The sequence below is a fragment of the Streptomyces sp. NPDC091292 genome (assembly GCF_044757265.1).
In the GTDB taxonomy this organism is placed as follows: domain Bacteria; phylum Actinomycetota; class Actinomycetes; order Streptomycetales; family Streptomycetaceae; genus Streptomyces.
Window position 1 is genome coordinate 168,541 of sequence record NZ_JBIVUQ010000006.1, and the last position, 57,033, is coordinate 225,573.

The following is a 57,033-nucleotide window of genomic DNA, read 5'->3' on the forward strand; positions in this document are numbered from 1 at the left end:
TGCTCATGATCGAGTACCGCGCCATGCGGTGGATCCGGTTGATCCGCTCGTTGGACGTGTGGAAGCTGCCTGCCACGGGGGTGTCCGCGTGGAGTTGCAGGCCCGTGACCGTGGCGGCGGTGGGCCGGTAGCCCGGCGGCAGACCCGTCACCTGGACCCATTGCATGCCGAAGTAGTGGAACCTGGGGTGCCAGGTCTCGCCCTTCCGGTCGCCGTACGTGGTGTACGCGGCGAACACATCGGTTCCGCGGCTGCCGCCACCGCCCATGACGGACGCCTGGTCGACGGTGCCGTCCGCGGCCAGTGACTCGGCGGGCAGGAGCTTGATCGTCGTGCCCGGCGGTACGGTGCCGTCGACCGAGAGTTCCGGCCAGCCGGCGAAGTTCTGGCCGAAGTCGAAGACCCAGACGCCCGGCTTGGGCTGGGTGATGGCGACGGGGCGGATCCGGTCCATGACCTTCACCGGTTCTCCCGCCCGCCAGACGAGTTCCGTCGTCAGGTTGGGCGGCGGGGCGATTCCCGCACCGACCCATCCGACGGGCGAACCGTCACGGCGCCTGGCCGACCGCCCGAGGTCGGCCCCCGGCGAGGTCCATCCGTCCTGTTCGCGGCGTGCGTCGTAGTCGGATCCCGAGAACCAGTTGGTGGTGGTCGTCGGGCCGAGCGCCGTCGACCACGCACGGTCGCTGACGACGGAGTGGACCGTACCGTCGGCGTCGGTGATCTCCAGGCGGGCGATCATGCGCGGTGCCACGGCGGCCCCGGCACTGGGATCGGTACTGGCGAGCGGGTTCCCCGAGCCGGTGACCGTGGCGCCGCTCGCGTGGGCCTTCTTCAGGGCCCCCGCGAAGGCGATGCCCGTCCCCTCCGCCCCGGCGGTGCCTATCGCCGTGATCTCGCGCGTCTCCAGCCGCCCGCCGCCGTCGCCCGTGTCGATGTTGATCGTGCCGCCCACGTGATACCCGGCCACACCGCTCACCTTGACGGCCGTGTCCCCGGCCGCGGCGGGCGCGGCGAGTGCCGTCAGCCCGGCGCGGGCGAGGACCACATCGAAGGCGTCGGCTCCGGTCGGGGGCGCCTGATTCCCGGCTTGGAAGCGTTCGACCCGGAGTGCTCCCGAGGGCCACGAACGGGTCGCGTTCTCGACGGCGGTGAGCAGCGGCTCGGGGCCGCAGGCGTAGATCAGGGTGTCGGCGTCCGGCTCGCCGAGGTGGCCGTCGAGGTCGAGCAGCCCGTGCCGGTCCTGCGGGCGGACGGCCACCTGATCTCCGTAGGCGGCGAGTTCGTCCAGGAAGGCCATCGAGGAGCGGGTCCGGCCGCCGTACAGCAGGCTCCACTCCGCCGCCGCTGCCTGCGCGGCGGCGACCATGGGCAGCAGGGGGGTGATGCCGATGCCGCCCGCCACGAACAGGTAGCGCCCGGCCGGCCGGAGCAGGAAGGTGTTGCGCGGCCCGCGCACTCGCACCCGTGTTCCGGTGCGAAGTTCGGTGTGCACATGGGCCGAGCCACCACGGCTGTCCGGGACACGCAGGACGCCGATGCGCCACGCCGACCTGTCCTGAAGGTCGCCGCACAGCGAGTAGTGGCGGACCGTTCCACCGTCGAGCAGCAGGTCGATGTGGGCACCCGGCCGCCACGGCGGGAGAGGCGTGGCATCCGGGTGACGGAGCGTCAAAGTGACTACGGCATCGGCGACTTGACGCCGTTCCGCGACGACGAGTGAAGTCTCGCGAGGGAGGGTGGGGGGATGGTTCACGTTCGGCTTCCCGCTTTCACAGGACACAGGGCGACGCCCATGTCACCGAAAAGGAGGTCGGCGCACGGACTGACGCCCAAGGGCAGGTCAGGTCGTGGATCGCGCGACGGAAGGCATGGCGACGGACGGCGTTTCCTGAGAAGGACCTTAGCCCGACATACGACTGTGCGTTACCGAACCGTTATCCCGCACGGTCGGTCGGGCACCACATTCCGGCCACGGTTCCACACCCCCGGGAGCCCCGGGATGCCACCGAACGGCCGGATCTCCTTCGGCGGGGCGCCGTAACCGGAACAGCAAGCCCAGTGTCTCCGCGCGCGGCCGGTGCCGAACACGGCGAGGGCCGCGGATGTCTCAGAAGCACCCCCCGACCAGGGGGAGTTCGTTGGCCGAAGTGCGCGGCACGGCCATCCCTCGCCCCCCACTAGCATCGCGGATTGAGCATGATCACGACATGGGGGGATGGGTATGCGCAGCATGAAGAACGTCTCGGCGCGCGCCAAGGTGCGTGCCGCCGTCACCGCTCTCGGCGTCAGCATCGGGCTGATAGCCACCGCCACACCGGCCCACGCGGTCACCTACACGACCACGGACAACTGCAATGTTCCGTGGATCAACTGCTCGTACGGTGATCTGTGGCTGCTGTACAACTCCAAGGCGCTCGCGGTCAAGGACGGCAAGTACCTCACGAGTTGGTCCTCGTTCTACGGGAACGTCAACGACTACTGGGGAACCAGCCAGTACCAGGGCTCCACCCTGACGACATACCGCTATGTGTTCAACGGCAACGGCAACGGTTCCTGGCAGTACATGAAGAACAACGCGGCCTCGGTGCGCAACTGCTCCGACGTGGACAACTACCGCGTGTACTACAACTCCGGATACCTGGGCCACTCCCAGTACTTCGGGCACACCACCGCGTGGGCCTCCTGCACCTTCGTCGACCTCGACTCGACGCTCAAGAACAACAACGCCTCCCAGCACTTCGCCTGATCAGGGTCAAGGAGCCACCCATGAACTGGACCAAGCGTTCCACCGCCGCCCTTGTCCTGATCGCGACGGCCGGTCTGATCACCGCGTGCGGAGCGGGGACCACCGGCGGTGACACCTCGGCGGCCGGAGCACCCGTGGCCGGCGACCAGCCGATCGTCAACAAGGCCAATTGGCCCGAGGCGACACCGACGAGCGGTCTCGCCAAGGGTCTGTCCCTCCCTCTGGAGGACTACATGCAGACCTACGAGGAGACCGTCACCCTGGATCAGGCGAGCCGCACACTCCAGGAAGAGTGCATGGCCGGGTACGGCTTCAGCATTCAGCTTCCGCTCGCCGGAGCCACACCGCCGCCGAACGACAACGATGCCAACATCGAGCGCCGCTACGGCATCACGGACCGGGCCGCAGCCGCCCAGTACGGCTACGGGCTGCCCGACGAGCTGAACAACCAGACCCGGCAGAAGATGCCCGACCTGACCGACGACCAGATCGAGGTGCTCACCGGCCACACCAAGCCCACCACGACCGGTCCCGACACCGTGCCCACGTCCGAACCGGCCCCCGACACCTACCAGGGCAAGAAGATCCACCCGGGCGGCTGCGTGGGCTGGAGCGACAGCCAGATCGGACAGTCGCAGATCGACCTCTCCCTCGTATCGGAGCTGGACGGCCAGAGCCTCACCGCGTCGCAGCGAACCCCAGCCGTACAGGGGGCCGTCTCGGCCTGGTCCCAGTGCATGAAGACCAAGGGCTATGACGCCGCCACCCCTTACGAGGCCGCCGAGATCGTCGGACACATCGACGGCGCCCCGTCCGATGAGGAGACCGCCGTTGCGGTCGCCGACGTCGACTGCAAGGAGTCCACGGACCTCGTCGCGATCTGGTTCAAGGAGGACACCGCGATCCAGAAGAAGCAGATCGCCGAGCATCTGACCGGTCTTACCGGCGCGCGCAACCAGAACACGAAGGCGCTCGCCGCCGCCGACAAGGCGGTCACCGGCTGACCCTGACGATCACGGCGCCGGGAAGAGTTCCGGGAAGAGTTCTGGAAGGAGCCGGTGGGCGTCGGCGCGCGCCGGGGCCAGTGCCTCGGCGGGCGCCGACGACGCCGGCCAGCGCAGCGTCACACCGATGTCGGCCCAACCGCCGACGGTGGCAAGGAACTTGTCCAGCGCCGGGTTGGACAGCCCGAGGGACTGGAGCGGCGCGATGTGCCGGGCGAAGAATTCACCGATGCGCCGCTCCACGTCTCGGGCGGCGGCCGGATCGGTCGTCATCAGCCGGTACCAGGCCGCCGCGCCGCGAGGCGACAGGGCCGCGATGTTGGAATAACTGCCGTGCGCGCCGCGCGCCAGCCCGGACGCGAGCAGATGGCCGGGCACGAAGACCGACAGGTGGGGTACGGCGTCCGCCATGGCCGCGTACCAGGCGTCGTCGCCGCCGGCCATCTTGACGCCGACGAGCTGCGGGACCTCGGCGGCCACCCGCGCGAGGAGGGTCGGCGGCACCTGCGTCTTGGCGTGCGGCGGGTTGTAGAGCACCAACGACACGCCGCCGGCGGTCTCGGACGCACCGGCCAGGAAGCGCACCACCTCGTCGCCGTTCAAAGGCACCCAGTCCGGCAGAATCACCTGAAGGGCACCCGGCCGCAGCGCTGCCGCGCGCCGGACGCGGTCGAGCATCACGGGCGCCGCCGGATACGAGGCACCGATCTGGTACGGCAGCCCTGCCGCCTCGCACCGCCCGGCCAGCATCGCGTTCACCCGGTCGAACTCGGCTTCGTCGAGGGTGTGGAACTCGCCCGCGGTGCCGTGGGCGTAGATGCCGTCGACGCCGCTGACCAGCAGTACGTCGAGCTGGTCCGCCAGCCGGTCCCAACTGATGTCGCCCCGGCCTTCGACGGGGAGCAGGAGCGTTCCCCACACTCCGGTGATCTCGTCCGCGGCCAATGGCTTCATGGATTGCCCCCTCCGGACGGGGACCGCACGCACGATCGCCCGTATCGCATGCCTCCCTCCCTACCCACCGTGGAGGGTTTACGCCTCCTCTTACGGTTGCGCCTACTCGTGCGGTTACGCCTCCTCGTCCGCGCCCCCGGCCGCGGGCAGCCGTTCGCGGATCTCGTCCATGACCGAGGAGTCGGTGAGCGTGGTCACGTCGCCGAGCGCGCGGTGTTCGGCGATGTCCCGCAGCAGGCGCCGCATGATCTTCCCGGAGCGGGTCTTGGGCAGTTCGGCGACGACGAGGATCTGCCGGGGCCGGGCGATCGGCCCGATCTCCGTGGCGACATGCCCGCGCAACTCACCGGCAAGCTCTCCCGGTCCGCCGGACCGCGTCCCCTCGGCGTCGTCGCCGCGCAGGATGACGAAGGCCACGATGCCCTGCCCGGTCGTCGGGTCGGCGGCGCCGACCACGGCGGCCTCCGCGACCAGCGGGTGGGAGACGAGAGCGGACTCGACCTCGGTGGTGGAGATGCGGTGACCGGACACGTTCATGACGTCGTCGACCCGGCCGAGGAGCCAGATGTCACCGTCCTCGTCCTTCTTCGCGCCGTCCCCGGCGAAGTACATCCCGGGGAACCGGGACCAGTACGTGTCGACATAGCGCTGGTCGTCGCCCCAGATGCTGCGCAGCATCGCCGGCCAGGGATCGGTGAGCACCAGATAGCCACCGGAGCCGTCGGGCACCGGCTTGCCCGCGTCGTCCACGACGTCGGCCCGGACACCGGGCAGCGGACCCAGCGCCGATCCGGGCTTGCAGACGCTCACACCCGGCAAGGGGCTGATCAGTTGGGCGCCGGTCTCCGTCTGCCACCAGGTGTCCACCACGGGGCAGCGGTCGCCTCCGATGTGGTGCCGGTACCAGATCCACGCCTCGGGGTTGATGGGCTCGCCGACCGAGCCGAGGAGCCGCAGCGAGGTGAGATCGAACGCCTCGGGGACGGCTCCGCCCCACTTCATGAACGTGCGGATGGCGGTCGGCGCGCAGTAGAGGATCGTCACGCCGTACTTCTCGACGATCTCCCACCAGCGGCCCCGGTGCGGGGTATCCGGCGTCCCCTCGTAGAGGACCGAGGTGACGCCGTTGGCCAGTGGCCCGTAGACGATGTACGAGTGGCCGGTCACCCAGCCGATGTCGGCCGCCGTCCAGAACACGTCGCGCTCCGGCTTGACGTCGAACACCGCCCACTGTGTCCACGCCACCTGGGTCAGATAGCCACCCGTGGTGTGCAGGATGCCTTTCGGGCGGGCCGTGGTGCCGGAGGTGTACATGATGTACAGCGGGTGTTCGCTGTCGAACGCCTGGGCCTCGTGCTCCGGCGGCTCCCCGGCCACCAGATCGTGCCACCAGACGTCGCGGCCCTCCGTCCAGCCGACCTCCCCTCCCGTCCGCCGGACCACCAGCACGCTGCGTACGTCGGGGCATGCGCGCAGCGCCTCGTCCACGGCGGGCTTCAGCGGGGCGGCGGCGCCTTTGCGGTAGCCGCCGTCCGCGGTGATCACCACGCGGGCGTCGCAGTCGAGGATCCGGCCGCGCAGCGCCTCTGCCGAGAAGCCGCCGAAGACCACGGTGTGCGGGGCGCCGATGCGGGCGCACGCCAGCATCGCCACCACCGTCTCCGGGATCATCGGCATGTAGATGGCCACCCGGTCGCCGGGCCGGACGCCCAGTGTCTCCAGCGCGTTGGCGGCCCGGCAGACCTCGTCCTTCAGCTCGGCGTAGGTGAGCGTGCGGGTGTCGCCCGGCTCGCCCTCCCAGTGGAACGCGACCCGCTCACCCCGGCCAGCCAGCACGTGCCGGTCGAGGCAGTTGTACGCGGCGTTGAGCCGTCCGCCGGTGAACCAGCGGTAGAACGGGGCGCGGCTCAGGTCAAGGACCTCGTTCCACGGCTGCTCCCAGTCCAGCCGGGCCGCCTGGGCGGCCCAGAAGGCGAGACGGTCGGCGTCGGCCCTTTCGTAGTCCGCCGCGGTGGCGTTCGCCTCGGCGGCCAGTGCGGGAGGTGGTGGGAAGCGCCGTTCCTCCCGCAGCAGGTTGGAGAGTGTCTCACCGCCGGTGTCGGTCATGTGTGTGCTCCGGCGACCGGGCCGCCGTGGTGGTGGCCGCGGTGGGGCAGCAGGTGCTTGCCGACGTTCGGGAAGACCGGTACGACGGATCGCCGATAGGTGGCGTTGGTGACCCCGGCGAACGACGCGTACCAGGCACACACCGCTGTCACCAGGCCGAGCCAGCCCCCGGCCTTCGTGACGTCGGCCGACTGGGCGAAGGCGCCGATGCACAGGACGATGAAGGTCGCCGACAGGGTGACGAGCACGGCCAGGATGGCTCCCGTGGTCCGCGTCGCAGCGACGGTCATGTAGACCGTGAAGATCGCCCACACCAGCAGGAACAGGCCGGTCGCCTGATGCGCGGTGGACAGCGGCAGGCTGCCCGCGACGAACCTGGCGTAGGCGGCGTACGCCAGCCAGAAGGCGGCGTAGGAGCAGAAGGCGGTGGCGCCGAAGGTGTTGCCCTTGCGGAACTCCCACATGCCGGCGAGCAGTTGCGCAAGGCCGCCGTAGAAGAGAGCCATCGGAAGGACGACGGTGCTGAGCCTCGGGTCGGTGATGAGGCCGGCGTTGAAGACGCTGAGAACGAAGGTGGTGGCGGCGAAGGCGGCGAGACCGAGCGGGCCGGGATCGGCGATGGTGGGGCCAGGCGGGGTCGAGCCAGGCGGGGTGGGGCCGGGGGTGGTGGAGCCGGGGGTGGTGGCTGTGGTGCTCATCTGCGCTTCCTCCTGTGATCTGAATCACATGGATGCGTTATCCATTGTAAGGAGCACATACGTAAGAAGCACCTGTTACCTGTGGAGGGTGGCGGGGAGCGGACGGGGAGTGACGGGGAGCGTGAATCCGCAGGTCACAGGGGGTACGCATGGGGTATACAGGGGGTACGAAACCGCCGTCGCTGGTCCGGGATCCGGGCACGGGGTTCACGCCGAGGGGGCGGCGGGACGGGCCGTCGGTGGTGGGGGCGGTACCCGCTCCTGCGGGTCGTGCCGATCGCGCCAGGCGAGGCAGTCCGCCAGCCGGGCCATGACCCAGGGGTCGTCGGCGAGTTCCGTGGGGAGTCGCGGTGAAGTAGGCCCGGGACAGCCGGGGCGGCGCGTCGAAGTCCATGCCGCGGACCATCAGCCCGACGAGGACGGTCGATCGAAGGTCGACGCGGCGCGGTTCGGGCCGATCCGGCCGGCGCGCCAGGACATCCATCGCCGCCCGGATGTCGGCGGGCGGTTCGGTTCCCCAGTCGGGGACCGGTTCCCGCATACCCTGCTCGGGAGGACCGCCCTGGGGACGCTGCCGTACGCCCTGCCCGGTGTTCTCTCGGATGAACGCCGCGAGCAGCCCCACCACGGTGTTGTGGTCTCCGGGCGACTCCGCCATGACATGTTCCAGGCCGTAGACGGCCCCCAACCGTTCCGCGAGCTTGTCCGAGGCCAACTGCCCGGCCGCCGCCCTGAAGCGCTCCGTCACCTGACCACGCCGGGAGAGGGCGTAGGTACGGGCCGTGAACACGAGCCCGATCAGCACGGACATACCGGCCATCGCGGCCAGCACTGTCTGACGCACGGCGTTCAGCGCGTCCGCCTGCTCCTTCCCGTGCAGCGAACGGACCGAGTCCCCCGCGAGGAGCCACGACAACGGCCCCAGCACGAGAAGGAGGATCCCGAGGGCCGCGAGGACTCCGACCACCGAAGCGAGGGCGACACGATGACGACGTATCCAGCTCCGCGAACGACGTATCCGGCTCCGAACGGCGTTCCGCACACCCCGACTTGACACCATGCGAGGCATCCCACCGCATACGGGCAGTGTTCCGCCAGCGCGAACGCCTCGTGACGGGGGTGCTGCCCCGGCCATTCGGCTTCGGGGGGCGCGCGGGTAAGGTGGCGCTCTTCGGCGGTGCGAGCCGCCGGAGTCCTCGAAGGCTATGCCCATGACGCACCTTGCCCGGACCCTCGCACGACAGCGTCTCGACGCCGCGCTGGACGACCTCGCCTCGGTATTCCGTGGCATGACGGCCCACCCCGACGAGGACAACTGCGAGTGCCACTGGGGCAGCGCGGAAGATCTCGCGCTGCTCAAGACGCCGGACGTGGAGCTGGACTCGGACCTCCTGCATCGCACCTGGCAGGCCACCGACTGGACGTACAAGGGAGCTGTGCTCCGCCGGATCCTGCCGCAGTTCGCCACGGCCCTCACCGCCGGCCGCATCGAGCCGCTCTGCGGCATGATGGAGGAGGTCGGACGCACCTTCCACCGTGCCGACTGGCAGCAGTGGCCGACCGAACAGGCCACGGCGGTAAGCGAGTTCCTGCGTGCCTGGTGGGCGCACACCCTCACCGACCCGGCACCCGCCGTACCCGCGTACCAGGTCCTCGCCCTCACCACCGAGGCATCCGGCACTCTCAGCACCTGGCTCCACACCTGGGAGATCCGGACCGACCACACGGCCGACCAGCACCTCACCGAAGCCGCGACCCAATGGGAGTACGACCTTCTCGGAGACCAACTCCCGTGGGACACCTGGCACAACGGGGAAGCCCTGCGCACCGAGCTGACGGCATGGCTGGTGCGCCACGCCCCCGACCGGCTCCGGGCGCACGGCGCACCCGACGAACTGCTCCACCGCATACGCCTCCTCGGCGTCACCGGCCCCGACCGCTGGTACGACCCGCACTGGCCGGGACACCGTTACTGAACTCCGGCTACTGAACCCCGGCCACTGGACCCCTGCCGATCGCGGGATGGAGGTACGGGCGTCAGGCCCTGGTCAGGCAGAAGGGGTGTCCGGCAGGGTCGGTGAGGACCCTCCAGCGGTCTCCGCCCGGTTGATGCTCCGGCTTGTTCGCGCCCAGCGCCAGGAGCAGCGCCTCGGCTTCGTCCAGGTCGTCGACCTCGAAGTCGAGGTGGAACTGCTGCGGCACGGTCTGGTCGGGCCATTGCGGGGCCCGGTAGTCGGCGACCCGCTGGAAGCCGATCACGAGCCCGTCCTCGCGGGTGACGCCGGCGAAGTCCGCGTTGGATTTGGGGTGCGGCTCAAATCCGGTGGCCTGGCGGTAGAACGCCGCCAGCGCCTCGGGATCGGCACAGTCGAGTGCGACCGCCGTGAGCTTCATCTGCAAGGGCATGGCAACTCCGTGACCGCCGTCAGGCTGTGGATACGAACCGTGTACGGCCTCACACCGTAATGACCGACTCTGCGCCTCGCGAGCCGATTCATGGCAGCGCCGGGCGCGACTCCGTCGACATGTCGGCTGCCTTCCCGCGCCTCACTCACCGCCGATTTGAGCCCCCGTCCGGGGCGACGGCGTCCGCCGAGGCGTAGAGGAATTCGAGTAGCTTCCGGTGTGCGTCGCCGCCGGCGCCGGCCGCCGCCGCGTCGTGCTGCCGCGTCTCCGTCGCGTTGTCGATCGCGTGCAGCCAGTCCAACACCGTCGTGAAGTAAGGAACCAGCGCACCACTCGCCGCTTGAGCCGCATGCGCCATCTGGTCAGGTCCTTCCACATGGACCACGCTCAGGAGCCGGTCGGGCGAACGCTGGAGCGTGCGTGCTTCGTTCCAGAGGCGGCGGGCGGCTTGACGGCGCTCTTCGCGTTCGTCCGGTGGGTCGTGCGCCGCGATACCCCCGAGTTTGACGGCGGCTTCGCTGAGCGTTCCGTATTCCAGGTGCCAGCCGTCGGCGAAAGCGACGTAGGCCGCTTTGCGTGATTCGCGAAGGGAGTTGGCCCGGTCGGCCGCTATCTGGAGGCGGGCTTGACCCATCAGCGCCGACGTCTGTATCTCGGCCAGCCTCTCCGCCTTCCTCCCGGCGATCCACGCCGATGCGGTGGCACCACATGCCCCGACGGCGGCGCCGATCACACCGCCGAGGAGTCCCGCGAGTCCTGGGTCCATGGCGGCGATTCTGGCCGGTGGTGATCAGCCTCCGCCAGGGCGGCTCGGAACTTCGCCACCGCTCACCCCCTCTCAGCCGTACTCAGCAGCCGTACTCAGCGGCCGTGCTGGACGTTCGCGAGCCGACGCTCGCGGGTGTGGCGGTTCTCCGGGATCGGCAGGCCGAGGTTGCCGCGCAGGGTGTCGGCCTCGTACTCGGTGCGGAACAGACCGCGCTTCTGCAGGAGCGGCACCACACCGTCGACGAACAGGCCGAGGTCGTCGTTGTTCCGGAAGGCGAGGTTGATGCCGTCCAGGGTGCCCGCGTCGAACCACCGCTGGATGGTGTCGGCGACGGTCTCCGGCGCCCCGACGAAGGGCGAGCGGCGGAACGCGTTGACCGAGTCGGCGACCTGACGCAGGGTGAGATTCTCGGCCCTGGCCCGCTCGATGATCTTCGTAGCGCCCGTCCGGCCGCCCTTCTCCGCGAGGTGGGCGACGTCCGGGAAGGGCGCGTCCAGGTCGTGGCCGCTGAAGTCGTAGGCGCCGAAGGAGCGGCCCAGGAGCGCGAGGTTGCGCGCGAAGTCGTCGTCCTCCTCGAAGATCTCCCGCTCGCGGCGCCTGGCGGCCTCGTCGGTCGCGCCGACGATCGGGTCACCGTGGATGAAGACCTTGATGTGGTCGGGGTCGCGCCCGTAGGACGCGGTGCGGGTCTTGATGTCGGCGTAGTACTCCCGCGCCTGCTCCAGGGTGCCGCCCGGCGCGTAGATGCCCTCGGCGACCCGCGCGGCGAGGTCGCGACCCTCGGCGGAGACCCCGGCCTGGAAGATGACCGGCTGCCCCTGGGGTGAGCGGGAGATGTTGAGCGGCCCCGCGACCCTGAAGTGCTCGCCGACATGGTCGAGCGCGTGCAGCCCGGCCGGGTCGAGGAAGACGTTCCGCTCCACGTCGGCCGGGAAGGCGTCGTCCTCGTAGGAGTCCCACAGACCCTGCGCGACCTGCACGGACTCAAGAGCGCGGGCGTAGCGGGTCACGTAGTCGAGGTGCTCGTCCAGGCCGTAGTTCCTGGCCGTGCCCGTGTCGAAGCTGGTGACCACGTTCCAGCCGGCCCGCCCACCGCTGATGTGGTCGAGCGAGGCGAATCTGCGGGCGAGGTTGAAGGGCGAGTTGTACGTCGAACTCGCCGTGCCGACCAGGCCGATGTGCCGGGTGTGGGTGGCGACCGCCGACAACAGGGTCAGTGGCTCAAGCCGGTTGAGATAGTGCGCGGGATAGGTGGCGTTGATGAACTGGCTGTCGACGATGAAGAGGGCGTCGAAGAGCGCGTGTTCGGCCGCCTGGGCCTGCTGGATGTAGTACTGGACGTCGACGCTCGCGTTCTTCGCCACGCGCGGGTCCTTCCACAGACCGTGCTGACCGGGACCGCCGACTCCGTACGGATGCAGGGCGAGATGGATCTTGCGCGACATGACAGGTCTTCTCCGTGGTTCGCTGATCCGGAGGTGACACAGGCGCGGGATGGGCCGGACGGCGGGCAGTGGGTGTGCTGCCGGCAGGCGTCGGGCGGCGTCTGTGATCGGGGACGGGGCGCGATCAGCGACAGAGGGCGCTGGCGGTGCGCCGCAGGTCGACGTAGCGGCACACCACGCCGGGGTGCGTCGTGAGCATGCCCATCATCCTGGCGGCAGCCGTCAGCCACTGTCAATGGATACCCGTGGGTGTCTTATGGGGGTGGAACGGTCCGCCCGCACACCGAAGGCGCGGAGACCGAAGGCGCGGAGACCGAAGGCGCGGACACCGGCGTCGGAAGCCGGGCCGCGCCAGGTCGCACGCGGGAGGGGGCGCGCGGGTGGCGATCAGGTGCCCGGCTTGCGGCCGTACACGTAGACGTCGTCGCCCTTCTTCAGGAGCGACCAGTACTTCTTGGCGTCGGCGGTACGCATGTTCACGCAGCCGTGCGAGCCGGGCGGGTTCCACATGCTGACGCCGACCGAGTGGAACGCCTGACCGCCGTCGAAGAACTGGCTGTACGGCATCGGCACGTCGTAGATGCTCGACACATGGTCGATGTGCCGCCAGTAGATCTTCTTCAGGCCGGTGCGGGTCTCGTACCCGTCACGGCCCGTGCGCACCGGCACCGGCCCGTACTTCAGCGTCTTGCCGTCCTGGATCCAGCTGATCTGAAGCGTCAGATTGACGCAGGCTATTCGCCCCTTGTTGACGGGGCACTTGCCGTCCTTGTTGGGCTTGTTGCCGACGGCCTTCTGCTTGTTCATCAGGTCCATGACGCCCCAGGTCACGGGGCCCGCGTAGCCGATGTTCGGCTTGATGCCGTGCTTGTTCTGGAATGCCTGGATCGCCTTGCAGTCGGCCGAGGACTGCTTGCCGTCGACCGGGACGGGCGAGGAACTTCTCGACCTGCTTCTGGTGCGAGCCGGTCTGCGTGGTGCACGACGCGGCACTGGCCGGAGCCGCCCCCAGCGCCAGCGTCAGCGGAGCCACCAGGCCGGTGATCCCGAGAGCGACGGCGCCCCGTCTGCGTATGTCCCCCATGTGAGGCTTCTTCCTTTCACGCGTACTGCGAGGTTGCGCCCAAGTAGACGGTCCGGGCCAGCGATGCGTTGTAGCGGAGGAACCCCTGTCGCAGATCCCGGACAGCCGTGACAATTCCGCGACAAACACACCCCCCCGGAACGATCACGTCTTCGCCTTTCTTCTTGTACTGGTCCAGCAGTACTGGTCTAGCAGCGGGTGCGGTCCTGCGTAAGAGCGCCTTGGACGGTGGTCAGACTCCTGTCCTGGCAACCGCCGCTTCCGCTTCCGCTTCCGCTTCCGTACAGGCGGTACCGCTCGCTGGTGGTGGCGACCGCGTGCCGCTGATCGCGCGGGACGTTCGCCGTGTACGTGGCATCGCCCGCGTAGGAATCGTCGAGCCGCTGCCAGGCGACCGTCCGTCCGCCACGGGACTCCTCGACGGCCGCGCGGTCGCCGAGCGCGAGGACAGTGCGCAGCCGGTCGCCGGCGCCGAGCGTCGTGGTGCCGTCCATCGTGTACGTGCGGTCGGTGCGGATCACGCGCGCGGGGCCGCGCCCGGCCGTGGTGACGGTCTCGTCGTCCGTCCAGCGCGCGTCCAGCGCGTCCCTCGTCTCCCCGTCGGTCCAGCGGTGCACGGAGGTGTGGGTGAGCGCACGGGTCACGGTGGTGGTCACGCGGCCGTGGGAGGTGTCGACGTAGTCGGAGACGGTCAGCCGGCGATCGCCCTCGGCGTCAAGCCGGTGCTCCTGCGAACCGGGCGTGTAGGAGACGGAGTTGCCCGGGGCAATGACGCCTCCGCGCGATATCGACCCGGGCCCGTTCCGCCAGTACGCTCCGCCTGGGCGAGGGGGCGCTCGCCCCCCTGTACGGCCGGGCCCACGGGGAGACGGAGCGTGCGATGGACGTGACCTCGCCGGGAACGCGGGGCGATTCCGCGGCAGACCGATTCGGCCGCCCGGCACTTCTCCAGCCCTTCGCCACGGTCCCGGTCCTGGCGGTGGCCGCCGCGCTCGGCGCCGTACTCTCCGCGCTGTCGGGGCGGTACGGATTCCACCGTGACGAGCTGTACTTCCTCGCGGCGGGCGACCATCTCGACTGGGGATATGTCGACCAACCGTCACTGACCCCGCTCATTGCCCGCGCCTCCACGACCCTCTTCGGGGACGGAACGGCGGGTCTGCGCGTAGCGGCCACACTCGCCTCGATGCTGAGCGTGGTGCTCGTCGCGCTGATCGCCCGCGAACTCGGCGGCGGGCGGCGCGTCCAACTCTGCGCGGCCGGCTTCGCGGCGGTCGGTGCGCAACTGCTCGCCGTCGGCCACATGGTGTCGACGGCCACCTTCGACTTCCTCGCCTGGCTGCTCATCAGCTGGCTGATGCTGCGCCTGCTGCGCACGGGCGACGGCCGCTGGTGGATCGCGCTCGGCGCGGCCGTCGGAGTGGGCGTCCAGAACAAGTACCTGGTGGTGCTGCTCGTCGCCGTACTCCTCGCGGGCGTACTCGCGGTGGGGCCGAGGCGGGTGCTGCGCAGCGGGTGGCTCGCGGCCGGGATCGTGCTCGCGCTGGCGCTCGCCCTGCCCAATCTGTGGTGGCAGGCCGACCACGGCTGGCCTCAACTCACGGTCGCCGACGGGATCAGCACCGACGACGGCACCGAGAACCGCCTCCTGTTCGTACCGCAGCAACTCATCTATCTCTCGCCCGCGTTCGCCCCCGTGTGGATCGCCGGCTGGCTACGGCTGTGCCGCGACCCCGCGCTGCGCTGGGCCCGCACCTTCGCTGTGGCGTACCCGCTGCTGTGCGTGCTGGTGGTCGCGGCGGGCGGCAAGGGTTATTACGCGGCGCCACTGCTGACCGTGCTGTTGGCGGCGGGCTGCGAGCCGCTGCTCTTGTGGGTGCGGGGCGTGCGTGGGCGCGGGCGTGGGCGTGGGCGTGGGCGTGGCAACGGCATTGGGGGTGGGGGTGGCGGTGGGGGTGGACGTAACCGTGTCCGGAATGTGCGGTTCGCGACCGCTCTCTTCGTGATCGCCGCGATCAACGCCCTGGTGACGCTGCCCGTTCTGCCGCCCAGCGCGCTGGCGGTACCGATGGCGATGAACAAGGAGCAGGGCGAGCAGGTGGGTTGGCCGACTCTGGTGGACGCGGTGCGGGACGGCTGGGCGGAGATTCCGGAGGACGCTCGCACGCGTGCGGTCGTTCTGGCGCAGAACTACGGGGAGGCGGGCGCCCTCGCTCAGTACGGTCCCGGTCGCGGTCTGCCGAAGCCGTACTCCGGCCATATGAGTTTCGCCGACTGGGGGCCGCCGCCGGACTCCGCCGACGGGCCCGTGCTCCTTGTCGCCCAGAGCGGAGGCGAGGGCCTACTCTCGCGCCACTTCACCGACTGCCACGAGGTCGGCCGTGTGGACAACGGGTACGGCATCGAAAACGAGGAACAGGGCGCCGTGGTGCTGCTGTGCGCGGGGGCGACGGAGCGGTGGTCGGTTCTGTGGCCTTCGCTGCGGCGCTATTACTGAGCGGCATCGCGGAGCGGCATCGCGGCCGATCGGCGGTCGGGCCGCGCCCGTCACGCCTTGAGGCCGGCCTTGTCCCCCATCACCACGACCGGGTGCTGCTCCGGGTCCAAGGTGCGCAGCAGATACTCCATCCCCGACTTCGACAGGCTCACGCAGCCGGACGTACCGCTGCCGTGGTCCATGTGCAGCCAGATACTCCCGCCCTTCGACTGGCCCTGTGGGCGCGTCGGGTCGTTGGGCGATGTGCCCTTGACGCGGTTGTAGTCGATCGCGATCACGTAGTCGAAGTCGTGCCAGTGCGACTTCGCCCAGTAGTGCGGCGCCTGGAACCCCGCCGACTCCGTGTACGGAAGCGCGGCACCGGGATCGGGCAGCACTCCCCCGGCGTCCGACAACGAGAACACCCCGACCGGGCTCCGCTTGTCCCCCTCGTGATGATCGGGCGTCCAGCCCTTCTTACCGTTGTGGCCGTCCCAGCTCCGGGTCTTCTCCCAAGTGGAACCCTTCTTCGTGTACAGCACCACGGTCGCGTCGGCGGAGTCCGCGTCCTCGCCGTACACGGCGACCACCTGCCGCGCCGAGGCGGGAATCTGCTTCTGGAGCCGGTCCCCCACCTCGGGGATGCGCTTGAGGTCGGCCACCCGCGCGTCGGCGTGCTGTCCCTGCCCGGCGCCCGCGTCCCCCTTGGCCGAGCTGCCGTCGCCCGAACTCCCGCATGCCGCGAGCGACGTCAACAGGACACCACAGGCCGCAGCAACGACCCCCGTTCGTACCGCACCGGCTATCCGCATGCGCTCCATCGTCGCACCAGCCCCCTCCTGTCCTGCGCCGCCCCCGCGCCACCACACCCGACGCGGGCCGAATCTTTGCCGTCCCACAGAAAACCGTTTGCCTGAAGGGCGGCCGGAACGCGAACCTTTCACGGTTTGCTCCGCCGGGTTGTTGTCCGCTTCTCGGCCTGTCTCACCGTTTTGCCCGCTTCTTGTCTTGGGGGCCCTGGATGTCCTGGGGGTCTTGGGGGCCCTCCCCCCTCCCCCTCCCACCCCACCCCCTCCCCGCCGCCCCTCCCCTTCTCCAGAACATCTTCCGAGCCCTGGGACACCATGCAGATTCGAGACCTTCCGTACGCCGACCCCGGTGTGCCCGACGCACGCTCGGGCTCCCGGTTCCTGCTCTGGCTCGGCCGGAACCAGCTCGGCGGTCAGCTCAAGGCCCTCTCCTGGGGCCTCCTTCACTTCATGGCGGTGGCCGCCCTTCCGTACGCCGTCGGCTATGCCGTGCAGTCCGTCGTCGACCGTTCCGGCTCACGCCTCGCCGTCGCGGGTGGGCTCATCGCGCTGCTCGGGCTGGCGATCGCGCTCGGCGACACGATGCTGCACCGCACCGCGATCACCAACTGGGTCACCGCTGCCGCACGCGTCCAGCAGCTTCTGGCCCGCAAGACCGCTCTGCTCGGCTCGGCACTCACCCGCCGGGTCGCCGCCGGCGAGGTCGTGGCCGTGTCCACGGGGGACGTCGAGAAGATCGGCTGGTTCGTGGAGGCGCTGTCCCGGTTCGCCGCCGCCGCGCTCACGGTCGTCTTCGTCTGTGTCGGTCTGGTCCTCTACGAGCCCTCCCTCGGGGTCATCGTGGCGGTCGGGATCCCGGTACTGGCCCTCGCGGTGCTGCCGCTGCTGCCGCGGGCGACCCGGCGTGCCGATGTGCAGCGTGAGAAGGCCGGGCGTGCGACCGAGCTGGCGTCGGACACCGTCGCCGGTCTGCGGGTGCTGCGGGGTATCGGCGGCGAGGATCTGTTCCTCGACCGGTACCGCCGCGCCTCGCAGGAGGTCCGCAGGGCGGCTGTGCGCAGCGCCCGTATGTGGGCTCTGATCGCCGCCCTCCAGGTACTGCTTCCGGGACTGCTGCTGATCGTGGTCGTGTGGCGCGGTGTACGGCTGGCGCAGGACGGCGGGATCTCGGTGGGAGCCCTGGTCACCGTGTACGGCGCCGTCACCATGCTGAGTTTTCCGTTGCGGCACTTCGAGGAGATCGCCATGGCGTACTCCTTCTCGCGTCCGTCGGCGAAACGCGCGGCACGGGTGTTGTCCCTGGAACGGACCGTGGACTCGGACGGGTCGCGCACGGCGCGGGTGCCCTCGGGTGATCTGTACGACCCGGCGACCGGGCTGCTCGCCCGCGGCGGCTCCTTCACCGCGGTGGTGTGCGGGGATCCGGACGCGGCGGGCCGGCTCGCGGAACGTCTGGGTGGCCATGCCACGGTCGCCGGGGACGTGCCGTCCGCGCTGGTCGGTGGGGTGCCGTTGGACGACCTTCCGCTCGACACGGCCCGCACCGCCGTGCTGGTGCAGGACAAGGACCCTGTGCTGTTGTCAGGGACGCTCCGCGAGCTGCTGGACGTCCCGGCGTCGGGCGCCGTACCGGCCCGGCGGGCGTTGGAGGCCGCGCAGTGCGCCGATGTCCTGGACGCGCTGGCACAGGGTGCGCTCGACGTCTCCGACCCCATGGACGCGGGGATCACCGAGCGGGGCCGCTCCCTGTCGGGCGGCCAGCGCCAGCGGCTCGCCCTCGCGCGGTCGTTGATCACGGACCCCGGTGTGCTGGTGCTGGACGAGCCGACGTCCGCGGTGGACTCCCACACAGAGGCGCGGATCGCCGAGGGGGTGCGGTCGCTCCGGGAGGGCCGGACGACGGTGGTGTTCACCTCGTCGCCGCTGCTCCTGGATCGCGCCGACCGGGTCGTGCTCGTCCACGACGGCGAGGTCGCGGCGGCCGGAGTGCACCGCGAGCTGGTGCGGACCGAGCCCCGGTACCGCGCCGTCGTGACACGGGAGACGGACGACGAGGCCGCGCTTCGTGCCCTCAAGTCCGGATCTCCGGACGAGCTGCCGGAATCCGGGCGGTCCGGCGAACTCCGTGGCCGACCGGCCGCGAACACCTGGGAAGAGCTGGCAGAGATCGAGGAGAAGGCATGATCGGCGTAGCGCCCCCGGCCTACGACCCCGCGGCCCCGACGACGGCGAACACGCTGCCGGTCGGCGCCCCCGCGACAGTGCGGGCCTACGTGGGCGAGCTGTTCCGGCGCCACCGCCGGGCCTTCCTTCTCCTCGTCACCGTCAACGCGGTCGCGGTCGTCGCCTCGATGGCGGGCCCCTACCTGCTCGGCTCCCTCGTCGAGGACGTCTCGGACGGCGCCGGCGCCCTGCGTGACCTGCATCTGGAGCGGTCCGTGGCGCTGTTCGCGGTCGCTCTGGTCGTGCAGGCGATCTTCGTACGGGAGGTGCGGCTGCGCGGGGCGATGCTCGGTGAACGGATGCTGGCCGATCTGCGTGAGGACTTCCTCGTGCGCTCCGTGGGTCTGCCTCCGGGAGTGTTGGAGCGTGCCGGTACGGGTGATCTGCTGTCCCGTATCACCACGGACATCGACCGGCTGGCGAACGCCATGCGCGAGGCGGTGCCGCAGTTGGCCATCGGGGTGGTGTGGGTGGCGCTGCTTCTCGGTGGGCTCGCCGTGACCGCTCCGCCGCTGGCTCCCGCCGTGCTGATCGCGGTGCCGCTCCTCGTGGTCGGCTGCCGCTGGTACTTCAAGCGGGCGCCGTCGGCCTACCGGTCCGAGGCGGCCGGGTACGCCGCCGTCGCCGGTGCGCTGGCCGAGACGGTGGACGCGGGCCGGACCGTCGAGTCGCACCGGCTCGGTGCGCGGCGGGTGGACCTGTCGGACCGGCGGATCACGGAGTGGACGGCCTGGGAGCGCTACACGCTGTGGCTGCGGTCGGTGCTGTTCCCCGTCATCAATCTCACGCATGTCACGGTGCTGTGTTCGGTGCTCATGGTCGGTGGCGTCTTCGTGCTCCAGGGCTGGATCACGATCGGTCAGCTGACGACGGGTGCCCTCCTGGCGCAGATGCTGGTGGATCCGGTCGGGTTGATCCTGCGCTGGTACGACGAGTTGCAGGTGGCCCAGGTTTCGCTGGCGCGGCTGGTGGGTGTGCGGGACATCGAGCCGGAACAGGGCGATCCTTCGGTGTCGCCGGACGGCCGTACCGTGCGGGCGGACGACGTCCACTTCGGGTATCGCGCCGGCGTCGACGTGCTGCGGGAGGTGTCGCTGAAGGTCGAGCCGGGCACGCGGATGGCGTTGGTGGGACCGTCCGGTGCGGGGAAGTCCACGCTCGGGCGTCTGATGGCCGGGATCTACGCGCCGAGGGACGGTGTGATCACCCTGGGCGGTGCGGAGCTGTCCCGGATGCCGGCGGAGCGGGTGCGCTCGCATGTGGCGCTGGTCAATCAGGAGCACCACGTGTTCGTGGGGTCCCTGCGGGACAATCTTCTGCTGGCGCGTACCGGCGCCGACGACGCCGAGCTGTGGGCGGCGCTCGTCGCGGTCGACGCGGACGGTTGGGCTCGGGCCCTCGACGACGGCCTGGACACGGAGGTCGGCTCGGGCGGGGTGGCGCTCACTCCGGCGCAGGCGCAGCAGATCGCGCTGGCCCGGCTGGTCCTGGCCGATCCGCACACGCTGGTCCTCGACGAGGCGACCTCGCTGCTCGACCCTCGGGCGGCCCGGCATCTGGAGCGGTCGTTGGCCCGGGTCCTGGACGGGCGGACCGTGGTGGCCATCGCCCACCGCCTGCACACCGCGCATGACGCGGATGTGATCGCGGTGGTCGAGAGCGGTCGGATCACCGAGCTGGGCAGCCATGAGGAGCTGGTCACGGCGGACGGCGCCTACGCGGCGCTGTGGCGGTCCTGGCACGGGTAGTCCCGGTACGGCTGGTTCCGGTACGGCTGGTTCCCGTACGGCTGGTTCCGGTACGACGGATCCAGGCACCGGTACGACCGGTCCACACACCGTGACGGGCGCGGGCGGCGCCGGCGGCGTGAGCTGCGTCAGATGTAGTTCAGCGCCGCCGCGCAGCCCACTCCGCCGAGCAGCATGAACACCGGCATGAGCACCTTCAGCTCGACCCAGCTGCCGGCCCGGAACCGCATGAACTTCGGCGGGCCCAGCGGGTACCACCGCTTGCGTCCTATGGGAATGGGCCACAGGATCGGGCAGCCCGACACCGTCAGGGCGTCGCCGATGTCGTGGACGAGTGCGCCGAGGACGATCGGCAGGCCCAGCCAGAGGTACTCCTGGCCCGGTGCCGTGAACAGCCAGTCCGCGCCGTTGCCCGGTTTGCTCAGGATGTCCGCAAGGATCCAGGCGCTGGTTCCCGCAAGGAGCCACACCAGGATGTCCGTGGATCCACGCGCCGCTCGCCACAGGAGACCTTCGATGGCGAGCACCATGTGCACGAAGAGGATGCCGAGCACCGCCCAGCGTCCGCCGGTGATCGCCAGGACCGAGGTGCCGCCGCCTATCAGCACCGCCCACAGCCACGTATGGGTGAGCGTCCGGTGCCCACCGGAGCGCCGTGGGTCGCCCTGCTTTCGGGTGGCCTTGTAGACGGCGTAGGAGAGTTTGTCGACGATCTCGCACAGGCCCCGCGAGACAGGGCCGAAGGCCCGCGAGATGGTGGCCGCTTTGTGGTCGAGGTCCGGAGCCAGTGCGGCTCCCGCACAGATCAGGGCTCCGACCAGCAGAACCGGCCATGGCATGGTGTGTCCGGCCGCTGCCGCCGCCGCTCCCACCCCCAGCCAGGCCGCCGCTCCTGACAGTGAGTGTGCCGGTCCCATCATGGTTGTGCCCCGCCCCATTCCTCTTGCCTGAACGCCCCGTTGTCCGCGTGATCAGTTCACGCGCCGTCCCCGTAGTCCGGATGTGCTGACGCCCTGTTGGCGCATCAGCGTAGCGTTCGTGATCTTCGTACGGGCGTCCGATTCCCGGATCGGGTCGGAAGACAGGCAAGATGGGGTGGTGACCCTTATCGATCAGCTGCCCCGGACCGCCGACCCCGACGCCCTCTACGAAGCATTCGAGTCGTGGGCGGAGGAGCGTGGTCTCACCCTCTATCCCCACCAGGAAGAGGCTCTGATCGAGGCTGTCTCGGGTGCCAACGTGATCGTGTCGACGCCGACCGGGTCGGGCAAGAGCATGATCGCCGCGGGGGCGCACTTCGCGGCTCTGGCCCGTGACGAGGTCACGTTCTACACGGCGCCGATCAAGGCGCTGGTCTCGGAGAAGTTCTTCGAGCTGTGCAAGCTCTTCGGTACGGAGAACGTGGGCATGCTGACCGGCGACGCCTCGGTCAACTCCGACGCTCCCGTCATCTGCTGCACTGCCGAGGTCCTCGCCTCGATCGCGCTGCGCGACGGCAAGCACGCCGACATCGGCCAGGTCGTCATGGACGAGTTCCACTTCTACGCCGAGGGCGACCGGGGCTGGGCCTGGCAGATTCCGATCCTGGAGCTGCCGCAGGCGCAGTTCATCCTCATGTCGGCGACCCTCGGCGACGTGTCGATGTTCGAGAAGGACCTCACCCGGCGTACGGGGCGTCCGACCGCCGTGGTCCGCTCCGCGACCCGCCCGGTGCCGCTGTCGTACGAGTACCGCCAGACGCCTCTCACGGAGACGCTGACCGAGCTGCTGGAGACCAAGCAGGCGCCCGTCTACATCGTTCACTTCACGCAGGCCCAGGCCGTGGAGCGGGCTCAGGCGCTGATGAGCATCAACATGTGCTCGCGGGCGGAGAAGGACCAGATCGCCGAGCTGATCGGCAATTTCCGCTTCACCACCAAGTTCGGCCGGAATCTGTCCCGTTACGTGCGGCACGGCATCGGTGTGCATCACGCGGGGATGCTGCCGAAGTACCGGCGGCTCGTGGAGAAGCTCGCGCAGGCGGGTCTGCTGAAGGTCATCTGCGGCACCGACACGCTGGGCGTCGGCGTCAACGTCCCCATCCGCACCGTCCTGTTCACCGCGCTGACGAAGTACGACGGCAACCGGGTGCGGGTGCTGCGCGCGCGGGAGTTCCACCAGATCGCGGGCCGCGCCGGACGGGCCGGCTTCGACACCGCGGGTTTCGTCGTGGCGCAGGCTCCCGAGCATGTCGTGGAGAACGAGAAGGCTCTCGCCAAGGCGGGCGACGACCCCAAGAAGCGTCGCAAGGTGGTGCGCAAGAAGGCGCCGGAAGGGTTTGTCGGCTGGACCGAGGGCACGTTCGACAAGCTGATCGCTTCCGATCCCGAACCGCTCACCTCGCGTTTCCGTGTCACGCACACCATGCTCCTTTCGGTGATCGCCCGGCCGGGCAACGCCTTCGACGCGATGCGTCATCTCCTTGAGGACAATCACGAGCCGCGCAAGCAGCAGCTGCGGCACATCCGCCGTGCCATCGCGATCTACCGGTCGCTGCTCGACGGCGGCATCGTCGAGAAACTCGACACGCCGGACGCCGACGGCCGCATCGTGCGGCTGACGGTCGATCTGCAGCAGGACTTCGCCCTCAACCAGCCGCTGTCGACGTTCGCGCTCGCCGCGTTCGAACTCCTCGACCCGGAGTCCCCCTCCTACGCCCTCGACATGGTGTCCGTCGTGGAGTCCACGCTGGACGATCCACGGCAGATCCTCGCCGCCCAGCAGAACAAGGCGCGGGGCGAGGCCGTCGCGGCGATGAAGGCGGACGGCATCGAGTACGAGGAGCGGATGGAGCGGCTCCAGGACGTGTCGTACCCGAAGCCCCTGGAAGAGCTGCTGTTCGGCGCGTACAACACCTACCGGCACAGCCATCCGTGGGTCGGCGACCATCCGCTGTCGCCGAAGTCCGTGATCCGCGACATGTACGAACGGGCCATGTCCTTCACCGAGTTCGTGTCCTTCTACGAACTCGCCCGCACCGAGGGCATCGTGCTGCGCTACCTCGCCAGTGCCTACAAGGCGCTGGACCACACCGTCCCCGACGACCTCAAGTCGGAGGACCTGGAGGATCTGATCGCCTGGCTCGGCGAGATGGTCCGGCAGGTCGACTCCAGCCTCTTGGACGAGTGGGAACAGCTCGCGAACCCGGAGGTGATGACCGCCGAGGAGGCCCAGGAGCGAGCCGACCAGGTCAAGCCGGTCACCTCCAACGCCCGCGCCTTCCGCGTCCTCGTCCGCAACGCGATGTTCCGCCGTGTCGAACTCGCCGCCCTCGACAATGTCGACGAACTCGGCGAGATGGACGCCGATGCCGGTTGGGACGCGGACGCCTGGGGCGAGGCGATGGACAAGTACTGGGACGAGTACGACGACCTCGGTACCGGTCCCGACGCGCGCGGCCCCAAGCTCCTGATGATCGAGGAGGACCGGGACAGCGCCCTGTGGCGGGTCCGTCAGGCCTTCGCCGACCCGAACGGCGATCACGACTGGGGCATCAGTGCCGAGATCGACCTGGTCGCATCGGACGCCGAGGGGCGCGCAGTCGTACGCGTCACCGACGTCGGACAGCTGTGACACGACGCCGGGCCGCAGGTCCGGCAGGCAGTACCGGTTTCCTTCGGTGGGTGGATGTGGGAGTGAACGTGGGAGTGGACGACGCATGACGAATCCGGCTGAGTGGCTTGTCGACCTGCTCGACCTGGAGCAGATCGAGGTCAACATCTTCCGTGGCCGCAGCCCGCACGAGTCGCTGCAACGGGTGTTCGGCGGGCAGGTCGCGGGACAGGCCCTGGTCGCTGCGGGCCGCACCACGGACGGCGACCGGCCCGTGCACTCGCTGCACGCGTACTTCCTGCGCCCGGGGCGGCCGGGCATGCCGATCGTGTACCAGGTCGAACGGGTCCGCGACGGGCGGTCCTTCACCACACGCCGGGTCACCGCCGTGCAGCAGGGACGCACGATCTTCAATCTCACCGCCTCCTTTCACAAGCCTGAGGAAGGAACGTTCGAACACCAACTCCCGCCCGCCCGCGACGTTCCGGGGCCGGAGGAGCTGCCGACGATCTCCGAGGAGATCAGGGAACATCTCGGTGCGCTCCCGGAGCAGTACGAGCGGATCGCCCGGCGTCAGCCCTTCGACATCCGGTATGTGGACCGGCTGAGGTGGACGCCCGAAGAGGTCGAGCACGCCGAGCCGCGCAGCGCGGTGTGGATGCGTGCCGTCGGCCCTCTGGGCGACGATCCGCTGGTCCACACCTGCGCGTTGACGTATGCGAGCGACATGACCCTGCTGGATGCCGTCCGTATCCCTGTCGAGCCGCTCTGGGGTCCCCGGGGGTTCGACATGGCGTCCTTGGACCATGCGATGTGGTTCCACCGGCCGTTCCGCGCGGACGAGTGGTTCCTCTACGACCAGGAGTCACCGATCGCCACGGGCGGCCGGGGACTGGCCCGCGGCCGGATCTATGACCGGGACGGGCGTCTGCTGGTCTCGGTCGTGCAGGAGGGGCTGTTCCGCAAGCTGGGCACCTGACCGCCGGAACATCTGACCCCGCCCATCCACACTCCTGGGCCGGCCGTTCAGCCACTGTGCCCGGCCCGGCTTCAGGCTCCTCTGCGGCGAAGCCACTTCAGCAGGGTCCGCGTCGGCTTCGGGTCCCCCGTCGCCGGGGTGGACGCCTCGGGGCAGGCCACGGCACCGACGGCTGTTGAGGTCACCGCCACCGCCATGCCGGGGGCGGTATGTCCTGTACCGGTCGGCACCTGCTCGGCGTCCTTCTGCCGAGCCTCGGCGAGGCAGAGGCCAAGGCTCACTTGCAGCCAGGCGATCTCGTCCTCGTCGTCCGCCGTCATGATCCTTTCCACGATCTGTGCGGTGGGCGCATTCGGGTTGCCCTTGCTGAGGCGGGGCGGTCCGAGGCGGGTGAGGCGGGCCCGTTCTCCGGGGTCCCGCACGGTCTCCGTGATCCGGTCCGAAGGGAGGAGCGATGCGGTGACGGCGGCACGCTCCCAGGGGTCCTCGGTCTGCCGCAGCAGACTGCCCAGGTACCGGAAGCGCCAGTTGCGGGCGCGCAGATCCGTGCCCGTGTCGAGCTGGGAGCGGAAGTGCTCCGGAGTCCGCCCGGTGAGCAGCGTATGGCTGTCGCCCTTGGCGGCGAACTCGTGGAGGTCTTCGGCGAGATAGAGCCACACGACCGCCCGGTAGCGGTTGAGGTAGAACTTCACCGGCCTCAGGAGTCCCAGCCTGGCGAGCTTCGTGAAGCGGGCCGAGGTGATGCCCAGCAGTTCGGCGCCCTCTTTGGTGCCCACGGCCTTGACGCTCTCGCGCAGAGTGTGAGGGAACCCTGCGGCGGAGCGCACCCGGTCCAGTTCCGCCTGCGCGACACGCCGATGGCCTCCGGAGCCGTCGGGAACGGTGCGGATGCGGCCCAGTTGTACCGCGAGGTCGAAATCGATGCGTGCGAGACCGAGTTCCCGGGCAGCGCGGCTCTGCGCGACCGTCGGCGGGCTCGACGGGATCCGCCGCCCTTCGGCGGTCGGGGCACCGGGTCCCGAGGCGGTCGCCGGAGCCGGCCCCGAGGCGGTCGCGGGCGTGGATTGAGCGATGGTCCTGCTGGTCATGTCGGTTCTCCCCCGTGAGCTGTGATCGTTCTCGGGAAAACCGTAGCTCGGATACCGGATCTCGTGGGGAGCCTGTGGATAACTCCGTCGGCATCCACATTTCCGCAGGTCAGCGATGCAAGAAAGAAATTGGGTCGTGTGAGGACCCGAGGTCGTGGGCGCCGCTCAGTCGTCCGCGGTGGGGGCGCGCTCGGGTTGGCGGGCGTTCACGCCGAGGTGTTCGCCGACGCGGTTGACGAGCAGGGTCATCTCGTAGGCGACCTGGCCGATGTCCGCCTCGGCGGTGCTCAGGACGCACAGGCAACTGCCGTCGCCGGCGGCGGTCACGAAGAGGACCGCGTCATCGAACTCGATCATGGTCTGGCGGACCCGGCCCGCCCCGAAGTGGCGCCCCGATCCCTTCGCCAGACTGTGCAGACCCGATGCCACCGCGGCCAGGTGCTCGGCGTCCTCCCGGTCGAGCGCGGTACTCGCCCCCGTCACCAGCCCGTCGTTGGACAGGACGAGTGCGTGCCGTACATGTTCGACGCGCTGGGTCAGGTCGTCCAGCAGCCAGCTCAGCCCCGTGCTCTGTGCCATGTCCCGTTCTCCCCGCTCCCTGATGTCCCCCGATCGGCGCCTCCTGGCTGGGGGACGCGTCCCGCAAGCCTTCACCACCCTTGGCGTCCCGGCAAGCAGGATGAGGGCCATGGCACACAAGATGACCGACGAGGAATGGCGGGACTTCGTCTCGCAGGGCACCCGCACCGGCAAGCTGTCGACCGTGCGCGCAGACGGGAGCCCCCACATCGCACCGATCTGGTTCGTCCTGGACGGCGACGAACTGGTGTTCAACACCGGGAAGGAGACAGTGAAGGGCCGGAACCTGGCGAGGGACGGCCGGGTGGCCCTGTGCGTGGACGACGACCGTCCGCCGTTCGCGTTCGTGACGCTCCAGGGACGTGCCGAGCTGTCCGAGGACCTGGACGACCTGCGACGGTGGGCCGCCCGGATCGGCGCGCGGTACATGGGTGAGGACCGCGCCGAGGAGTTCGCCGTCCGTAACGGGCAGCCGGGCGAACTGCTGGTCCGGATGCGGATCGAGAAGGCCGTCGCCTACGCCGGGATGACCGAGTGAGGGCCGGAATGGCCGAGTGATGACCGAGTGAAGCGCTGACGCGTCCACCGCCCGGCCCGCCACGTTCAGAACGGTGTGGGGACCGCCCCGTCAGTGTGAGGGATCATGCGAGACATGAGCGATGACCACGCACATGTACGGGAGTTCTTCACGGCGCGCGCAGCCGACTGGGACACCCGATTCCCCGACGACGAGCCTGCGTACCGGGCAGCCGCCGCGGAGTTGGGTCTGCGGCCCGGCGACCGCGTGATCGACGCCGGGTGCGGCACGGGTCGGGCCCTCCCGGCGTTGCGCGCCGCCGTGGGCCCCTCGGGGGTCGTCCTGGGTGCCGACCTCACTCCGGCGATGCTGGACGCCGCCGTACGGGCCGGCAGGGGCGCTCACGGCCTGTTGCTGCTCGCGGATGTCGCACGACTCCCGCTGCGCACGGCATCCCTGGACGCCGTGTTCGCGGCCGGACTCATCGCCCATCTGCCGCGCCCCGCCGACAATCTGCGCGAGTTGCGGAGGGTCGTGCGGCCCGGAGGGCGGCTCGCGCTGTTCCATCCGATCGGCCGGGCGGCGCTCGCGGCCCGTCAGGGCCGTCAGATCACGGCTGACGACCTGCGCGCCGAGTCCCGGCTGGGCCCCCTGCTCGCGGAGTCCGGCTGGGACATGACCTCGTACGTCGACGAGGACGCCCGGTTCCTGGCGCTGGCGGTCCGCCACGACGGCCCCGACGCCAGTCGGCCGATCTCCCCCGGCCTCCCCAGCCTCGCCCGACCGGAAATGCGGCCCGCCGAGGCCCGGCAAGTACCGGGCGCGGGCGTAGGCACGGCACATCACGGCAAGTTCCCTCTTCTGCCACCGCGACTTCAACTCTAGGTTGAGCGCAGGGAGATGAACACGTCCTCATGGGGACGGCACGACCAAGAGGGGTGGCACGTATGTTCGGCAGAATCCGCAAGCTCTGGCCCACGGACACGTCAGGGGCGGGGAGGACACCCACGCCGAATCTCTTCGAAGCCGCCGCGACCTATGTGGCGGCGTCCGCCGCCGACGACCAGGAGACGGTCGACGAGGCGCGGACCTGGGTGTCCCCGGAAGCGCTCTCCTTCGGCGTGAGTGAACTCGCGACCCGGGCCGTCATCGCCCTCGCGCGCGAACGCGACGAATCGCCGGAGACGGTTGCGCGTACCCTCCTCGGCCTGCCCGCTGCCTGATGTCCGTATGGGTCGGATCCGGGCAGACGAGCGCCTGACGGACCGTGACCCCTGTCGCGGCGGCGTACGCCAGTCGCTCACGGACCTCGCGGGGCGTGCGCGGCCGGTAGCCGGGACCGCATCCGCAACAGTCCTGCCGGAAGCGGATTCCCGCGGTGAGGACGACTCCCAGAGCCCGCCAGGCGGCGATGTCACGGCTTTTGGGCACGGCGAGCGCCGTACCCGCGTCGAGCAACTCTCCGCCGCACCGGGGACAGATGTCGACACGCTCGCGCGTGTAGTCCTTCGCCTTCTTGAAGGAGACGCGGCACGGCAGACAGACGAAGTGCGTGCGGGACCTGGACATGACAGGGATGGTAGGTCCGCGACGGCCCGTTCTGCGAGCGAAATTGCTGCTCATTCGCCCTCGACTAGCACTTCTACGCCTGGTTAAGGTGCGCCGATGGACGACGCGATGGGGAGGCTGGGATGGCCGGGACGGACGACGGCGCCGTCGCCGCCGAGGATGACGCGCTGTATGTGCTGACCGCGGTGCTGCTGACGCCCGCACAGTTTCCGAGCGTGCTGGGTGACGACTACCCGGAGGCGTGCGCGGCGCTGGAGTTGGCGCCGCTCGCCGACGGGTACGGCTTGGTACTCGGCCAGGACGGTTCCGGCGCACGGTGGACGGTCGTGGTGGACGACGTGTCCCTGGTCGCCGTCGCCATCGCCTCCTGGGACTGCGGTATGGAGTACGACCTGTCGCCGGACGAGCGTACGGTCGTGGCCGCCCTGCCAGGCTGGCCGCTGGCACTCGCCGTTGCCGCCCCCGGACTGCCCGCGCCCCACGACCCGGCCCCCGGCGAGGAGACCGGTGACCGGCCGCCGCTCGCGCCACCGGACACGAGCTCCTGGGGCGCCGCGCAGCGGCGGCTCGGTGCCGACGAGATAGCGCTCCAGTGGGCCGCCTGGCGGGCGCAGGTCGACGACGCCGACTTCGCGACCGACAGCACCGCGAGTCCGGCTGCCGCCGGTGACACCGACACTTCCTACCCTGCGGACGGGAACAAGGACGACGCAGGCGTGCGCAAGAGCGACGGTCAGGACGACGGCGGTGGCGACGAGGCCTCGGACGGCCGGAAGCCCCCCAGTGGGATCCGTCGCGCGCTCGCAGAGGTTCGCGCCTATGTGGACACGCCCCCACCGCTCGGCCGGGTACGGTCCTCGTTCGCCTCCGGTAAGGCCCGGACACTGCGCGCCGACGGCCCGGGATGGTCGATCGTCGCCAGGACCGACGACATCGCCTTCGTGCTCCTCGACGAGAAACCCGGTGAGGTGCTTCCGGTCGGGCGCGGCGCGGAGCTGCCGGCGCTCCTGGAGGCCCTGGACAAGATGGCCGTACGACCCGCCTGACCCCCACGCCTCTGTGGCCCGGCCCGCGCGCTCGCACGGACGCACGCACTCACCACGCGTCCCCGCACGCCCCTGTCCGCCGCTACGAGCAGGAAAAGGGCTCGCGGGCCCGTCGGGGGGGTGGGCAGGCCCGCGAGCGACTGAGGGCCGCCCCGAAATGTGCGCGGGGCGGCCTGGTGGCCGGTCCGGGACACCGCCGGGACCGGCCCGGGTGGCTCAGCGGCCGATTTCCTTGCGGGTCACGCGGCGCAGTCTGCGCCGCTGTGAGGGGTCCAGCGTGAGGTATGCCGCCGTCGGCACACCGAGCACGATCAGGAGGGCGGCCCACCAAGGCAGCCAGATCAGCAGGATGAGCCCGGCCGCCACACCCCCTGCGGCGATCTTCGCGTTCCTCGACATGTGTGTCGCCTCCTTCGCGGCTTCAGCCGCTCTCTGTACTGAGGAACGGTACGGCCCTCCGTCCAGTTCCAGGCCGCGACCCTGATCCGCCCCTGATACGGGACCCCTACCCGACCCTGAGGGGCTCACCGACTTCATACATGTGACGCAGAGCCTGGCGATAGGACTCGACGAGCCCGGTCTCCGCATAGGAGATACCCACTTCGCGGCAGTGTGCGCGGACCAGGGGCTGGGCGAGCCGCAGGTGAGGGCGGGGCATGCTCGGGAACAGGTGGTGCTCGATCTGGTAATTGAGCCCGCCGAGGAACCAGTCGGTGAGCGGACTGCCCTTGATGTTGCGCGAGGTGAGCACCTGCCGGCGCAGATGGCCCCAGCGGTCGCCGTCCGGGTCGGGCATTTCCATGCCTTTGTGGTTGGGCGCGAACGCCATCCCCAGGTGCAGGCCGAAGAGTGCCTGGTGGATGGCGGCGAAAACGAGTGCCTTGCCGAGTGACATGGTGCCGAGAAGCAGGACCAGGTAGGCGACGACGTGGGTGGTGAGGAGGGTTCCCTCGACGATCCGCTCGCGCGGGGACTGGCGCCTGAGGTCCCGGAATCCGGAGATCTTCAGCCAGAGCCCTTCGAGGAGTGTCAGCGGGAAGAAGAGCCACGCCTGGTTACGGGTGAGCCAGCGGCGGAACCCCGTGCGCGTGGAGACCTGATCACTGCTGAACACCAGGATGTCGGCGGCGACGTCGGGGTCCTTGTCGACGTGGTTCGGGTTGGCGTGGTGACGGTTGTGCTTGTCGTTCCACCACGCGTAGCTCATGCCCAGGAGGAGGTTTCCGTGGATGAGCCCTACGACGCGGCTGACGGACTTGTCGGAGGAGATCTGCGCGTGCCCCGCGTCGTGGCCTATGAACGAGGTACGCGCGCACAGGACCGCGAGGACGGGTGCCAGGAGCAGGGTCCACCAGGAGTCACCGATCAGCACGATGCCGGTGACGACAGCTGCCAGCGCCAGGGCGTTGACGGTGATGCCGAGGGCGTACCACCCGGTGCGGCGGTCCAGCAGCCCCTGCTCCTTCACCGTGCGCAGGAGGGGCGTGAACTCGCTTCCCGCCGGCTCTCTGCCGGTGGAGGTCGCGGTGCGTTCCGTGACGGCTGCGACGGCCTCGGACATGGTGGGTCTCCGGTTTCTGGATCTCTGGATAGAAATGCGGTGAGGTGCGGGGAGCCACCCGGAGCGACTGCGTGCGTTCCGGGGACATACGGTCTGACCTCTAGAAACGTACGGATCGGTGACCTTCGGCGACCATGGCGCCACCACCCGTACAGTGCGGGGGTCTCCCGGTGGCGCACAGGGGGGCTGAGTACACCCCGGGGGTGGGGTGAGCCGGATCACCGCGCTGTCGTGCGCCTTCGGGCCTGGCCTGATGTACTCTCGGCCGCCCACCTGCTAGTCAAATTTGAGGAATACGCCGTCGCTGTGCAGAGGATTCCCGCGATGTCACCCGCCGAGATCTCCGAACTCTCCCGTTGCCGGGCGGTGTTCCTGGCCGCCGATCCCCCACGCGCGGGGAGGATGGCCTTCTGGCACCCCGATGGTGCGGAACTGCCGCGCACCGCGGCGGGGACGGTGGAGCAGCTGACCGTCGCCGTTCCCGTCGAGGGCAGTGTCGAGGCGGTGTCCGTGCCGGCCGTGGTGGTGCCCGTGCGGTCCGCCCTTCCGGTGCTCACCCGCGCGCGGGCTGTCGCCGGCGCGCATCCGGCGGCTGTGTTCTGGGGGGCGTCTACCGTACTCGCCCTTCAGTTCGCCGCGCGTGGTCTGCTGCTCCCGGGACTGACGGCGAGCGATCACGACGCGTGGCGGTTCGGGCCGCTGCGGGCCGAGGACGTGGGGCGGATCCGGGACCTCGCCGCCGCGATGCCGCCGAGCGCCCACGCGGCTCCCGTCGGTGGGCCCGGTCCTCAGGCGGCGTCGGAGGGTGAGCCGAGACTGCGACTGCCCGAACCGGAGTGGCTGTTGCGGGCATTCCTCGACGCCGTGGCGGACGGGCTGCCCCGCTCCCCCGCCGCGCCTCTCGTGACCGGCGGCCCGGCCTTCGCCGCCTACGAGCCGCAGCGCCTCCCGGCACAGCGCGAGTGGGCCGCCGATGTGGCCTCCGGTCACGACGCGGGTGTACGGATCTCGCTGCGGGTCGAGGTGCCGGGCCTGGCGTCGGCCGACGCGGAGGCCACGCGTTTCCCCTTCCGGGCCGTGCTCCAGGTGCACGGTGTGAGTGATCCGGCGCTCGTCGCGGACGCGGCCGAGGTATGGGCCGCGTCGGGTGTCCCGGCCCAGTTGTTCGGTCCGCGCGCGCGGATGGATGTGCTGTTGGCGCTGCGGCGCGCCACGCGCGCGTGGGCGCCGCTCATGCCGCTGCTGTCGGCCCCCGTGCCCGACGCGATCGACCTCGCCGATGACGAGGTCACCGAACTCGTCGGTGACGGCGCCCGCGCGCTGGCTGTCGCGGGGATCGACGTGCACTGGCCGAAGGAGCTGGCGCGCAAGCTCACGGCGCGCGCCGTGATCGGCCCACCGGACGACGAGACGGGTCCCGACAAGGCGTCGTCCGACGCGCCGTCGTTCATGTCGGCGGACGCACTGCTGGCCTTCAACTGGCGTTTCGCGCTGGGAGACCGGCCGTTGACCCGGGACGAGCTGGACCGGCTCGCGGAGGCCAACCGCCCCGTGGTACGACTGCGTGACCAGTGGGTCCTCGTCGACCCCGAGGAGGCCCGTCTCGCGCGCGCACGGCAGGACCGCAAGGTCACCCCTGTCGACGCGCTCAGCGCCGTACTCACGGGGTCCACGGAGGTCGAAGGCCGGCGCGTGGACGTCCATCCCACCGGGTGGCTGACGGCGCTGCGGGACCGCCTCGCGGACCCGGAGGGCATGGAGCCGGTCGGGCAGCCGGCGGCCCTTGACGCCCAGTTGCGGGACTATCAGCTGCGTGGTCTGAACTGGCTGGCGCGGATGACGTCGATGGGTCTCGGCGCTTGCCTGGCGGACGACATGGGCCTCGGCAAGACGATCACTCTGATCGCGCTGCACCTCCACCGGCAGGGGCACCGAGAGACGTCGGGGCCGACGCTCGTGGTCTGTCCGACGTCCCTGATGGGCAACTGGCAGCGGGAGATCGAGAAGTTCGCACCCGGCACTCCGGTACGCCGCCATCACGGCTCACGGCGCTCCCTGGAGTCCCTGGCGGACGGCGAGTTCGTCCTCACCACCTACGGCACGATGCGACTGGACACCGAACGCCTCGCCGGGGTGCCGTGGGGCCTGCTCGTGGCGGACGAGGCACAGCATGTCAAGAACCCGTACTCCGCGACGGCCCGGCAGTTGCGGACGATCGACGCACGCGCGCGGGTGGCGCTCACCGGCACGCCCGTCGAGAACAACCTCTCCGAACTGTGGGCGATTCTCGACTGGACCACCCCGGGGCTCCTCGGCCGTCTGGGCACGTTCCGCGTCCGCTACGCGCGCGCGGTGGAGGGCGGCGGTGATCCGGGCGCCGCGGACCGGCTCGCCAGGCTCGTCCGCCCGTTCCTGCTGCGGCGCCGCAAGTCCGACCCCGGGATCGCGCCGGAGTTGCCGCCGAAAACCGAGACGGACCGTGCGGTGTCACTCACGCGGGAACAGGCGGGCCTGTACGAGGCGGTGGTGCGCGAGACGCTGGCGGAGATCGCCGGATCCGACGGGATGGCACGGCGCGGCCTGATCATCAAACTCCTCACGGGGCTCAAACAGATCTGCAACCATCCCGCCCAGTTCCTCAAGGAGGAGCGGCCGAAGATCGCCGGGCGGTCCGGGAAGCTGGAACTGCTCGACGAACTCCTCGACACGATCCTCGCGGAGGACGCGGGCGTGCTCGTCTTCACACAGTACGTACAGATGGCTCGCCTCATCGAACGGCATCTGACGGCGCGTGGAGTGCCGTCGCAATTCCTGCACGGAGGCACGCCGGTCGGGGAACGCGAGGCGATGGTCAACCGTTTCCAGAGTGGCGACGTGCCGGTCTTCCTGCTCTCGCTCAAGGCCGCGGGTACGGGCCTGAACCTCACGCGCGCGGAGCATGTCGTGCACTACGACCGCTGGTGGAATCCCGCGGTCGAGGCGCAGGCCACGGACCGCGCGTACCGCATCGGGCAGACGCAGCCGGTGCAGGTCCACCGGTTGATCGCCGAGGGCACCATCGAGGACCGCATCGCCGAGATGCTGGTGCGCAAGCGCGCGCTGGCGGACGCCGTACTCGGCGCCGGGGACGCGGCACTGACCGAACTGTCCGATGCCGATCTGGCCGACCTGGTAGAGCTGCGAGGGAGCGCGCGATGAGTCACACCGACGACTTCGGGGACGACCGTATCGACCGCGACCCCCGCTCCTACGGCGACGAAGCCCCGTACGAGCGGGAGCGGACCTTCGCCGCGCTGCCTCCCGCCCGTGGAAGGGGTTTCGCACAGACCTGGTGGGGCCAGACCTGGCTGAAGGCGCTGGAGGACACGGCGCTGGACTCGGCGCAGTTGAAGACCGGCCGCGCACTCGCCCGCGCGGGCGCGGTGGGTGCCGTATCGGTGCGCCCCGGCCGGATCACTGCCGTGGTCCAGGACCGTGACGGCACCCGGCACCGGGCCGACGTGCTGTGGCAGCGGCTCACCGACGAGGAATGGGGCCGCTTCCTGGACATGGCCGTGCAGCGCGCCGGGCACATCGCGGCCCTGCTCGACCGCGACATGCCACCCCACCTGGTCGAGGACGCGTCGGATGTCGGCGTCGAACTCCTGCCCGCCATCGGCGACCTGGAGCCGGAATGCAACTGCGAGGCATGGGACCACTGCGCTCACACGGCGGCGCTGTGCTATCACGTGGGCCGCCTCCTGGACCAGGACCCTTTCGTGCTGCTCCTCCTGCGGGGCCGTGACGAGCGCACGGTCCTGGACGAGTTGCAGGTGCGCAGCATCACCCAGGGCAACGCAACGTCGGCCGACGAGACGGAGTACGGCCAAGCGGGCGACGACGAGCAGGAAGAGGGCGCGTGCGTAGGCGTGGACGCCGTCGAAGCGTTCGCGGCCGAAAACATCCTGCCGCCGCTGCCCGACCCTCCCCCGCTGCCCCTTGAGCCAGGTCTGCCGCCCTCACTGGACACGGATGCGCAGCCCGCGCCGGGTGTGGATCCGGAAGCTCTCGAATTCCTGGCACTCCAGGCCGCCGTCGAAGCTCACCGGCTGCTGTCCGACGCCCTGTCGCCACGCCATGAACGCCTCCCCGTCGAGGCGGACCTGACGCCGGAACAGGATGCGGTACGGCTCGCGGCGGGCCGTCCCGGCGCGCGGGCGACGGCCCGGCTGGCGGACGGCTCGGGCCGGGACGCCGAGGGCATCGCGCGCGCGATACGCGCCTGGATCTACGGCGGTCGGGCCGCCCTCGCGGTTCTGGAAGACGCATGGGTGCCGGACCCCGAGGCGATGGCACGCGCGCGTGCGGTCGTCGAGGGAGCCTGGGACGACGACGAGCGGCCCCCGTTGGGCGTCGAGTCGAACCGCTGGACCACGGTCGGAGCGGAACAGGGTGACCAGGTGAGGACCCAGGTGCGGTTCGGGCGCGACGGCCGGTGGTGGCCGTACCGCGAGGAGCGCGGGCACTGGGCTCCGGCGGGTCCGGCAGCCCACGACCCGGCAACAGCCTTGGCCACGGCGCGGGGAGACGACTGACGGGTGCGGCATGACGGTGCCTCATGACGGCGACGGCTGTGGGCGCCTGACGGCTGACGGCTGACGGCTGACGGCTGACGCACGAGGGTGACCGGCCACCGATCCCCGCGTGCGGTGCTTGTCGTTCACTGTTTCTCGCGGGATGCGCCGCCGGAAGGCCCGCCGCCGTTCACCCACCGTCCGCCGGACGTTGGCGGGAGCAGCGGACTCTGGCCACCGTCAAGCCGATCTCCCGTTCCTGGAGGCCAGATGTCCCCGAACGCCGCCGGTAGGCGCCGTCTCCGCCGTTTCCTCGCTCTCGGCGTACCGATCGCCGTCGTCGCGTCGGTCACGGCATCCGGCACCGCGACCGGCGCGCCGTCCCCCACGCATGGCGGCCAGCCCCGAATCACCAACACGGCGACACTCGGTGACATACCGCTGGGCGCGTTCAGCAACAAGCTGCTGCCCGGAACGGTGAGCGATGACCGGGGTGTGAAGCTCGGCGGCATCGGCAGTGACATCTATCCCGCGGGCCGCGAGGGCGAGTTCTGGACCATCACGGACCGCGGGCCCAACGGCCAGATCGCGGTGGACGGCACCAAGCGCCGCACCTTCCCCGTGCCCGGCTTCGACCCGGCGATCGTCAAGATCCGGGTCACCGGCAAGACCGTGAAGGTCATCGACGCCATCCCGCTCACCACGCGCTCGGGCAAACCCGTGACGGGCCTGCCCAACCAGATCAGTCGCGACGAGGCGCCCTACTCGTACGACGCGAAGACCGCCCTCACATACGACCCGAACGGCGTGGACACCGAGGGCATCGTCCAGGCGAAGGACGGCAGCTTCTGGCTGGTCGACGAGTACGGTCCCTCGCTGCTGCACGTCTCCGCGCGCGGGAAGGTCCTTTCGCGGTACGTCCCCAAGGGGCTGAACCTGAAGGGCGCGGACTACCCGGTCGTCGAGGCGCTGCCCGGTGTGCTGCTGCACCGCAAGATCAACCGCGGCTTCGAGGGCCTGGCCCAACTCCCCGGCGGCGACCTGGTGCTGGCCGTGCAGAGCCCTTTGCTGCTGCCGGACAAGAGCGCGGGCGAAGCGTCGCTCACCACGCGACTGTTCCGCTTCTCGACCAGGAAGCAGGCCGTCACGGCCGAGTACGCGTACCGGTTCGACCCGGTGAACGTCGTCGATCCGAGCGAGGACGACCCGTCCGAGCTGAAGATCTCCTCGCTGGTGGCTCTCGGCGGCGAGCGTCTGCTCGTCGAGGAGCGCACCGACAAGACCGCGCGCCTTCAGGTCGTGGAACTGAACCGCCGCTCCGACATTCTCGGCGGGCGATGGGACAAGGAGACGACTTCGCCGTCCCTGGAGCAGCTCACCGACCCGTCGGCGGCCGGTGTGCCCGTGCTGCGCAAGAATCTCGTGGCCGACCTGGGCAAGGTCCAGGGGCTGCCCGGCAAGATCGAGGGCATCGCGCGCGTGCGGCACGACACGCTCGTACTCATCAACGACAACGACTTCGGGATGACGGACGGGAGCGGCGCCTTCGACGCGAACGGCCGCCTGATCGACAGCGGCATCAAGACGACGGTGACCTACCTGCGGTTGCCGCACGGCATCTGAGTCGGCCAAGGGCGGCGGACCGAGGGGTGATGCTCTCGGGCCGCCGCCCTTTGACGTCGTGTCGGCGCTGTCAGCCGCGGGCGCCGAGGAGGTGGTCCATGGCGAGCTGGTCGAGCCGCTCGAAGGCCATCCCGCGCGCGGCGGCCGTTTCCACGTCGAAGTCCTCGTAGGCGGCGCTGTCGGCGAGCAGCGCCGCCAGTCCGTCCTCCGCGGTGGGCCGGGCGAGTTCGTCGAGGCGGGACGCCTTCAATGCCTCCTGGACCTCCGGGTCTGCGCGGAAGGCGGCGGCCCGGTCGCGCAGGATCAGGTAGTTGCGCATGCAGCCGGCGGCCGACGCCCACACGCCGTCGAAGTCCTCGGTCCGCGGCGGCTTGAAGTCGAAGTGACGCGGCCCGTCGTAGCCGCCGGTCTCCAGGAGGTCCACCAGCCAGAAGGCGGACCGCAGGTCACCGGCGCCGAACCGCAGGTCCTGGTCGTACTTGATGCCCGACTGGCCGTTCAGGTCGATGTGGAAGAGCTTGCCCGACCACAGGGCCTGCGCGATGCTGTGCGGGAAGTTGAGACCGGCCATCTGCTCATGGCCGACCTCCGGGTTGACGCCGTACATCTCGGGCCGCTCCAGGCGCTCGATGAACGCGAGGGCATGGCCGACAGTCGGCAGCAGGATGTCACCGCGGGGCTCGTTCGGCTTGGGCTCGATCGCGAAGCGCAGGTCGTAGCCCTGCTCGGTGACGTACTCGCCGAGCAGGTCGAATGCCTCCTTCATCCGGTCGAGGGCGGCCCGTACGTCCTTCGCGGCGCCGGATTCGGCGCCTTCCCGGCCGCCCCAGGCGACATATGTCCGGGCGCCCAGCTCCACTGCCAGGTCGATGTTGCGGATGGTCTTGCGCAGCGCGTAGCGGCGGACGTCGCGGTCGTTGGCGGTGAACGCGCCGTCCTTGAAGACGGGGTGCGTGAACAGGTTCGTCGTGGCCATCGGCACCTTCATGCCGGTGGCGTCCAGCGCCTGGCGGAAGCGCTTGACGATCGCCTCACGCTCGCCGGCCGACGCGCCGAACGGGATCAGGTCGTCGTCGTGGAAGGTCACGCCGTGGGCGCCGAGATCGGACAGGCGGCGTACCGACTCGACGGGGTCGAGGGCCGGGCGGGTGGCGTCCCCGAAGGGGTCACGGCCCTGCCAGCCGACGGTCCACAGGCCGAAGGTGAACCGGTCGTCGGGGGTGGGCTGATAGCTCATGCGGTGGCTCCTCGGTCGCTGCGACTATTTCGTCATGGCGATTTACAAATTAGTATGCATGAGCATCTCTGGGAAGAGATGACGGTGATGGCGCAGCCGCAGCGGGACAGGCCGACCCGCGGAAACGGAGTATCGATGTCAGCATCCGAGGGACCTCTTGTCGTCGGCGTGGACAGTTCGACGCAGTCCACGAAGGTGCTGGTCGTGGACGCGGCCACCGGAGAGGTCGTGGCGAGCGGGCAGGCCCCGCACACGGTGACCACGGGCGCCGGGCGGGAGAGCGACCCGGAGCAGTGGTGGAGTGCGCTGCGGCAGGCCCTGCACCAGTGCGGGGATGCCGCCCGCGAGGCCGCCGCCGTGTCGGTGGGCGGCCAGCAGCACGGGCTCGTCACGCTGGACGAGCGGGGCAGACCGGTGCGCCCGGCTCTGCTCTGGAACGATGTGCGCTCCGCGCCGCAGACCCGTCGGCTCGTGGAGGAATTCGGCGGGCCCAAGGCGTGGGCGGAGCGCGTCGGCAGTGTGCCAACCCCGTCGTTCACGGTCACCAAGTGGGCCTGGCTCGCCGAGCACGAACCCGATGCGGTCCGTGCCACGGCATCCGTACGGCTGCCGCACGACTACCTCACCGAACGGCTCACCGGATCCGGGACGACGGACCGCGGTGACGCCTCGGGCACGGGCTGGTGGGCATCGGCCGACGAGTCGTACGACGAAGAGATCCTCGCGCGCGTGGGACTCGATCCGGCGCTGCTGCCGACCGTGGTGCGCCCTGGTGAGATCGCCGGCACGGTACGGGACGTGGGCGACCTTCCGTTCTCGAAGGGCACCCTTGTCGCTCCCGGCACCGGGGACAACGCCGCCGCCGCTCTCGGCCTGGGCCTGCGTCCCGGGGCCCCGGTGCTCAGCCTGGGCACGTCAGGGACCGTGTACGCGGTGTCACGGCACCGTCCCACCGATCCGAGCGGTACGGTCGCGGGCTTCGCCGACGCGCGCGGGGAGTGGCTGCCGCTCGCGTGCACCCTCAACTGCACGCTCGCCGTCGACCGCATCGCCACGCTCTTCGGTCTGGACCGTGACGCGGTCGAACCGGGGGGCGGCGTGACGCTGCTCCCGTATCTCGACGGCGAACGCACCCCTGATCTTCCGCACGCCTCGGGTCTGCTGCACGGGCTGCGGCACGACACCACCGGCGGCCAGGTACTCCAGGCGGCCTACGACGGCGCGGTGCACGCGCTCCTGAAGGCGCTCGACATGGTGCTCGACGCGGACGCCGACCCGGCGGCACCCCTGCTGCTCATCGGCGGCGGCGCGCGCGGGAACACGTGGCAGCAGACCGTATTGCGGCTGTCGGGACGTGCCGTGCAGGTGCCCGAGGCCCGGGAGCTGGTGGCGCTCGGGGCCGCCGCGCAGGCCGCGGGCGTGCTCACCGGCGAGGACCCGGCGGCCGTGGCCCGCCGCTGGGGCACCGCGCGCGGCCCCGTGCTGGACCCCGTGGAGCGGGACGAGGCAACACTGGACCGCATCACCGGGGTACTGTCCGACGCGTCCGCCCTGCTCGACCCGCCACCGTCGACCGGCTGAATTCGGCCCGGACCCCGACCCGAGGTCCGAGTCACAGGTGGTGCGTCGGGGAGCCCTGCCACCCGCCGCACCGCCGAGGACCGTATGCCGCACTACCGAGGACTGACGGAGGAATGACCGCACCGCTCCACGAGGCCCGCCCCGGGACACCCGACACCCAGCAGGGCATGCGCCGCCGCAATCTGTCCCGGGTGATGCACACCGTCGCCGCCGAGGGACCGCTGTCCCGCGCCGCCGTCGCGTCCCGCATCGGACTGACCCGCGCCGCCGTGTCGACCCTCGTGGACGAACTGATCCGTTCGGGCCTCCTGGAGGAACTGGGTCCGCAGCGGCCCGGAGGGGTCGGGCGCCCGGGTTCCGCCTTGGCGGTCAGCGGGCGCGGCCCGGCGGGGATCGGCGCCGAGGTCGGCGTCGACCATCTGGCGGTGTGCGCGGTCGACCTGCGCGGCGACGTACGGGCGCGCGCGGTGCGGCACGGCAGCAACCGAGGCCGCCGGCCGGCTCCCGTGATCGAAGAACTCACACGGCTCATAGGCGAGGTGACGGCCGACGCACACGGGCAGGGACTGCGGCCGGCCGGTCTCGCGGTGGCGGTCCCCGGACTGGTGGCCCGGAACACCGCCACGGTCGTCCGGGCACCGAACCTGGACTGGCACGACACGGACCTCGCCGCCCTGCTCCCGTCAGACCTGCGGCTGACCGTGGACAACGAGGCCAACTTCGGTGCCCTCGCGGAACTCTGGCTCGGTGACGGCGCCCCGGCCGACTTCGTCCATGTATCGGCCGAGATCGGTATCGGTGCGGCGGTCGTCGTCGACGGCAGGCTGCTGCACGGCACCCGCGGATTCGCCGGCGAGCTGGGCCATGTTCCTGTGCACCCGGAAGGTCCGGCCTGCCCCTGCGGAGGGCGGGGGTGCCTGGAGCAGTACGCCGGTGAGGAGGCGGTGCTGCGGGCCGCGGGTCTGGAACCGGGCACGGACCGGGTCGGGCTCCTCGCCGAGCGGGCCGCCGCGGGTGACCAGGGAGTACGGCGGGCCCTGAGCGACGCCGGGAGCGCCCTGGGCATCGCGCTGACCGGCGCGGTCAATCTGCTCGACCCGCAGTCGGTCGTGCTCGGCGGAGCCCTGTCGCGGCTCGCACCGTGGCTTCTGCCCTCCTTGGAGCAGGAGTTGAGCCGACGCACCGCCGGCCCGGCCTGCGGGATCGCGGTGTCCCGTCTCGGGCCCGAGGGTCCGCTGCTCGGCGCCGCCCACTCGGTGGTACGGGCCGTGCTCGACGATCCCGCAGCAGTACCGGTCAGCGCCTAGCCGCCCGTCCGGTGGGTGAGCGCCCAGCCGCCCCGGCGCCCACGGCGGCCTTGCGCCCGGTGCCCTGGATCGCCGGGACGCCGCAGGACGCAGGCCTCCGCCGTGCTCGGTGCAGGCCGCAGCGCGGCACGCCGCGCCACACTCGCCTCACGTCACCCTTTCGGGGCACCGCGTTGTCCACAATCGCTGCGGTGTCCACAGATCCATCCGGCGCCCTTCCACCTCAATCGCCCGGCGCCGTAACGTAATTGACGTGAGACCAGCACCGCCGACCGACGGCGGCGCGTCCGACGGACGACCCTTCACCGAGCGGAGCCGTGCAGCCATGAGCGACCCGAGGATCCTGACCGTACGGCCCGAACCGGACGAGTACGCCTGGACGTTCGGCGGCGCTCCGCCCAGCGCCCGCATCGCCCCGGGCACGGTCCTGGATCTGTACACCGAGGACTGCTTCGGCGGACGGGTCCGGTCCGAGAAGGACCTGGTGTCGGAGGTGTGCGAGTTCCCGTTCCTCAATCCGCAGACCGGCCCCTTCCATGTGGAGGGTGCGGAGCCGGGCGACACGGTGGCCGTGCACTTCGTGTCCGTGGAGCCCGCCCGGGACTGGGCCGCCTCGACGACGGTCCCGCTGTTCGGTGCTCTCACCTCCACGCACACGACGGCCACTCTGCAACCGCCGTTGCCGGAGACCGTGTGGATCTGGCAGTTGGACCGGCAGCGGCGGACGGCAATGTTCCGGGCCAAGGACAGTGACATGGAGATCGAGCTGCCGATGGACCCGATGCATGGAACGGTCGGTGTGGCCCCCGCCAATCTGGAGGTGCGGTCCGCTCTGGTGCCGGACGCCCACGGCGGGAACATGGATACGCCGGAGATGCGGGCCGGTGTCACCTGCTATCTCGGCGTGAATGTCGAGGGCGCACTCCTCAGCCTCGGCGACGGACACGCCCGGCAGGGCGAGGGCGAGACCTGTGGGGTCGCCGTGGAGTGCGCCATGAACACGGTGGTGATCGTCGAACTCCTCAAGGGCATTGCCACCCCTTGGCCCCGACTGGAGTCCGACACCCACATCATCTCCACGGGTTCGGCCCGCCCTCTGGAGGACGCCTTCCGCATATCGCAGCTCGACCTGGTGCGGTGGCTGGTGCGGGACTACGGCTTCAGCGAGTTGGATGCCTATCAGTTCGCCACACAGGCTGTGGAATCGCCCCTCGCCAATGTCTGCGACACCAACTACACCTGCGTGGCGAAGATCCGCAAGGAGTGGCTGCCCGTACGCGAGACTCACCGTGGTCTGCACGCCAGGCTGCGGGAGATCGCGGCCGGACTCCCCCACCGGACCGGTCCGCGCGGCTGACCGCCGGCGGGTCGTCACAGCGACCGGTACCACCCGGCGTTCCACCCACCGGTGCCGCCCGCCGACGGCCCGTACCCGACGGCCCGAAAACGGCGTCCGCCGCCCGCGGGCGCCACGCACCCTCCTCCCCTACGTACGTCCAGCTGTTCCCCCACCGAGAGGCAGGTCGGCAGACATGGAACGAGCCACCAGAGATCAGGAACTCGCCTTACCGAGCCGTCGTGGACTGCTGTTGGGCGCCGCCGCCCTCGCCGCCGCTCCCGCCGCACTTCTCACCGCGTCGCGGGCCGACGCGCAGGCCCAGGCCGTCGACTATCCGTCGGCCGAGTCCTTGCCGGCCAGCACGTCCAACTACACAGTGTCCAGCCGCCCCAGCAGCTATCCCGTCAACTATGTCGTCATCCACGTGACCCAGGAGACCTGGGCCGACGCCGTGGCGATCTTCCGGAACCCGGCGAAGAAAGTGTCCGCGCACTACGTGGTGAGGTCCGCCGACGGACACATCGGGCAGTGCGTCCGGGAGAAGGACATCGCCTGGCACGCCGGCAACTGGGACTACAACACCCGCAGCATCGGCATCGAACACGAAGGGTGGGTCGACAAACCGGAGTACTTCACCAACGCGCTCTACGAGAGGTCCGCGGCGCTGACCGCCGCGATCTGTACGAAGTACGGGATCCCACGGGACCGTGAGCACATCATCGGCCATGTGCAGGTTCCGGGTACGGACCACACCGACCCCGGTCCTTACTGGGACTGGTCCCGCTACATAAGGATGGTCAACTTCGCCTGACCCGTCGGCCGGGAACACCCGCGGTGCCCCGCTGCCCGCTCCCGCTGTCCGTTCCCGTGGCGGCGGCACCCGGGGATCCCGGAACTCCGACCGTGCCGCGACGCTTGTCGGGCTCGCTGCCCGGAGTGACGATGTCCTCAGCCGCACCGTCGTCCGGGGAGGGCGAGTTGACCGATCCATGGGTGGCCCTGGAGCCGGGTGCCGATCCCGCCGAGCGGGAACGTGCGCTGCGTCGTGCACATGAGACGTTCACTGTTGCGGGGACGGTCGCCGGCCCCGTACGCGGGGTGGTGGCCGACTCGTGGCGGCGTTCGGCGAGAGCGCGGGTCAGCCCGGACGGCATGTCGGCGACGGTGGAGCTGACGGACGGTGAGCTGAGTGTGTACCGGGCGGAGCATCCGCTGGCACGTGTGATGCCTCTGTTCCGTGAGCTGACCGGGAGCTTCGCGCAGGACGGGGAGCATCTGCTCGCGGTGTGCGACGCACAGGGCAGGCTGCTGTGGGTCGAGGGGCATCCGGCGACACGGAAGCGGGCCGGGCGGATGAACTTCGTGCCCGGGGCGCGATGGGCGGAGTCCTCGATGGGCACCAACGCGCCGGGGACGGCGGTCGCGGTGGACCGGCCGGTGCAGGTGTTCGCGACGGAGCACTTCACCCGGCAGGTCCAGCAGTGGACGTGTGCGGCGGCCCCCGTGCACGACCCGCGGACCGGGCGGCTGCTCGGTGCGATCGACATCACTGGCGGGAAGGGCCTGGCCCATCCGCACAGCCTCGCCTTCGTGCAGGCCGTGGCACGGGCGGCCGAGTCACAGCTCGCTCTGCTCGCTCCGGCGGCGCCACGTCAGGGAACGGTCGAGCTGACGGCGCTCGGGCGGGACGAAGCGCTGCTTCTCGTGGGCGGCCGGAAGACGCGGCTGAGCAGGAGGCACAGCGAGATCCTGGTACTGCTCGCCGGGCACCCGGAGGGGCTGAGCGGAGACGAGTTGCTGTGCGCGTTGTACGAGGACGAGTCGGTGACGCCGGTGACGCTGCGGGCGGAGGTGGCGCGGCTGCGGCGGATCCTCGGGGCGGATGTGCTGGCTTCGCGGCCGTACCGGTTGACGGTTCCGGTGGAGTCGGATGTGGCCACCGTGGAGCGGAGGCTCGGCGGGGGCGCGGTGTCCGCTGCTGCGGCGGCGTACGCGGGGCCGTTGTTGCGCGGGTCGCAGGCGCCGGGGGTGGTGCGGTTACGGCGGAGGATCGCCGATGAGTTAAGGGGGTCGTTGATCGCGTGCGGCGACCCGGATCTGCTGGCCGACTGGGCGAACTCCGCCTGGGGAGACGAGGACTTGGAGGTGTGGCGTGCGCTGGCGTCCGTACGGCCGACTCCTCCTGTGCTCGCGCGGGTGGCGGAGCTGGAGGCCGAGTTGGCGGCGCCCGCGTTGTGGCAGCGGTCGACGGCACGGGCCGCAGTCCACGGAACCGGTATCGGCGCCGCCATCGCGGGCGGGAGCTGCTCCCCTCCCGGTCCCCGGCACCCGAGGCGTATCGCAACGTCCGTGCAACCTCCGTCTCCCTAGCCTCGCGGCGAGAGCTGCCCAACGGCGGGCAGCGTTCTGCGGGAGGCAGGCCATCATGACCCGTTACGCAGCGCCGGGCACCGAGGGCTCGGTCGTCACGTACCAGGCTCGCTACGACCACTTCATCGGCGGAGAGTACGTGCCGCCGGCCCGCGGACAGTATTTCGAGAATCCGAGTCCGGTGAACGGGCAGCCGTTCACCGAGATCGCGCGCGGTACCGCCGAGGACGTCGAGCGGGCGCTGGACGCGGCGCATGCGGCGGCCCCGGCGTGGGGCCGTACCTCGGTCACCGCTCGGGCCGACATCCTGCTCAAGATCGCCGACAGGATGGAGGCCAACCTCGCCTCGCTCGCGGTCGCCGAGAGCTGGGAGAACGGCAAGCCGGTGCGCGAGACGCTGGCGGCCGACATCCCTCTGGCCATCGACCACTTCCGCTATTTCGCGGGGGCGATCAGGGCGCAGGAGGGTTCGCTGGGTGAGGTGGACGACGACACCGTCGCGTATCACTTCCATGAGCCGTTGGGTGTGGTCGCGCAGATCATCCCCTGGAACTTCCCGATCCTGATGGCGACCTGGAAACTGGCGCCGGCACTCGCCGCGGGCAACGCGGTCGTCCTCAAGCCCGCCGAGCAGACCCCGGCGTCGATCCACTACTGGATGAGCCTGGTCTCGGATCTGCTGCCGCCGGGGGTGGTGAACATCGTCAACGGGTTCGGTGTGGAGGCGGGCAAGCCACTGGCGTCAAGTGCCCGCGTCGCGAAGATCGCGTTCACTGGTGAGACCACGACGGGCCGGTTGATCATGCAGTACGCCTCCGAGAACATCAAGCCGGTGACGCTGGAGCTGGGCGGCAAGAGTCCCAACATCTTCTTCGACGACGTGTGGGCGCAGGACGACGACTTCCGGGACAAGGCGCTGGAAGGGTTCACGATGTTCGCGCTGAACCAGGGCGAGGTGTGCACCTGCCCGTCGCGCGCGCTCATCCAGCAGGGCCACTACAGCGAGTTCCTCGAAGCGGCCATCGCACGGACGGAGGCCATCCAGCCCGGTCATCCGCTGGACACGGAGACGATGATCGGCGCGCAGGCGTCCAACGACCAGTTGCAGAAGATCCTCTCCTATCTGGACATCGGGCAGCAGGAAGGTGCCAAGGTCCTCACGGGTGGGCGGCGGATCGAGTACGACGGGGAGTTGGCGGGCGGGTACTACGTCCAGCCGACGATCTTCGAGGGCGACAACCGGATGCGGATCTTCCAGGAGGAGATCTTCGGGCCGGTGGTGTCGGTGACGTCGTTCGCGGACTTCGACGACGCGATCAAGACGGCCAACGACACGCTGTACGGGCTCGGGGCCGGGGTGTGGACGCGGGACATCAACACCGCGTATCGCGCGGGGCGCGCGATCCAGGCCGGGCGGGTGTGGACGAACTGCTACCACGCGTATCCCGCGCACGCGGCGTTCGGCGGCTACAAGCAGTCCGGCATCGGCCGTGAGACGCACAAGATGATGTTGGAGCACTACCAGCAGACGAAGAACCTGCTCGTGTCGTACTCCCCGCAGAGGCTCGGCTTCTTCTAGGAGGCGTCTGGGCGACCAGTGGCGTAGGTGGCGCGTACGTGTGCATGGGCGCCACCTTGCTTCGTGCGGGTCGGTGCCCTCTCTCGTCTCAAGGGTCGAGGGCCGTTGGCCGGCGGATTTCCCCGGCCAACGGCCCTCGGCCAACGGCCCTCGGGAGCGCCGGGGTCGCGGTGCCCCGGCCGGTTTTCTCAGGGCGTGGGCTTGCCCGATGTCTCTCGTAGACGGGCGACTTCGGCGGTGAGTTCGTCGATGCGGTGGTTCAGGGCCTGGATGCACACCAGGGCGACGCCGCTGCTGTCCACGACGGGGATGACGCCCGTGTTGGGGTGGTGGAAGTCGAAGGTGGCGTGCCAGTCCTGGGCCATCGGCCCGAGGTGACGCATGCCTTCCGGCTCCCACAGGTAGCGCCAGGTGCTGATCGGCAGGGCTGCCACGCTTTCCAGGATCTGGTAGCCGTTTACCGGTTCGGCCGGAGCGATGGCGACAGCGTCTGCCCCGGCATCGGGGACCACGGGGGCCGCGGCAGAAGGTGTCAGGGAGGGGTTCGGCGCGAAGTCCGATGCACTGTCGTGGGCGGCGCCGGAACGGCGGCGCAGGAGACGCATCTTCACCGGCTCCAGTCCACCGGCGCCACGTCCACCTTGAGCCTGCGGTCGCTCCCCGGTGGGCAGGTGGCGACAAAGCAGTCCGTGCCGATGGTGATCGCTCCGTGTGCGCTGGCCGGCGTGTGGACGCCGTCGCCGAGCATGACGGCCTGGTATCCACCGAGCAGTTCCTGAACGGTGCCGGGGCCGAAGTTCTCCGGTGCGTTGACCCCTGCCATGCCGTCCTGGTTGGTGTACGAGGAGCCCAGGAAACGGCCGCCGACTGTGTAGAACTGGATCTTCACGCCGACCAGCGGCCTGCCGCTGCGGACTTCGGTGGCGATGGCGCTGATGTTCTCCAACTGCATCTGCGTGATGTTCAAAGTGCCTTGGGTGGCTGACAGGTTGGCGGGTACCAGGTCGGTGCATTCGGGGCCGCTGCACGCGGGCTCCGGGCCGGTGGTGGCCGCGGACGCCACGGCGCCGCCTCCGCCGCCCAGCGACGTCAGCGCGATGGCCGCGACCGAGACGGCCTTACGTACCGGAATCTTCATGACCCCTCCCAGGGGTGTGCGCAACACACGCCGGTGCCTGCCCGGGGAGACACGGCAGGCACCGGTGAAGTCAGCATGGTGATGGACGCCGTCCTGCTCGGACGGAGGCAGAAAACGTAGCGCCGCGGCCCTCACCGAAAAGCCGACCGATCACCTATTCCCTCTATCTGATGAGCGCCGGGAGCAAGGCTGACCTCGTGGGGCACCGCCGCCCACGGCGGCAGCACGGCGGCGTCCGCGGTGGCATCCCTCAGGGGTAGAGCTTCTTGCCGTCCGTCAGCATCGCCACGTACTTCGCGATCCGGTTCGCACGGGTCTCGGGCCTCTTGGCGTCGTGGATCCGGTAGAGGATCGCGTAGCGATTCTGTCGGTCCAGGGCTTCGAAAAAGGCCGCTGCCGCCGGGGCGTGCCTGAGGGCGGCGGCGAGGTCGTCCGGCACCGAGGCCGTCCTGGACCCGTCGTAGGCCGCGTCCCAGCGGCCGTCCGCCTTGGCGCGCTCGATCTCCGCGAGGCCCGGCGGTCGCATCCGGCCCTGCTCGATCAGAGCCGTCGCCTTGTTCCGGTTGATCTTGGACCACTTGCTCGTGGCCCTACGCGGGGTGAACCGCTGCAGCCACCATTCCTCGTCGAACTTGGCTTTCTGCCCGTCGATCCAGCCGTGACACAGCGCGACGTCGAGCGCCTGGGCGTAGTCAAGCGCCGTGATTCCCGGGCGCTTCTTCCTCAGCTTGAGCCACACACCCGTGGAATCGGCGTGGTGTTCGCCGAGCCACACCTCGAAGGCCTCGGCCGTTTCGAACGAGATGATCTCGCGGTCCTGGGTCACTCCAGCAGTGAAGCACGCCCGTCCGACCGAGCCGTATCCGGTTGGTGTCACGTTCGCGGGACCAGTGGTGCAGGGCAGCCGCCGCCTGGTCCGGCATCGCACGGTCCGCCGTCACGCGCCTGGGGAATCAGGTCGTTGCTCAGCGACTTGAGCAACAGCGGCCCGTTCGCGAGGCGTTCGACGATCTCCATGTCGACGGCGGCCGTCGCGGGCGGTGGGCCGGCCATGGGATCAGAGGCTCCCGTGCACTTCGCGAACGGGCGTCGGGTCAGGCAGGTCTTGGCGAACTGTCGGGGCTCTCTCCGGGGTGCGCGGGTTCAAGTGCGTATGCCTGGTACGGGGTTCCACCGGCAGCGGGGTTCGGCGGTGAGGACCGTCAGACGCCGCCCTACACCGGGCCGGACGCTGACACCGGATGCGGAATCCGTACCAAATGAGCTTCCGAACAACGAAATCCACTATTACGAAACGTGATGACTACTGGAAGCATGCGCAACAAGGCTTCTTCAAGCCGAAATCCGCATTCGTGTCTTAGGGGTGGCGTATGCCTAGGTTCAGCGATGACGAGTTGGGGATGAAGCGAAGAATCACGCGTCGGGACTTCCTCGACGGCGTGGCGGTGACCGCGGCGGGGGCCGCCGTCGCCGCGGCCGTTCCCGGTGTGGCGGCGGCATCGGACCGCGGCCACCACGGCGGCTCGCACGGCGGACACCACGGCGGCGACCACGGAGGCCACCACCCCAAGGCCCCGTACCCGCCGACCGAAAACGGCCTGCGCGGTCAGCAGGCAGGCTCCTACGACGTGGCCCACTCGGTCCGTGACGGAGCCTTCGACCCGGGCCGTGTCACGGACACCCGGGAGTCCTACGACCTGGTCGTGGTCGGCGGTGGCCTCAGCGGCCTCGCGGCGGCCCACTTCTACCGCAAGGCGGTCGGCAGCCGGGCGCGCATCCTCATTCTGGACGCCCTCGACGACTTCGGCGGCCACGCGCGGCGCAACGAGTTCCAGGTCGGTCGTACGACCCTGCTGTCGAACGGCGGCACGGTCAACATCGACACTCCCAGCACCTGGTCCCCCGAGGCGTACCGCCTCATCACCCGGGACCTCGGCGTCGATCTGAAGGCGCTGGAAGCCACCGTCAAGCGCGACGCCTACACACCGTACAAACTGCGCAGCGCCACGCTGTTCAACTCCGAGCGCTGGGGCAAGGACCGGCTGGTGATCCGCGAGTCCGGGGAGTCCTGGGAGTCGTACGTCACGAAGCTTCCCATGAGCGGTGCGAGCCGCGCGGCGCTGGTGCGGCTCAACACCACGACCGAGGACTTCTACCCCGGGCTGACCGACGCCCAGAAGAAGGAACTCCTCGCCCGCACCCCGTACGAGACCTTCCTACGCGAGAAGATCGGGATGGACGACGACGCGCTGGAGATCGTCAAGCGCGGCACCAACGGTCTGTGGGGTGTGAACGTCGACCATGTCGCCGCCGCCGACGCCTGGGCCACCGGTCAGCCCGGCTTCAACGGTCTTGGCCTCGCCCACACACCCTGGCCCGGCGCCGGTTTCACCCCGCTGATGCACCTGGCGGCCACGGAGGACGACGGCAACTTCTACTTCCCCGAGGGCAACGCCTCGCTCGCCCGACTCCTCGTCAGCAAGCTGATCCCGGACGCCTTCACGGAGCGGCGGCCCGACTGGCAGGAGATCGTGACGGCCAAGGCACGGTACGACCGGCTGGACGACCGGGACTCGTCCGTGCGGCTGCGTCTGTCGAGCACGGCGTTCGACGTGCGCAACGAGGGCCGTCGCGGCGCGGTGGTGAGCTACTCCAAGGGCGGCCGGAGCTACCGGGTCCGCGCCAAGGGTGTGGTCATGGCCTGCTGGAACTCGGTCTCCTCGTATGTCGTTCCCGAGCTGGCCGCCGACCAGACCGCCGCGATGCGGTACGGCGTGAAGGTGCCCCTCGTGTACGCGCGGGTGGCGCTGAAGGACTGGCGGGCCTTCGCGAACGCGCGGGTCTCGCGCGTCAGTACGCCGTCGATGTACTTCAGCAGCTTCGGCCTGCCGACCGTCACCGAGATCGGGGACTTCGCCATGCCGGCCCGCCCCGAACTGCCCACGGTCGTCTCCCTGTCGGCCACCCCGAACCAGCCGGGGCTGCGCTGCCGCGACCAGCACAAGGCAGGGCGCCGGTCCCTGATGAGGACGTCGTTCGAGGACTTCGAGCGGGAGATCCGGGACTCGATGGCCCGCGCGCTCGGCAGCTACGGCTTCGATCCGGCCCGTGACATCCGTGCCATCACCGTGAACCGGTGGGCGCACGGCTACGCGTACGAGTACAACTCCCTCGACGACCCGTCCCTGTTCGGCCCCGAGTCGGAGCGGCCCTACGTCAAGGCCCGCCGTACGGTGGGCCGGATCGCGATGGCCAACTCGGACGCCGAGGCGTTCGGTTACACCCATGCGTCGTTCGACGCGGCGTACCGCGCCGTCCAGGACCTCGTCTGACCTGACGGGAGAACCCCGTACGGGAGAACCCCGTCCTGGTGGGCCGCCGGCCGCGCGAGCACTCGGCGGCCCACCGCCATGTCACACCTGTCCGGGGTCCCCGGGGCGCATTCCGGCCGCGCGGGCCTCCACCTCGAACAGCGCAAGGAAGTCGTCCTCGGCGAAGCCGTGCCCGATGGCGGTCTGGACGAGCTGGTGCACCATGCTGCTCACCGGCATCGGCACCTCCAGCTCCCGGGCGGCGCCGAGGCCGATGTCGAAGTCCTTGCGCAGCATCGTGTTGGTGAAGGTGGGGGTGTAGTCCTGCTCCACCAGGGCGCGGCCCTTGTGGCGGATGAAGGTGGAGGCGAGGACCGATCCGTTGAGGAAGTCGATGAAGGCGCCACGCGGCACCCCGCCCTTCTCGGCGAGCGTGGTGACCTCCACCAGGGCCTGGGTGATCGCGCCGAGCATCAGGTTGTGGCAGATCTTGACGAGCCGGCTCTGCTCGGCGGGGCCCACATGGACGACGGTCGGGGCGATCAGCTCCAGGTACGGCAGGACCCGATCGTAGGTGTCCCGGGGTCCGGAGGCCACGATGGCACCCATGTGGTCGGCGACCACGTCCGGGTTGCCGCTGATGGGGGCGGCGAGGAAGGCGGCCCCGGCGGCCTCGCAGGCGGCGCGGACCTCGGCGGACGCCTCGGCCGAGACGGTCGAGCAGTCCACGACGACCTCGGGGCGCCGCTCGGCGCGCAGGAGCCCGCCCTCGCCGGTGACCACGTCGATCAGGTCCTGGCCGGCCGACACCATCACGAACACGATGTCGGTGTCTGCGAGTTCGGTGACGGTGTCGACGACCTTGGCGCCCTTCGCCGCCAGGGGCGCGGTCTTGGCGGCGGTCCGGTTCCAGACGGACAGATCGGCGCCGCCCGTCAGCAGACTCTCGGACATGGCCGTGCCCATCCGGCCGGTGCCGAGCCAGCCGAGCCGCTCACCAGGGGTTCCACTCATGATCCTTCGCACCTTTCACCGTGCTGGTCCCGGAGGCCCTGGGCCTCCCCCGGGTGAAGGTGCGGCTACGCCTTCGGGGTCTGGGCGATCCGGACCATGTTGCCCGACGGGTCCCGGAACGCGCAGTCGCGCGGGCCCCAGGGCTGTTCCTTGGGCTCCTGAAGTACTTCGGCGCCGGATGCCCGTACCTGCTCGAAGGTCGCGTCGAGGTCGTCGGTGCGGAGTCCGATCTGGGTGAGGACACCCTTGGTGAGGAGTTCCTGGAGCGCGTCGCCGTCGGCCTGGGACCGTCCGGCGTGCGGTTCCGAGAGCACGATCTCCAGGTCGGGCTGGGACGCGCTGCCGAGGGTGACCCAGCGGAATCCGCCCGCGGCGACATCGTTGCGCACGTCGAGGCCGAGCGCGTCGCGGTAGAAGCCGAGCGACTCGTCCGGGTCGTTGACGGTGATGTGGAAATACTGGACTGAAATGGTCATGCGGCCCACGCTAGACGGCGGGTGCGGTGACCGCTTCTCCATTCCTGACCGGCGCTTCTTCGTTCCTGACCGGCGCTTCTTCCCTCCTGGCCGTGACCGGCCGGTCACGGGTCGGCCTCGTCCGCACCTGGGCCACGCACGGGGGCATCGCCCTCACCGCGGGGTGCTCCTGGGCCCGGTAGGCGCTCGGTGTCATCCCGACCAGCTCGGTGAACCGCGAGCTGAACGAGCCGAGCGACGTACAGCCGACCTCCATGCACGCCTCGGTCACCGTCATACCGCCGCGCAGCAGCGCCATCGCCCGCTCGACCCGCCGGGTCATGAGGTAGTTGTACGGCGTCTCGCCGTAGGCCGCCCGGAACGCCCGTGAGAAGTGTCCCGGCGACATGTGTGCCTGGCGGGCCATGGTCGGTACGTCGAGCGGACGCGCGTACTCACGGTCCACCAGGTCGCGCGCACGGCGCAGGTGTGCGAGGTGGGCAAGGTGGTGCGGGTCCATGCGACGAGGTTACAGGCGCCGGTCAAGGGAGGGCGGGGTCAAGGGAGAGCGGGGTCAGGGGAGGGCGGGGGCCAGACGCTTGACCTCGCGCAGTACGGGGGCTGTTTCGATGCCCTGGATGCCCGGCAGCGGGCCGATGTGCCGATCGATGTAGTCGTACAGATCACCCGGTGTACGGAAGACACCGCTGGCGACCAGATTGGAGGTGCCGGTGATCGCGGCGGCGAAGGCGATGGCGGGGTGGGTGGCGAGGGTTTCGCCGACGGTGCGCAGGTGGGCGGGGGTGACGTTCAGCCAGAGCTGGGTGGTCATGTGGTAGCCGAGGAGCCGGGGGTCGAAGTCGACGGAGAGGCCCAGGGCGCCTTCGGTGCGCAGGCGGGTGAGGTGGCGCTGGACGCTGGAGGGTGAGCGGCCGGTGGCCTTGCTCAGCTCGGGCAGGGTGGCGCGGCCGTCGCGGGCCAGTTCGGTGAACAGGGTGCGGTCGGTCGCGTCGAGGGGCAGAGGGTCGCCGGGTGTGCCGGAATCCACCGCCGTGGGGGCGGTCGGGTGGAAGCGGGTGGCGTGCCAGGTGCTGGCGGTGCCGACGAACATGTGCAGCATGCAATGGGCGCTCACGGAGAGCACATGGGGAGTGCGGGGGAGCTTCTGCAACAGCAGGGCGTTGCGCTCGTCGGCGGTGCGGGTGTTGAGGGCGCAGGACAGTTCGGTGCCGCCGGAGGCGAGGGTGACCCAGGTGGTGTCGGGGCGGCGGGCCAGCGCGTCGGCGATCGTGCCGGCGGCGTCGGGGGTGCAGTGCAGGCGGAGCAGCCAGCGGACCAGACCGAGGCGTACGGGGACGGGCTGGCCGACGATGCGCAGGCCCAGGGTGCGCAGGCGCTGGTAGCGGCGCGTGACGGTGCGCTCGGAGACGTCCAGGCGGCGGGCGAGCCGGCTGAAGGGGGCCCGGCCGTCGAGCTGGAGTGATGCGAGGAGCCGTTGGTCGAACTCGTCCAGGACACCGGATTCCACCGCGCGACCTCCCTTTCCCGCCGGAATCTTCCACCGTTCAGGGTATGGCTTGGGGCGGTGACGGCATGGACCCGATGGTGGGCCGGTCCTGCCCGCCTCACCCCTTCCGGGAGTCCTTGTCATGCGTATCTGGGGGCCACTGGCCGCCATCTGTCTGGGCACATTCATGCTGCTCGTCGACGTCACCATCGTGCTCGTGGCGCTGCCCTCCATGTCCAAATCGATGGGGGCGTCGCTCTCCCAGTTGCAGTGGGTCGCCGACGGCTACGCGCTCGCGGTGGCCGCCGCGCTGCTGGGCGCCGGCATGCTCGCCGACCTGCACGGCCGTCGCCGGATGTACGCGGCGGGCCTTGTCGTCTTCGCGCTGGCGTCGGTGGCCTGCGCGGTGGCGCCGGGCATGGAGTGGCTGATCGTCGCCCGGCTGGTGCAGGGCGTGGGGGCGGCGGCGATGTTCACCACCACCCTGTCGCTGATCAGCACGCTCTACTCGGGCCGCCGGCTGGGCCTCGCCTTCGGGGTCTGGGCCGCCGTGGCGTCCAGCGCGTCGGCGCTCGGCCCGATCCTGGGCGGTCTGCTGACGCAGGCGCTGGACTGGCGGTGGATCTTCTACGTCAACGTCCCCGTCACCGCCCTCGCCCTGGCGATGACCTTCCGTTTCGTCCCGCGCTCCACACCGGACCGGGACACGGCCCGTCGTATCGACGTCCCCGGTGTCGTCCTGTTCGCACTCGGCGCGGGCGGCTTCGTGTACGGCCTGACCACGTCGCACGCCCACGGATGGACCTCCGGGTCGACGCTGGTTCCGCTGGCCGTGGCGCTGATGGCGTTCGCGGCCTTCGTGGCGGTGCAGCGGCGCAGTACGCACCCGCTGCTGGATCTGACCCTGTTCCGCCGTCCGGCGTTCACGGCCGCGATGATCACGATCGCGGTCGGCGAGGGCGCGGTGTACGGGATCCTGCCCTACACCTCGCTGTGGCTCCAGTCCGTCCAGCACCTCTCCCCCGTGGCGACCGGACTGGTGGTGCTGCCGCACGCCGCGGCGGCGGCTCTGGTCGCGGTGGTCAGCGGGCGGTGGATGCCCCGGCCTTCGCCCCGCGTGGGCGCGCCGCTGGGGCTGCTGCTCGCCGGTCTGGGTCTGGGCGCGGAAGGTTTCCTCGGTCCGGACTCCGGCTGGCCGGTCCTGGTCGGCGGTCTGGCGCTGAGCGGGGTCGGCATGGGGCTGGTCTTCCAGGTCGCCGCCGCCCTCGCGCTCGGTTCGGTTCCGGGTGAGCGCGCGGGGATGGCGTCCGGCACGTACAGCACCTTCGAGCAGCTCGGCTACGCCTTCGGTGTCGCCGTGTTCGGCTCGCTGGCCGTCTCGGCCATGAGCCGGTCGCTGAACGGCACGGTCACCGACCCGGGCGGCACGGCGCAGACCCTGTCCGGCGGTGGGGCCGACCGGCTGCTCGACGCCGTCCCGGCCGGGCAGCGGGCGTCCTTCGACGACACCCTGCACGCGGTGTTCGCCACCGGACACAACACGCTGGCGCTGACGGCCGGGGCCCTGGCGGTGGGCTGCGCGGCCCTCGTGTTCTGGCTCACCCGCCACACGGCGGGCACGGCGCCCGGCGCTCCGGTGAAGCCTGCCCCCGCCAGATCAACGAACCGATAGGTCGACAGAAGGCGCCTGACGTGGGATCTGCCCGTCAGGCGCCTTCCTCCGGGAGCGGCGGCGGAGTTACCGGGCGCCCGCTTCCTCCAGGACAACGAGGTGTCCCGTGCCGGTGAGTGAGGGCAGTTCGATGTCGGCGACGCACCGTACCCGCACGGAGTTGAGCGTGAGGGTCCCCTCGATGTGCGCGCGCCCCGTGCCGTTCGCGAAGTCCGCCCGGCCGAGGTCGGTGGCCGCCTCGTCCACGCGGACGCCGAGGTCCGTTCCCCCGCGTGAGGTGGGGAACTTGATGAACACGTACCCCATCTCGCTGATCCGCCGCTGAAGCTCCTCCACCGACGGCGAAGGGCCGCCGACGACGACGGTCTGCCCCTCGGCGGAGAGACGGGCGACGAGTTCGTCCATGAGTGTTCCTCCTTGACTGCTCAGGGCTCCCTGGCGGGCGCCGTGTTCCGGCGGGTCAGCCGGCGGACTGCTCCATCTGCCTACGCAGGCTCCTGGGCCGCATGTCGACCCAGACCTCCTTCACGTACGCGAGGCACTCCTCCTTGGAACCGGTGGTGCCCGTCTCGCTCCAGCCGTCGGGAACGGCGAGGTACGACGGCCACAGGGAGTACTGGTCCTCGTCGTTGACGAGCACCTTCATCTGGTCTGCCTTCACGGTCTCCAGCCTCTGCTGTCGGAAGTGGGTGTGCTGCCGTGTGGAGCGGAAGCTAGGAGAAGAGCCAGGGTGCGTCCTGCTTGCGGCGGTCCTCGTAGGCGAGGATCTGGTCCTTGTGCGAGAGGGTCCACCCGATGTTGTCGAGGCCCTCCATCAGGGCGGCCTTCTTGAACGGGTCGATCTCGAAGTGGAATTCCTGACCGTCCGCGGTCGTCACCGACTGGACCGGCAGATCGATGTACAGCGTCGGCGATGTCCCGGCCGTCAGGGATGCGGCGACCGCCT

Annotated in this window: 46 protein-coding genes and 3 pseudogenes (2 of these 49 cut by a window edge); 23 read left to right on the plus strand and 26 right to left on the minus strand. The window is 70.2% G+C overall.

Annotation, left to right across the window (positions count from 1 at the left end; all coding sequences use genetic code 11):
- A protein-coding gene (locus ACIQNU_RS19220) for a family 78 glycoside hydrolase catalytic domain (protein ID WP_401367534.1) crosses the window boundary here: on the minus strand, positions 1-1,675 show its 5' portion. The gene continues 1,184 nt to the left of window position 1, outside the view; 1,675 of the gene's 2,859 nt are visible here — the first part of the coding sequence; its start codon is at positions 1,673-1,675; its stop codon lies off the left edge, out of view.
- 549 nt (positions 1,676-2,224) lie between these two features.
- Here ACIQNU_RS19220 and ACIQNU_RS19225 point away from each other — a divergent pair.
- Both ACIQNU_RS19225 and ACIQNU_RS19230 read left to right on the plus strand, forming a co-directional pair.
- Entirely contained in the window at positions 2,225-2,749 is a 525-nt protein-coding gene (locus ACIQNU_RS19225; RefSeq protein ID WP_401367537.1) for a hypothetical protein, read from the plus strand.
- Positions 2,750-2,769: 20 nt separating this feature from the next.
- Positions 2,770-3,753: a hypothetical protein gene (locus ACIQNU_RS19230; RefSeq protein ID WP_401367540.1), complete on the plus strand. Its 984-nt coding sequence runs from the start codon at positions 2,770-2,772 to the stop codon at positions 3,751-3,753.
- Between the two features lie 9 nt (positions 3,754-3,762).
- Here ACIQNU_RS19230 and ACIQNU_RS19235 read toward each other — a convergent pair whose 3' ends face one another.
- The 3 genes from ACIQNU_RS19235 to ACIQNU_RS19245 form a co-directional block, all read right to left on the minus strand.
- Positions 3,763-4,707 carry a dihydrodipicolinate synthase family protein gene (locus ACIQNU_RS19235; protein WP_401367543.1) on the minus strand — a complete coding sequence of 315 codons (945 nt, stop codon included), beginning with the start codon at positions 4,705-4,707 and terminating at the stop codon, positions 3,763-3,765.
- A 114-nt stretch (positions 4,708-4,821) separates the two neighbouring features.
- Positions 4,822-6,813 carry an acetate--CoA ligase gene (acs, locus tag ACIQNU_RS19240; protein WP_401367546.1) on the minus strand — a complete coding sequence of 664 codons (1,992 nt, stop codon included), beginning with the start codon at positions 6,811-6,813 and terminating at the stop codon, positions 4,822-4,824.
- Positions 6,810-7,511 carry an acetate uptake transporter gene (locus ACIQNU_RS19245; RefSeq protein WP_401367549.1) on the minus strand — a complete coding sequence of 234 codons (702 nt, stop codon included), beginning with the start codon at positions 7,509-7,511 and terminating at the stop codon, positions 6,810-6,812. Before ACIQNU_RS19245 ends, acs begins: the two co-directional genes overlap by 4 nt.
- A 1,211-nt stretch (positions 7,512-8,722) precedes the next feature.
- On the opposite strand from ACIQNU_RS19245, the gene ACIQNU_RS19250 reads away from it, so the two are divergent.
- Complete coding sequence (locus ACIQNU_RS19250) at positions 8,723-9,487, plus strand: hypothetical protein (protein WP_401367552.1); 765 nt, start codon at positions 8,723-8,725, stop codon at positions 9,485-9,487.
- Between the two features lie 61 nt (positions 9,488-9,548).
- Here the strand turns inward: ACIQNU_RS19250 and ACIQNU_RS19255 are convergent, their stop codons facing one another.
- The 5 genes and pseudogenes from ACIQNU_RS19255 to ACIQNU_RS19275 form a co-directional block, all read right to left on the minus strand.
- Complete coding sequence (locus ACIQNU_RS19255; protein ID WP_401367555.1) at positions 9,549-9,917, minus strand: VOC family protein; 369 nt, start codon at positions 9,915-9,917, stop codon at positions 9,549-9,551.
- A gap of 145 nt (positions 9,918-10,062) precedes the next feature.
- Positions 10,063-10,683, minus strand: coding sequence for a hypothetical protein (locus ACIQNU_RS19260; RefSeq protein ID WP_401367558.1), 621 nt, complete (start codon positions 10,681-10,683; stop codon positions 10,063-10,065).
- Positions 10,684-10,778: 95 nt separating this feature from the next.
- The gene (locus ACIQNU_RS19265) at positions 10,779-12,131 is read right to left on the minus strand and encodes an NtaA/DmoA family FMN-dependent monooxygenase (RefSeq protein ID WP_401367561.1); all 1,353 of its coding nucleotides are present in this window, start codon (positions 12,129-12,131) and stop codon (positions 10,779-10,781) included.
- 387 nt (positions 12,132-12,518) lie between these two features.
- A pseudogene (locus tag ACIQNU_RS19270) lies at positions 12,519-13,215 on the minus strand (L,D-transpeptidase family protein).
- A 188-nt stretch (positions 13,216-13,403) separates the two neighbouring features.
- A pseudogene (locus ACIQNU_RS19275) lies at positions 13,404-13,973 on the minus strand (peptide-N4-asparagine amidase); the annotation flags it as partial.
- 122 nt (positions 13,974-14,095) lie between these two features.
- On the opposite strand from ACIQNU_RS19275, the gene ACIQNU_RS19280 reads away from it, so the two are divergent.
- On the plus strand, positions 14,096-15,712 hold the full coding sequence (locus ACIQNU_RS19280) for a glycosyltransferase family 39 protein (RefSeq protein WP_401367564.1): 1,617 nt from the start codon (positions 14,096-14,098) through the stop codon (positions 15,710-15,712).
- Positions 15,713-15,762: 50 nt separating this feature from the next.
- Here the strand turns inward: ACIQNU_RS19280 and ACIQNU_RS19285 are convergent, their stop codons facing one another.
- The gene (locus ACIQNU_RS19285) at positions 15,763-16,503 is read right to left on the minus strand and encodes a L,D-transpeptidase family protein (RefSeq protein WP_401367567.1); all 741 of its coding nucleotides are present in this window, start codon (positions 16,501-16,503) and stop codon (positions 15,763-15,765) included.
- A gap of 312 nt (positions 16,504-16,815) precedes the next feature.
- On the opposite strand from ACIQNU_RS19285, the gene ACIQNU_RS19290 reads away from it, so the two are divergent.
- Complete coding sequence (locus ACIQNU_RS19290) at positions 16,816-18,684, plus strand: ABC transporter transmembrane domain-containing protein (protein WP_401367570.1); 1,869 nt, start codon at positions 16,816-16,818, stop codon at positions 18,682-18,684.
- Entirely contained in the window at positions 18,681-20,471 is a 1,791-nt protein-coding gene (locus ACIQNU_RS19295; protein ID WP_401367572.1) for an ABC transporter ATP-binding protein, read from the plus strand. The genes ACIQNU_RS19290 and ACIQNU_RS19295 overlap by 4 nt, the downstream gene beginning before the upstream one ends.
- A 128-nt stretch (positions 20,472-20,599) precedes the next feature.
- Here ACIQNU_RS19295 and ACIQNU_RS19300 read toward each other — a convergent pair whose 3' ends face one another.
- Positions 20,600-21,391, minus strand: coding sequence for a metal-dependent hydrolase (locus tag ACIQNU_RS19300; protein WP_401367574.1), 792 nt, complete (start codon positions 21,389-21,391; stop codon positions 20,600-20,602).
- A gap of 178 nt (positions 21,392-21,569) precedes the next feature.
- Between ACIQNU_RS19300 and ACIQNU_RS19305 the strand changes: the two genes are divergently transcribed.
- Positions 21,570-24,083 carry a DEAD/DEAH box helicase gene (locus ACIQNU_RS19305; RefSeq protein WP_401367576.1) on the plus strand — a complete coding sequence of 838 codons (2,514 nt, stop codon included), beginning with the start codon at positions 21,570-21,572 and terminating at the stop codon, positions 24,081-24,083.
- Positions 24,084-24,168: 85 nt separating this feature from the next.
- Positions 24,169-25,041 (plus strand): acyl-CoA thioesterase, encoded by an 873-nt coding sequence (locus tag ACIQNU_RS19310; protein ID WP_401367579.1) that lies wholly within the window; start codon positions 24,169-24,171, stop codon positions 25,039-25,041.
- A gap of 71 nt (positions 25,042-25,112) precedes the next feature.
- Here ACIQNU_RS19310 and ACIQNU_RS19315 read toward each other — a convergent pair whose 3' ends face one another.
- A complete protein-coding gene (locus ACIQNU_RS19315) occupies positions 25,113-26,129 on the minus strand; it encodes a DUF6397 family protein (RefSeq protein WP_401367581.1) in 1,017 nt (338 codons plus the stop codon).
- A 165-nt stretch (positions 26,130-26,294) separates the two neighbouring features.
- Positions 26,295-26,708 carry a roadblock/LC7 domain-containing protein gene (locus tag ACIQNU_RS19320; protein ID WP_401367583.1) on the minus strand — a complete coding sequence of 138 codons (414 nt, stop codon included), beginning with the start codon at positions 26,706-26,708 and terminating at the stop codon, positions 26,295-26,297.
- 109 nt (positions 26,709-26,817) lie between these two features.
- On the opposite strand from ACIQNU_RS19320, the gene ACIQNU_RS19325 reads away from it, so the two are divergent.
- The 4 genes and pseudogenes from ACIQNU_RS19325 to ACIQNU_RS19340 all read left to right on the plus strand — a co-directional run bounded on the left by ACIQNU_RS19325 (position 26,818) and on the right by ACIQNU_RS19340 (position 29,840).
- A complete protein-coding gene (locus ACIQNU_RS19325; protein ID WP_401367586.1) occupies positions 26,818-27,246 on the plus strand; it encodes a PPOX class F420-dependent oxidoreductase in 429 nt (142 codons plus the stop codon).
- Between the two features lie 105 nt (positions 27,247-27,351).
- A pseudogene (locus ACIQNU_RS19330) lies at positions 27,352-27,951 on the plus strand (class I SAM-dependent methyltransferase); the annotation flags it as partial.
- Between the two features lie 221 nt (positions 27,952-28,172).
- Positions 28,173-28,448: a hypothetical protein gene (locus ACIQNU_RS19335; protein WP_401367588.1), complete on the plus strand. Its 276-nt coding sequence runs from the start codon at positions 28,173-28,175 to the stop codon at positions 28,446-28,448.
- A 468-nt stretch (positions 28,449-28,916) separates the two neighbouring features.
- Positions 28,917-29,840 carry a hypothetical protein gene (locus tag ACIQNU_RS19340; protein WP_401367591.1) on the plus strand — a complete coding sequence of 308 codons (924 nt, stop codon included), beginning with the start codon at positions 28,917-28,919 and terminating at the stop codon, positions 29,838-29,840.
- A 216-nt stretch (positions 29,841-30,056) separates the two neighbouring features.
- Here ACIQNU_RS19340 and ACIQNU_RS19345 read toward each other — a convergent pair whose 3' ends face one another.
- Together ACIQNU_RS19345 and ACIQNU_RS19350 are read right to left on the minus strand one after the other, a co-directional pair.
- Positions 30,057-30,239, minus strand: coding sequence for a hypothetical protein (locus tag ACIQNU_RS19345; protein ID WP_401367594.1), 183 nt, complete (start codon positions 30,237-30,239; stop codon positions 30,057-30,059).
- A gap of 106 nt (positions 30,240-30,345) precedes the next feature.
- The gene (locus ACIQNU_RS19350; RefSeq protein ID WP_401367596.1) at positions 30,346-31,401 is read right to left on the minus strand and encodes a fatty acid desaturase family protein; all 1,056 of its coding nucleotides are present in this window, start codon (positions 31,399-31,401) and stop codon (positions 30,346-30,348) included.
- 324 nt (positions 31,402-31,725) lie between these two features.
- On the opposite strand from ACIQNU_RS19350, the gene ACIQNU_RS19355 reads away from it, so the two are divergent.
- The 3 genes from ACIQNU_RS19355 (at position 31,726) to ACIQNU_RS19365 (ending at position 37,577) form a co-directional block, all read left to right on the plus strand.
- Entirely contained in the window at positions 31,726-34,599 is a 2,874-nt protein-coding gene (locus ACIQNU_RS19355; RefSeq protein ID WP_401367599.1) for a DEAD/DEAH box helicase, read from the plus strand.
- A complete protein-coding gene (locus ACIQNU_RS19360) occupies positions 34,596-35,975 on the plus strand; it encodes an SWF or SNF family helicase (RefSeq protein ID WP_401367602.1) in 1,380 nt (459 codons plus the stop codon). Before ACIQNU_RS19355 ends, ACIQNU_RS19360 begins: the two co-directional genes overlap by 4 nt.
- Before the next feature lie 249 nt (positions 35,976-36,224).
- Positions 36,225-37,577: an esterase-like activity of phytase family protein gene (locus ACIQNU_RS19365; RefSeq protein WP_401367604.1), complete on the plus strand. Its 1,353-nt coding sequence runs from the start codon at positions 36,225-36,227 to the stop codon at positions 37,575-37,577.
- A 70-nt stretch (positions 37,578-37,647) separates the two neighbouring features.
- Here ACIQNU_RS19365 and xylA read toward each other — a convergent pair whose 3' ends face one another.
- Complete coding sequence (gene xylA, locus ACIQNU_RS19370; protein WP_401367607.1) at positions 37,648-38,814, minus strand: xylose isomerase; 1,167 nt, start codon at positions 38,812-38,814, stop codon at positions 37,648-37,650.
- Between the two features lie 135 nt (positions 38,815-38,949).
- Between xylA and xylB the strand changes: the two genes are divergently transcribed.
- The 6 genes from xylB to ACIQNU_RS19400 all read left to right on the plus strand — a co-directional run bounded on the left by xylB (position 38,950) and on the right by ACIQNU_RS19400 (position 46,990).
- Positions 38,950-40,395: a xylulokinase gene (xylB, locus tag ACIQNU_RS19375; RefSeq protein ID WP_401367609.1), complete on the plus strand. Its 1,446-nt coding sequence runs from the start codon at positions 38,950-38,952 to the stop codon at positions 40,393-40,395.
- 113 nt (positions 40,396-40,508) lie between these two features.
- Positions 40,509-41,702 (plus strand): ROK family protein, encoded by a 1,194-nt coding sequence (locus ACIQNU_RS19380; protein ID WP_401367612.1) that lies wholly within the window; start codon positions 40,509-40,511, stop codon positions 41,700-41,702.
- Between the two features lie 325 nt (positions 41,703-42,027).
- A complete protein-coding gene (locus ACIQNU_RS19385) occupies positions 42,028-43,059 on the plus strand; it encodes an acetamidase/formamidase family protein (protein WP_401367614.1) in 1,032 nt (343 codons plus the stop codon).
- A 175-nt stretch (positions 43,060-43,234) separates the two neighbouring features.
- The gene (locus tag ACIQNU_RS19390; RefSeq protein WP_401367615.1) at positions 43,235-43,852 is read left to right on the plus strand and encodes an N-acetylmuramoyl-L-alanine amidase; all 618 of its coding nucleotides are present in this window, start codon (positions 43,235-43,237) and stop codon (positions 43,850-43,852) included.
- 131 nt (positions 43,853-43,983) lie between these two features.
- Positions 43,984-45,411 (plus strand): GAF domain-containing protein, encoded by a 1,428-nt coding sequence (locus ACIQNU_RS19395; protein ID WP_401367617.1) that lies wholly within the window; start codon positions 43,984-43,986, stop codon positions 45,409-45,411.
- 55 nt (positions 45,412-45,466) lie between these two features.
- Positions 45,467-46,990: an aldehyde dehydrogenase family protein gene (locus tag ACIQNU_RS19400; protein ID WP_401367619.1), complete on the plus strand. Its 1,524-nt coding sequence runs from the start codon at positions 45,467-45,469 to the stop codon at positions 46,988-46,990.
- Positions 46,991-47,178: 188 nt separating this feature from the next.
- On the opposite strand, the gene ACIQNU_RS19405 is transcribed toward ACIQNU_RS19400, so the two are convergent.
- From ACIQNU_RS19405 to ACIQNU_RS19415, 3 genes are all read right to left on the minus strand, one after another.
- Positions 47,179-47,595 (minus strand): tail fiber domain-containing protein, encoded by a 417-nt coding sequence (locus ACIQNU_RS19405; protein ID WP_401368066.1) that lies wholly within the window; start codon positions 47,593-47,595, stop codon positions 47,179-47,181.
- A 2-nt stretch (positions 47,596-47,597) separates the two neighbouring features.
- Positions 47,598-48,128: a hypothetical protein gene (locus tag ACIQNU_RS19410; RefSeq protein WP_401367620.1), complete on the minus strand. Its 531-nt coding sequence runs from the start codon at positions 48,126-48,128 to the stop codon at positions 47,598-47,600.
- 250 nt (positions 48,129-48,378) lie between these two features.
- Positions 48,379-48,954, minus strand: coding sequence for a YdeI family protein (locus ACIQNU_RS19415; protein WP_401367623.1), 576 nt, complete (start codon positions 48,952-48,954; stop codon positions 48,379-48,381).
- Positions 48,955-49,498: 544 nt separating this feature from the next.
- Here ACIQNU_RS19415 and ACIQNU_RS19420 point away from each other — a divergent pair.
- Complete coding sequence (locus ACIQNU_RS19420; RefSeq protein ID WP_401367625.1) at positions 49,499-51,460, plus strand: NAD(P)-binding protein; 1,962 nt, start codon at positions 49,499-49,501, stop codon at positions 51,458-51,460.
- Between the two features lie 81 nt (positions 51,461-51,541).
- Here the strand turns inward: ACIQNU_RS19420 and ACIQNU_RS19425 are convergent, their stop codons facing one another.
- From ACIQNU_RS19425 to ACIQNU_RS19440, 4 genes are all read right to left on the minus strand, one after another.
- Complete coding sequence (locus ACIQNU_RS19425) at positions 51,542-52,453, minus strand: NAD(P)-dependent oxidoreductase (RefSeq protein ID WP_401367628.1); 912 nt, start codon at positions 52,451-52,453, stop codon at positions 51,542-51,544.
- A gap of 65 nt (positions 52,454-52,518) precedes the next feature.
- Positions 52,519-52,929, minus strand: coding sequence for a VOC family protein (locus ACIQNU_RS19430; protein WP_401367631.1), 411 nt, complete (start codon positions 52,927-52,929; stop codon positions 52,519-52,521).
- Positions 52,930-52,939: 10 nt separating this feature from the next.
- Positions 52,940-53,428, minus strand: a complete 489-nt coding sequence (locus ACIQNU_RS19435; protein WP_401367633.1) for a helix-turn-helix transcriptional regulator — start codon at positions 53,426-53,428, stop codon at positions 52,940-52,942.
- Positions 53,429-53,482: 54 nt separating this feature from the next.
- Entirely contained in the window at positions 53,483-54,436 is a 954-nt protein-coding gene (locus ACIQNU_RS19440) for an Lrp/AsnC family transcriptional regulator (RefSeq protein ID WP_401367635.1), read from the minus strand.
- A 121-nt stretch (positions 54,437-54,557) separates the two neighbouring features.
- On the opposite strand from ACIQNU_RS19440, the gene ACIQNU_RS19445 reads away from it, so the two are divergent.
- Positions 54,558-56,087, plus strand: coding sequence for a DHA2 family efflux MFS transporter permease subunit (locus tag ACIQNU_RS19445; protein ID WP_401367638.1), 1,530 nt, complete (start codon positions 54,558-54,560; stop codon positions 56,085-56,087).
- Positions 56,088-56,153: 66 nt separating this feature from the next.
- Here the strand turns inward: ACIQNU_RS19445 and ACIQNU_RS19450 are convergent, their stop codons facing one another.
- The 3 genes in view from ACIQNU_RS19450 to leuD are tightly spaced (at most 55 nt apart) and all read right to left on the minus strand, a layout consistent with a single transcriptional unit that may run on beyond the window.
- Positions 56,154-56,492 carry a hypothetical protein gene (locus tag ACIQNU_RS19450; protein WP_401367640.1) on the minus strand — a complete coding sequence of 113 codons (339 nt, stop codon included), beginning with the start codon at positions 56,490-56,492 and terminating at the stop codon, positions 56,154-56,156.
- A gap of 55 nt (positions 56,493-56,547) precedes the next feature.
- Positions 56,548-56,748: an MbtH family protein gene (locus ACIQNU_RS19455; protein WP_401367643.1), complete on the minus strand. Its 201-nt coding sequence runs from the start codon at positions 56,746-56,748 to the stop codon at positions 56,548-56,550.
- Positions 56,749-56,800: 52 nt separating this feature from the next.
- On the minus strand, positions 56,801-57,033 hold the final stretch of the coding sequence (leuD, locus tag ACIQNU_RS19460; protein WP_401367645.1) for a 3-isopropylmalate dehydratase small subunit. The gene runs 382 nt beyond the window's last position; 233 of the gene's 615 nt are visible here — the last part of the coding sequence; its start codon lies beyond the right edge, outside the window; it ends in the stop codon at positions 56,801-56,803.

Coding starts and splice junctions, on each gene's coding strand:
- ACIQNU_RS19265 (WP_401367561.1), bottom strand. CDS start 12,131: ATGTCGCGCAAGATCCATCTCGCCCTGCATCCGTACGGAGTCGGCGGT.
- ACIQNU_RS19365 (WP_401367604.1), top strand. CDS start 36,225: ATGTCCCCGAACGCCGCCGGTAGGCGCCGTCTCCGCCGTTTCCTCGCT.
- ACIQNU_RS19230 (WP_401367540.1), top strand. CDS start 2,770: ATGAACTGGACCAAGCGTTCCACCGCCGCCCTTGTCCTGATCGCGACG.
- ACIQNU_RS19395 (WP_401367617.1), top strand. CDS start 43,984: ATGTCCTCAGCCGCACCGTCGTCCGGGGAGGGCGAGTTGACCGATCCA.
- ACIQNU_RS19325 (WP_401367586.1), top strand. CDS start 26,818: ATGGCACACAAGATGACCGACGAGGAATGGCGGGACTTCGTCTCGCAG.
- ACIQNU_RS19345 (WP_401367594.1), bottom strand. CDS start 30,239: ATGTCGAGGAACGCGAAGATCGCCGCAGGGGGTGTGGCGGCCGGGCTC.
- xylA (WP_401367607.1), bottom strand. CDS start 38,814: ATGAGCTATCAGCCCACCCCCGACGACCGGTTCACCTTCGGCCTGTGG.
- ACIQNU_RS19425 (WP_401367628.1), bottom strand. CDS start 52,453: ATGAGTGGAACCCCTGGTGAGCGGCTCGGCTGGCTCGGCACCGGCCGG.
- ACIQNU_RS19245 (WP_401367549.1), bottom strand. CDS start 7,511: ATGAGCACCACAGCCACCACCCCCGGCTCCACCACCCCCGGCCCCACC.
- ACIQNU_RS19400 (WP_401367619.1), top strand. CDS start 45,467: ATGACCCGTTACGCAGCGCCGGGCACCGAGGGCTCGGTCGTCACGTAC.
- ACIQNU_RS19430 (WP_401367631.1), bottom strand. CDS start 52,929: ATGACCATTTCAGTCCAGTATTTCCACATCACCGTCAACGACCCGGAC.
- ACIQNU_RS19355 (WP_401367599.1), top strand. CDS start 31,726: ATGTCACCCGCCGAGATCTCCGAACTCTCCCGTTGCCGGGCGGTGTTC.
- ACIQNU_RS19235 (WP_401367543.1), bottom strand. CDS start 4,707: ATGAAGCCATTGGCCGCGGACGAGATCACCGGAGTGTGGGGAACGCTC.
- ACIQNU_RS19290 (WP_401367570.1), top strand. CDS start 16,816: ATGCAGATTCGAGACCTTCCGTACGCCGACCCCGGTGTGCCCGACGCA.
- ACIQNU_RS19320 (WP_401367583.1), bottom strand. CDS start 26,708: ATGGCACAGAGCACGGGGCTGAGCTGGCTGCTGGACGACCTGACCCAG.
- ACIQNU_RS19335 (WP_401367588.1), top strand. CDS start 28,173: ATGTTCGGCAGAATCCGCAAGCTCTGGCCCACGGACACGTCAGGGGCG.
- ACIQNU_RS19445 (WP_401367638.1), top strand. CDS start 54,558: ATGCGTATCTGGGGGCCACTGGCCGCCATCTGTCTGGGCACATTCATG.
- ACIQNU_RS19435 (WP_401367633.1), bottom strand. CDS start 53,428: ATGGACCCGCACCACCTTGCCCACCTCGCACACCTGCGCCGTGCGCGC.
- ACIQNU_RS19380 (WP_401367612.1), top strand. CDS start 40,509: ATGACCGCACCGCTCCACGAGGCCCGCCCCGGGACACCCGACACCCAG.
- ACIQNU_RS19225 (WP_401367537.1), top strand. CDS start 2,225: ATGCGCAGCATGAAGAACGTCTCGGCGCGCGCCAAGGTGCGTGCCGCC.
- ACIQNU_RS19255 (WP_401367555.1), bottom strand. CDS start 9,917: ATGCCCTTGCAGATGAAGCTCACGGCGGTCGCACTCGACTGTGCCGAT.
- ACIQNU_RS19390 (WP_401367615.1), top strand. CDS start 43,235: ATGGAACGAGCCACCAGAGATCAGGAACTCGCCTTACCGAGCCGTCGT.
- ACIQNU_RS19405 (WP_401368066.1), bottom strand. CDS start 47,595: ATGCGTCTCCTGCGCCGCCGTTCCGGCGCCGCCCACGACAGTGCATCG.
- ACIQNU_RS19285 (WP_401367567.1), bottom strand. CDS start 16,503: ATGCGGATAGCCGGTGCGGTACGAACGGGGGTCGTTGCTGCGGCCTGT.
- acs (WP_401367546.1), bottom strand. CDS start 6,813: ATGACCGACACCGGCGGTGAGACACTCTCCAACCTGCTGCGGGAGGAA.
- ACIQNU_RS19310 (WP_401367579.1), top strand. CDS start 24,169: ATGACGAATCCGGCTGAGTGGCTTGTCGACCTGCTCGACCTGGAGCAG.
- ACIQNU_RS19260 (WP_401367558.1), bottom strand. CDS start 10,683: ATGGACCCAGGACTCGCGGGACTCCTCGGCGGTGTGATCGGCGCCGCC.
- ACIQNU_RS19315 (WP_401367581.1), bottom strand. CDS start 26,129: ATGACCAGCAGGACCATCGCTCAATCCACGCCCGCGACCGCCTCGGGG.
- ACIQNU_RS19280 (WP_401367564.1), top strand. CDS start 14,096: ATGGACGTGACCTCGCCGGGAACGCGGGGCGATTCCGCGGCAGACCGA.
- ACIQNU_RS19410 (WP_401367620.1), bottom strand. CDS start 48,128: ATGAAGATTCCGGTACGTAAGGCCGTCTCGGTCGCGGCCATCGCGCTG.
- ACIQNU_RS19450 (WP_401367640.1), bottom strand. CDS start 56,492: ATGGACGAACTCGTCGCCCGTCTCTCCGCCGAGGGGCAGACCGTCGTC.
- xylB (WP_401367609.1), top strand. CDS start 38,950: ATGTCAGCATCCGAGGGACCTCTTGTCGTCGGCGTGGACAGTTCGACG.
- ACIQNU_RS19360 (WP_401367602.1), top strand. CDS start 34,596: ATGAGTCACACCGACGACTTCGGGGACGACCGTATCGACCGCGACCCC.
- ACIQNU_RS19340 (WP_401367591.1), top strand. CDS start 28,917: ATGGCCGGGACGGACGACGGCGCCGTCGCCGCCGAGGATGACGCGCTG.
- ACIQNU_RS19250 (WP_401367552.1), top strand. CDS start 8,723: ATGACGCACCTTGCCCGGACCCTCGCACGACAGCGTCTCGACGCCGCG.
- ACIQNU_RS19350 (WP_401367596.1), bottom strand. CDS start 31,401: ATGTCCGAGGCCGTCGCAGCCGTCACGGAACGCACCGCGACCTCCACC.
- ACIQNU_RS19385 (WP_401367614.1), top strand. CDS start 42,028: ATGAGCGACCCGAGGATCCTGACCGTACGGCCCGAACCGGACGAGTAC.
- ACIQNU_RS19295 (WP_401367572.1), top strand. CDS start 18,681: ATGATCGGCGTAGCGCCCCCGGCCTACGACCCCGCGGCCCCGACGACG.
- ACIQNU_RS19300 (WP_401367574.1), bottom strand. CDS start 21,391: ATGATGGGACCGGCACACTCACTGTCAGGAGCGGCGGCCTGGCTGGGG.
- ACIQNU_RS19420 (WP_401367625.1), top strand. CDS start 49,499: ATGCCTAGGTTCAGCGATGACGAGTTGGGGATGAAGCGAAGAATCACG.